Source organism: Pseudarthrobacter phenanthrenivorans (assembly GCF_000813845.1).
Taxonomy (GTDB): Bacteria; Actinomycetota; Actinomycetes; order Actinomycetales; family Micrococcaceae; genus Arthrobacter; species Arthrobacter phenanthrenivorans_B.
Genome location: NZ_JWTB01000005.1, coordinates 114,082 through 171,752, shown reverse-complemented (window position 1 = coordinate 171,752; position 57,671 = coordinate 114,082). Strand labels below are relative to the sequence as shown.

Annotated in this window: 47 protein-coding genes and 2 tRNA genes (2 of these 49 only partly in view); 21 read left to right on the top strand and 28 right to left on the bottom strand. The window is 63.6% G+C overall.

Features of this window, described 5'->3' with window-relative positions; genetic code table 11:
- Positions 1-550, bottom strand: the 5' portion of a protein-coding gene (selA, locus tag RM50_RS02675) for an L-seryl-tRNA(Sec) selenium transferase (RefSeq protein ID WP_043449638.1). The gene continues 782 nt to the left of window position 1, outside the view; 550 of the gene's 1,332 nt are visible here — the first part of the coding sequence; the start codon lies at positions 548-550; the stop codon falls past the left edge of the window.
- Between the two features lie 36 nt (positions 551-586).
- Positions 587-681: transfer RNA gene (locus tag RM50_RS02670), tRNA-Sec, on the bottom strand.
- A gap of 44 nt (positions 682-725) precedes the next feature.
- Between RM50_RS02670 and selD the strand changes: the two genes are divergently transcribed.
- Positions 726-1,751, top strand: a complete 1,026-nt coding sequence (selD, locus tag RM50_RS02665; RefSeq protein ID WP_043449636.1) for a selenide, water dikinase SelD — start codon at positions 726-728, stop codon at positions 1,749-1,751.
- A 15-nt stretch (positions 1,752-1,766) separates the two neighbouring features.
- Here selD and nrfD read toward each other — a convergent pair whose 3' ends face one another.
- The 3 genes from nrfD to fdh are packed head-to-tail and all read right to left on the bottom strand — an operon-like array spanning position 1,767 to position 7,192.
- The gene (gene nrfD, locus RM50_RS02660) at positions 1,767-2,858 is read right to left on the bottom strand and encodes an NrfD/PsrC family molybdoenzyme membrane anchor subunit (RefSeq protein WP_043449634.1); all 1,092 of its coding nucleotides are present in this window, start codon (positions 2,856-2,858) and stop codon (positions 1,767-1,769) included.
- Positions 2,855-3,865 carry a 4Fe-4S dicluster domain-containing protein gene (locus RM50_RS02655; protein WP_043449632.1) on the bottom strand — a complete coding sequence of 337 codons (1,011 nt, stop codon included), beginning with the start codon at positions 3,863-3,865 and terminating at the stop codon, positions 2,855-2,857. Before RM50_RS02655 ends, nrfD begins: the two co-directional genes overlap by 4 nt.
- Positions 3,866-7,192, bottom strand: coding sequence for a formate dehydrogenase (fdh, locus tag RM50_RS02650; protein WP_240471837.1), 3,327 nt, complete (start codon positions 7,190-7,192; stop codon positions 3,866-3,868).
- A 517-nt stretch (positions 7,193-7,709) separates the two neighbouring features.
- On the opposite strand from fdh, the gene RM50_RS02640 reads away from it, so the two are divergent.
- The 7 genes from RM50_RS02640 (at position 7,710) to pntB (ending at position 17,320) form a co-directional block, all read left to right on the top strand.
- Complete coding sequence (locus RM50_RS02640) at positions 7,710-9,011, top strand: aromatic ring-hydroxylating oxygenase subunit alpha (RefSeq protein ID WP_043449625.1); 1,302 nt, start codon at positions 7,710-7,712, stop codon at positions 9,009-9,011.
- A complete protein-coding gene (locus RM50_RS02635) occupies positions 9,008-10,414 on the top strand; it encodes a ferredoxin reductase (protein WP_043449623.1) in 1,407 nt (468 codons plus the stop codon). Before RM50_RS02640 ends, RM50_RS02635 begins: the two co-directional genes overlap by 4 nt.
- A gap of 136 nt (positions 10,415-10,550) precedes the next feature.
- Positions 10,551-11,765, top strand: a complete 1,215-nt coding sequence (gene fdhA, locus RM50_RS02630) for a formaldehyde dehydrogenase, glutathione-independent (protein WP_043449621.1) — start codon at positions 10,551-10,553, stop codon at positions 11,763-11,765.
- Between the two features lie 301 nt (positions 11,766-12,066).
- A complete protein-coding gene (locus RM50_RS02625; RefSeq protein ID WP_043449619.1) occupies positions 12,067-13,266 on the top strand; it encodes a pyridoxal phosphate-dependent aminotransferase in 1,200 nt (399 codons plus the stop codon).
- Entirely contained in the window at positions 13,263-14,222 is a 960-nt protein-coding gene (locus tag RM50_RS02620; protein ID WP_043449617.1) for a 2-hydroxyacid dehydrogenase, read from the top strand. Before RM50_RS02625 ends, RM50_RS02620 begins: the two co-directional genes overlap by 4 nt.
- A 66-nt stretch (positions 14,223-14,288) precedes the next feature.
- Positions 14,289-15,848 (top strand): Re/Si-specific NAD(P)(+) transhydrogenase subunit alpha, encoded by a 1,560-nt coding sequence (locus tag RM50_RS02615; protein ID WP_043449615.1) that lies wholly within the window; start codon positions 14,289-14,291, stop codon positions 15,846-15,848.
- Positions 15,845-17,320, top strand: a complete 1,476-nt coding sequence (gene pntB / locus RM50_RS02610; protein ID WP_240471835.1) for a Re/Si-specific NAD(P)(+) transhydrogenase subunit beta — start codon at positions 15,845-15,847, stop codon at positions 17,318-17,320. Before RM50_RS02615 ends, pntB begins: the two co-directional genes overlap by 4 nt.
- 440 nt (positions 17,321-17,760) lie before the next feature.
- Here the strand turns inward: pntB and RM50_RS02605 are convergent, their stop codons facing one another.
- From RM50_RS02605 to RM50_RS02575, 7 genes are all read right to left on the bottom strand, one after another.
- Positions 17,761-19,101 carry a NosD domain-containing protein gene (locus RM50_RS02605; RefSeq protein WP_043449612.1) on the bottom strand — a complete coding sequence of 447 codons (1,341 nt, stop codon included), beginning with the start codon at positions 19,099-19,101 and terminating at the stop codon, positions 17,761-17,763.
- Between the two features lie 55 nt (positions 19,102-19,156).
- Positions 19,157-20,107 (bottom strand): carbohydrate kinase family protein, encoded by a 951-nt coding sequence (locus RM50_RS02600; RefSeq protein WP_043449610.1) that lies wholly within the window; start codon positions 20,105-20,107, stop codon positions 19,157-19,159.
- Positions 20,108-20,120: 13 nt separating this feature from the next.
- Positions 20,121-21,701 carry a glycoside hydrolase family 32 protein gene (locus tag RM50_RS02595; protein WP_043449608.1) on the bottom strand — a complete coding sequence of 527 codons (1,581 nt, stop codon included), beginning with the start codon at positions 21,699-21,701 and terminating at the stop codon, positions 20,121-20,123.
- Positions 21,702-21,742: 41 nt separating this feature from the next.
- Positions 21,743-22,786, bottom strand: coding sequence for a LacI family DNA-binding transcriptional regulator (locus RM50_RS02590; protein WP_043449606.1), 1,044 nt, complete (start codon positions 22,784-22,786; stop codon positions 21,743-21,745).
- A gap of 86 nt (positions 22,787-22,872) precedes the next feature.
- The gene (locus RM50_RS02585) at positions 22,873-23,823 is read right to left on the bottom strand and encodes a carbohydrate ABC transporter permease (RefSeq protein ID WP_043449604.1); all 951 of its coding nucleotides are present in this window, start codon (positions 23,821-23,823) and stop codon (positions 22,873-22,875) included.
- The gene (locus RM50_RS02580) at positions 23,823-24,710 is read right to left on the bottom strand and encodes a carbohydrate ABC transporter permease (RefSeq protein WP_043449602.1); all 888 of its coding nucleotides are present in this window, start codon (positions 24,708-24,710) and stop codon (positions 23,823-23,825) included. The genes RM50_RS02585 and RM50_RS02580 overlap by 1 nt, the downstream gene beginning before the upstream one ends.
- A gap of 80 nt (positions 24,711-24,790) precedes the next feature.
- The gene (locus RM50_RS02575) at positions 24,791-26,068 is read right to left on the bottom strand and encodes an ABC transporter substrate-binding protein (protein WP_043449600.1); all 1,278 of its coding nucleotides are present in this window, start codon (positions 26,066-26,068) and stop codon (positions 24,791-24,793) included.
- A gap of 399 nt (positions 26,069-26,467) precedes the next feature.
- Between RM50_RS02575 and RM50_RS02570 the strand changes: the two genes are divergently transcribed.
- A complete protein-coding gene (locus tag RM50_RS02570; protein WP_082006952.1) occupies positions 26,468-27,778 on the top strand; it encodes a NosD domain-containing protein in 1,311 nt (436 codons plus the stop codon).
- A 131-nt stretch (positions 27,779-27,909) separates the two neighbouring features.
- Here the strand turns inward: RM50_RS02570 and RM50_RS02565 are convergent, their stop codons facing one another.
- Together RM50_RS02565 and RM50_RS02560 are read right to left on the bottom strand one after the other, a co-directional pair.
- The gene (locus tag RM50_RS02565; protein WP_430929384.1) at positions 27,910-29,463 is read right to left on the bottom strand and encodes an amino acid permease; all 1,554 of its coding nucleotides are present in this window, start codon (positions 29,461-29,463) and stop codon (positions 27,910-27,912) included.
- A gap of 580 nt (positions 29,464-30,043) precedes the next feature.
- Positions 30,044-30,679, bottom strand: coding sequence for a TetR/AcrR family transcriptional regulator (locus tag RM50_RS02560; RefSeq protein WP_052259911.1), 636 nt, complete (start codon positions 30,677-30,679; stop codon positions 30,044-30,046).
- A 216-nt stretch (positions 30,680-30,895) separates the two neighbouring features.
- Between RM50_RS02560 and RM50_RS02555 the strand changes: the two genes are divergently transcribed.
- From RM50_RS02555 to RM50_RS02535, 5 genes are all read left to right on the top strand, one after another.
- Positions 30,896-32,350, top strand: coding sequence for an APC family permease (locus RM50_RS02555; protein ID WP_043449595.1), 1,455 nt, complete (start codon positions 30,896-30,898; stop codon positions 32,348-32,350).
- Positions 32,351-32,399: 49 nt separating this feature from the next.
- Positions 32,400-33,200, top strand: coding sequence for a MoaF C-terminal domain-containing protein (locus tag RM50_RS02550; RefSeq protein ID WP_043449593.1), 801 nt, complete (start codon positions 32,400-32,402; stop codon positions 33,198-33,200).
- 107 nt (positions 33,201-33,307) lie between these two features.
- Entirely contained in the window at positions 33,308-34,087 is a 780-nt protein-coding gene (locus RM50_RS02545) for an SDR family NAD(P)-dependent oxidoreductase (RefSeq protein WP_043449592.1), read from the top strand.
- A 46-nt stretch (positions 34,088-34,133) separates the two neighbouring features.
- Positions 34,134-35,543: an aldehyde dehydrogenase family protein gene (locus tag RM50_RS02540; RefSeq protein ID WP_043449589.1), complete on the top strand. Its 1,410-nt coding sequence runs from the start codon at positions 34,134-34,136 to the stop codon at positions 35,541-35,543.
- Between the two features lie 95 nt (positions 35,544-35,638).
- Entirely contained in the window at positions 35,639-36,457 is an 819-nt protein-coding gene (locus RM50_RS02535; RefSeq protein WP_043449587.1) for an SDR family NAD(P)-dependent oxidoreductase, read from the top strand.
- A 542-nt stretch (positions 36,458-36,999) separates the two neighbouring features.
- Here the strand turns inward: RM50_RS02535 and RM50_RS20290 are convergent.
- The 12 genes from RM50_RS20290 to RM50_RS02480 all read right to left on the bottom strand — a co-directional run bounded on the left by RM50_RS20290 (position 37,000) and on the right by RM50_RS02480 (position 48,561).
- A complete protein-coding gene (locus RM50_RS20290) occupies positions 37,000-37,452 on the bottom strand; it encodes a VOC family protein (protein WP_082006945.1) in 453 nt (150 codons plus the stop codon).
- A 141-nt stretch (positions 37,453-37,593) separates the two neighbouring features.
- Complete coding sequence (locus RM50_RS02530; protein WP_043449585.1) at positions 37,594-38,343, bottom strand: SDR family NAD(P)-dependent oxidoreductase; 750 nt, start codon at positions 38,341-38,343, stop codon at positions 37,594-37,596.
- Between the two features lie 134 nt (positions 38,344-38,477).
- The gene (locus RM50_RS02525) at positions 38,478-39,464 is read right to left on the bottom strand and encodes a Gfo/Idh/MocA family protein (RefSeq protein ID WP_043449584.1); all 987 of its coding nucleotides are present in this window, start codon (positions 39,462-39,464) and stop codon (positions 38,478-38,480) included.
- On the bottom strand, positions 39,461-40,318 hold the full coding sequence (locus RM50_RS02520) for a carbohydrate ABC transporter permease (RefSeq protein ID WP_043449582.1): 858 nt from the start codon (positions 40,316-40,318) through the stop codon (positions 39,461-39,463). Before RM50_RS02520 ends, RM50_RS02525 begins: the two co-directional genes overlap by 4 nt.
- A complete protein-coding gene (locus tag RM50_RS02515; RefSeq protein ID WP_082006944.1) occupies positions 40,315-41,229 on the bottom strand; it encodes a carbohydrate ABC transporter permease in 915 nt (304 codons plus the stop codon). The genes RM50_RS02520 and RM50_RS02515 overlap by 4 nt, the downstream gene beginning before the upstream one ends.
- 55 nt (positions 41,230-41,284) lie before the next feature.
- Positions 41,285-42,415, bottom strand: coding sequence for an ABC transporter substrate-binding protein (locus RM50_RS02510; RefSeq protein ID WP_240471833.1), 1,131 nt, complete (start codon positions 42,413-42,415; stop codon positions 41,285-41,287).
- 332 nt (positions 42,416-42,747) lie between these two features.
- Positions 42,748-43,887: an MFS transporter gene (locus tag RM50_RS02505; RefSeq protein ID WP_240471832.1), complete on the bottom strand. Its 1,140-nt coding sequence runs from the start codon at positions 43,885-43,887 to the stop codon at positions 42,748-42,750.
- 226 nt (positions 43,888-44,113) lie between these two features.
- The gene (locus RM50_RS02500) at positions 44,114-45,106 is read right to left on the bottom strand and encodes a Gfo/Idh/MocA family protein (protein WP_043449578.1); all 993 of its coding nucleotides are present in this window, start codon (positions 45,104-45,106) and stop codon (positions 44,114-44,116) included.
- Positions 45,103-46,005: a sugar phosphate isomerase/epimerase family protein gene (locus RM50_RS02495; protein WP_043449576.1), complete on the bottom strand. Its 903-nt coding sequence runs from the start codon at positions 46,003-46,005 to the stop codon at positions 45,103-45,105. Before RM50_RS02495 ends, RM50_RS02500 begins: the two co-directional genes overlap by 4 nt.
- A gap of 3 nt (positions 46,006-46,008) precedes the next feature.
- On the bottom strand, positions 46,009-46,575 hold the full coding sequence (locus RM50_RS02490; RefSeq protein WP_043449574.1) for a VOC family protein: 567 nt from the start codon (positions 46,573-46,575) through the stop codon (positions 46,009-46,011).
- Positions 46,572-47,582 carry a LacI family DNA-binding transcriptional regulator gene (locus RM50_RS02485; RefSeq protein WP_043449573.1) on the bottom strand — a complete coding sequence of 337 codons (1,011 nt, stop codon included), beginning with the start codon at positions 47,580-47,582 and terminating at the stop codon, positions 46,572-46,574. Before RM50_RS02485 ends, RM50_RS02490 begins: the two co-directional genes overlap by 4 nt.
- Positions 47,575-48,561, bottom strand: a complete 987-nt coding sequence (locus tag RM50_RS02480; RefSeq protein ID WP_043449571.1) for a Gfo/Idh/MocA family protein — start codon at positions 48,559-48,561, stop codon at positions 47,575-47,577. Before RM50_RS02480 ends, RM50_RS02485 begins: the two co-directional genes overlap by 8 nt.
- A 141-nt stretch (positions 48,562-48,702) precedes the next feature.
- Between RM50_RS02480 and RM50_RS02475 the strand changes: the two genes are divergently transcribed.
- The 6 genes from RM50_RS02475 (at position 48,703) to RM50_RS02450 (ending at position 54,834) form a co-directional block, all read left to right on the top strand.
- Complete coding sequence (locus RM50_RS02475; RefSeq protein ID WP_043449569.1) at positions 48,703-49,350, top strand: bifunctional 4-hydroxy-2-oxoglutarate aldolase/2-dehydro-3-deoxy-phosphogluconate aldolase; 648 nt, start codon at positions 48,703-48,705, stop codon at positions 49,348-49,350.
- Positions 49,347-49,895 (top strand): AAA family ATPase, encoded by a 549-nt coding sequence (locus RM50_RS02470; protein ID WP_043449567.1) that lies wholly within the window; start codon positions 49,347-49,349, stop codon positions 49,893-49,895. Before RM50_RS02475 ends, RM50_RS02470 begins: the two co-directional genes overlap by 4 nt.
- A 349-nt stretch (positions 49,896-50,244) precedes the next feature.
- Positions 50,245-51,663: an MFS transporter gene (locus tag RM50_RS02465; RefSeq protein WP_043449565.1), complete on the top strand. Its 1,419-nt coding sequence runs from the start codon at positions 50,245-50,247 to the stop codon at positions 51,661-51,663.
- A 157-nt stretch (positions 51,664-51,820) separates the two neighbouring features.
- On the top strand, positions 51,821-52,642 hold the full coding sequence (locus RM50_RS02460) for a sugar phosphate isomerase/epimerase family protein (RefSeq protein WP_082006942.1): 822 nt from the start codon (positions 51,821-51,823) through the stop codon (positions 52,640-52,642).
- Between the two features lie 158 nt (positions 52,643-52,800).
- A complete protein-coding gene (locus tag RM50_RS02455) occupies positions 52,801-53,592 on the top strand; it encodes an SDR family NAD(P)-dependent oxidoreductase (protein ID WP_043449563.1) in 792 nt (263 codons plus the stop codon).
- A gap of 618 nt (positions 53,593-54,210) precedes the next feature.
- Positions 54,211-54,834, top strand: a complete 624-nt coding sequence (locus tag RM50_RS02450) for a DeoR/GlpR family DNA-binding transcription regulator (RefSeq protein ID WP_156133814.1) — start codon at positions 54,211-54,213, stop codon at positions 54,832-54,834.
- 532 nt (positions 54,835-55,366) lie between these two features.
- Here RM50_RS02450 and RM50_RS02445 read toward each other — a convergent pair.
- Positions 55,367-55,448, bottom strand: a tRNA-Leu gene (locus RM50_RS02445).
- Positions 55,449-55,650: 202 nt separating this feature from the next.
- Here RM50_RS02445 and RM50_RS02440 point away from each other — a divergent pair.
- Positions 55,651-56,256, top strand: coding sequence for an ANTAR domain-containing response regulator (locus tag RM50_RS02440; RefSeq protein ID WP_009358190.1), 606 nt, complete (start codon positions 55,651-55,653; stop codon positions 56,254-56,256).
- 161 nt (positions 56,257-56,417) lie between these two features.
- Here the strand turns inward: RM50_RS02440 and pyk are convergent, their stop codons facing one another.
- Positions 56,418-57,671: the 3' portion of a pyruvate kinase gene (gene pyk / locus RM50_RS02435; protein WP_043449561.1), read on the bottom strand. It continues 252 nt past the right edge of the window; 1,254 of the gene's 1,506 nt are visible here — the last part of the coding sequence; its start codon lies off the right edge, out of view; the stop codon is at positions 56,418-56,420.

Sequence of the window (57,671 nt, the reverse complement as noted above, 5' to 3'; positions counted from 1 at the left end):
TCGATTCCATGAGGTCGGTGAGCCTGAAGCCGGCACCGATCTCCACGAGTTCGCCGCGGCTGACCACCACCTCCCGGCCAATGGCCAGAGCCGTTGTGGCCAGGAGCAGGGCCGCCGCTCCGTTGTTGACCACCAGGGCGTCCTCAGCCGCGGGGCAGGCGGCGAGCAGTGCCGCCCGGGCACCGGCGCCCCGCCGGGAGCGGTTTCCGTCAGCCAGGTCGAGTTCCACGTCGACGTAGCCGCTGGCGGCGACAACAGCGTCAACCGCGGCAGCGGAAAGGGGCGCCCGCCCGAGGTTCGTGTGGACGATCACGCCGGTGGCGTTCAACACCGGGCGCAGGGTGGTTGCCCTCCGCCCGGCGATGGCCGCCAGCAGGACCGGCTCCACCTCTCCGGGAGGCAGGTCGCCGCGCCGGGCCTGCTCCTGGATGTCCCGGACCAGCCCCAGGACCACACGCTCATTCAGCCGTGTCCGGGCTTCGCGGACGGGCGGCAATGCCAGGAGGTCGTTCGTGCGGGGAATCAGGCGCCGGGGATCGACGTGGTCCACAGGCCTCCTCAGATCGCGGCATCCACTGCCGAAAGTTGGCGGTGGCGGACGGGAATCGAACCCGCCAGGCCGAGATGCTCAGCCGCACCGGTTTTGAAGACCGGGGGGCCCACCAGGACCCGGACGCCACCGCGGATCAATATAGCAGGTCGCGTGCCGGGGGTACGCTAGGCGGGTGAATGAGGCACAGACGTCAGTCCAGCAACTTGACCGTGGCGCCGTCGGCGCGGTCCGGCTCACCGACTATGCCCATGGAGGAGGCTGCGCCTGCAAGATTCCGCCTGGCGAACTCGAGGATGCCGTCCGGGGCCTCATCGGCCAGCCGGGCGCAGAGGTGCTGGTTGGGCTGGACAGCGGCGACGACGCGGCAGCCGTCCTGGTGCGGGAGGACCTGGCGGTTCTGACGACCGCCGATTTCTTCACTCCGGTCGTCAACGATGCCTTTGACTGGGGCCGGATCGCTGCCGCCAATGCGCTCTCGGATATTTACGCCATGGGCGGCAGGCCGGTCACGGCCATCAACCTGGTTGGCTGGCCCCGCGGCGTCCTGCCGATGGAGCTGATGACGGAGGTCCTGCGCGGCGGGCTGAGCGTGGCGTCGGAGGCCGGTTGCCCCGTGCTCGGCGGCCACTCCATCGACGATCCGGAGCCGAAGTACGGCATGGCGGTCACGGGGGTCGCGCACCCGGAACGGTTGCTGCGCAACGATGCCGCCCGGCCGGGGTTGCCCATCACGCTCACCAAGCCGATCGGCGTCGGGCTTCTGAACAACCGGCACAAGACAACCGGCGAGGTTTTCGCCGAGGCGATCGAGACCATGGCGGGCCTGAACCGCGATGCCTCCGACGCAGCAGTGGCCGCCGGGGTCCGGGCAGCTACTGACGTCACCGGTTTCGGCCTGCTGGGGCATCTCTACAAAATGGTCCGCGCCTCGGACGTCGGCGCAGTGATCGACCTGAACGCTGTACCGGTGATTGACGGAGCTGCCGAGGCGCTCCGCGACGGCTTTGTCTCCGGCGGCACGCGGCGGAACCTCGACTGGGTGCGCCCACACCTTGATACCTCGTCCGGCGTCACCGAAGACGACCTGTTGCTGCTGGCGGACGCCCAGACTTCCGGCGGCCTGCTGGTGGTCGGCGAGCTGCCCGGGTACCCCGTCATTGGCCACACCATTGCCGGCTCCGGCATCGCGGTCCGCTGACGCCTGACTGGCCGGTCAGCTGCCGGTGGTGATGGCGTCGCCGGTTACGCCGGCAGCGCGGCGGGCGGCCAGCCGGTTCTTCTGCGGTTCGATCGTGTACCGGGGATCCCTGGCAGACTCCAGTCCCGCCTCGAACACACCGAACCGGGTCAGTGCCGAAGCAGCCAGCAAAGCCACCCCCGAAGCCGCAGCCACGACGCGGTTGCGGCCGCCCAGGAGCGTGCCCAGACCGCCGGCCACCGCCAGCCGTTCGCTCCATTTCAGCATGGTGCCGGCCTTGCCCTGGTGCAGGGGTTCGGCTGCCACCGGGTCCATCCGGCGCTCCATGGTTTTCATGGCAAGCACGTCGCCCACGACGCCGAGCACGGCAAGGTTGCGTGCCGGACCGGTTTCGCGCACCGGCGTGGTGACCATGGCGAGCCCGGCGGAGGCGAGGCATGCCGAACTCACGAAGACGAAAGGCAGTTCCTCGTGTGCGGCGTTCCAGGTGGGCGTGGCAGTGTCGCCCAGCAACACCGCGGTGTATGCCGCCAGGGGTCCGGCAAAGAGCGCAGCCTCGACGCCGGCCGGTCCTTCGACGGCCTGCAGCACCTTGCGCAGGGGGCCAAGGGGCAGCCGGTTTCCGCTCATCCGGTCGATTTCCGCCACTGCCGCGACGCCGGCACCTGCGCTGAAGGCGCTGAGGATCCAGGAGCCCACGCTCATCGGCGAGGTCACCTTGAAGGTCCGCAGCATGTGCAGGAAACGCTCCGGCCTCCCCAGGTCCTTCACCAGGGCAACGGCGCCGGCGCTCACGGCAGTCAAGGCACCCAGTCGGGCATTCCGCCGCAGTAGCGGACGGCCGGTCAGCTGCCCGCCGAGGCCCAGCAATGCCGAGCCCGCTGCCACGCCGCCCAAGAACAGGTAGATGGCAACGTCATCGCCCCAGGGCGCGGGCTTTACGACGGAGCGGCCATAGTAGGAGGTGAAGTCCGGCTCCGGGACCATCGGCATTTCCCGGGAACCATCGCCGTTGTCCTTGCGCCGCCGCACGCCACGGTTGCCGTCCGGCCTGCGGCGCCGGGCAGGCTCCGCCGGCCGGAAGCTGTCGAATTCGGAAAGGGTCACGCCCGTCCTCCCAGGAAAGCCAGTGCTGCGGCCGCGGCCATCCCCGCCACTGCCATGCCTGCCCGCCGGTACATCCGCGGCAGGTCGGCGGTGGGGACGCGAGGGTCCGGCGGGAGCCCGTACACCTCGGGCTCATCCAGCAGCAGGAAGACGGACCCGGTGCCGCCGACGCCGTCGTTCTCATTGGCCCCGTAAAGCCTTGCTTCGGTCATACCCTGCGCATGCAGGGTGGCGACGCGCTCCCGTGCCGTTTCCACCATGTCGTCGTGGTCGCCGAACTTGATGGACGTCGTCGGGCAGGCCTTGGCGCAGGCGGGTGTCTCGTCGGCCACCAGCCGGTCGTAGCACAGCGTGCACTTCTGGGCGATGCCTTCATTGGGGACGGCCGGGTGCTTGGCGTGCTGTTCCTCCCTGCTGGTGGCGACCTTGACCGTGCCGTTGCTGCGGCGCTCGATCACCCCGAAGGGGCAACCGGCCACGCAGGTTCCACAGCCGTTGCAGACATCGTCCTGAACCACGACGGTGCCGAATTCGGTGCGGAAAAGGGCCCCCGTCGGGCAGACGTCCAGGCAGCCTGCGTGCGTGCAGTGCTTGCAGACATCCGAGGACATCAGCCACCGGAAGTCAGCCGTGTCCGGAGGCGTGGTGTCCGCTCCTGCCAGGTCCGTCGCGCCGGAGCCGGCAGGGGCGGGAGGGCCAATACGGGGCATGCCCAGGCTGACCAGGGCCCGGCCCGATTCCCGGGCTTCGGCAATGCGTTCCTGGCCTTGCTCGATGAACGCCACATGCCGCCAGGTGCTGGCACCCAGCGATCCGGTGTTGTCGTAGGACGATCCCAGCAACTCAAGGTTTCCGTCCTGCGGGTTGTGGTTCCATTCCTTGCAGGCGACTTCACAGGCCTTGCAGCCGATGCAGATCGACGTGTCGGTAAAGAACCCCTTGCGCGGATGGTTGTGCTCCCAATGGGCATCGGCGGTGGGGTCTGTCGGTCCGGACAACTGGCCCATTTAGTCCTCCCTTGTACGATCGGCATCCGGAGCGGGCATAATGCCTTCCGCCGCCGGATCGGTGACGGCACTGTTACCGGTCGCGGTGGTCAGTCCTGCCCTCGCCTGGTATTCGGCGACCAAAGCCAGCAGTTCTTGCCCGCGGGGCCGGCGGCCCGGACGGATGTCGCATGACGCCACCTTGGATTCCTGGATCTGGACGTTGGGGTCCAGGGTCACGCCCAGCAGGTCGTTGGCGGCGTCCCCACTGACCACGGCATTGCTGCCGACTCCCCAGTGGTAGGGCAGCCCGATTTGGTGAACGGTGTGGCCGCCAACGGCCAGGGGCCTCATCCGGTCCGTGACCAGCACCTTCGCCTCGATCGCGGAGCGGGGCGAGATGATGGTGGCCCACCCATAGGGTTCCAGGCCCTTCTCGGCGGCCAGTTCAGGCGAGACCTCGCAGAACATCTCCGGCTGGAGTTCCGAAAGGTAAGGAAGCCAGCGGCTCATCCCGCCCGCCGTATGGTGCTCGGTGAGCCGATATGTGGTGAAGACGTATGGGTATACGTCCGCCCCGCTGGTTCCGGCACTTGGCGCGCTGAAGTTGTCCGAGCGCGGGAAGACCAGCCGCGCCGGACTCTGCTGCTGCGGGTACAGCGCGTTCGCCACCGGTGATTCCTGCGCTTCATAGTGGGTGGGAAGGGGGCCGTCCATCAGGCCCTTCGGCGCGAACAACCAGCCCTTTCCGTCGGCCTGCATGATGAAGGGATCGTCGCCGCTGAGCGCGGCTGGACCACCGACGGAGGGGTCCGGCTTGCTGCCAGGTGCCCGGTCCACGGGGAAGTCGGGCACGTCGTCACCGACCCACTTACCCTGCTCCTGGTCCCACCAGATGTACTTCTTGCGCTCGCTCCACGGCTTGCCGGCCGGATCGGCGGACGCACGGTTGTAGAGGATCCTGCGGTTGGCCGGCCATGCCCAGCCCCATTCCGGGGCGGCAGGACCCTGTTCGCGGCCCGGCTTACGGCTGGCGGCGTGGTTGAACCCGTCGGCGTACACGCCGGTGTAGATCCAGCAGCCGGCCGCCGTGGATCCATCGGCGCGGAGCTCGGTGTAGGCCGAGAGTGGCTTGCCGGCGTCAGGGCCGTCAAGGTGGCGTCCGTTGATTTCCGCAAGTACCGCTTCGGCGTCAGGATCGCCGTGCTCATCCGTGGGGTAGTCCCAGGTGAGGTCGAGCAACGGACGGTCCCGCTCGTCTTCGGACCCGGCCAGCTTCTCGCGGATCCGCTTGCCCAGCTCGAAGAAGAACTGCAGCTCGCTTTGGCACTCCCCCGGCGGCGCCACCGCCTGGTGCCGCCACTGCAGCAGCCGCTGGGTCTGCGTGAAGGAGCCGGCCTTCTCGACGTGCGTCGCCGCGGGCAGGAAGAACACCTCGGTTTCAATGTCCTCCGTGCGCAGTTCACCGGACTCGATTTCAGGCCCGTCCTTCCACCAGGTGGCGGACTCGATAAGGTTCAGGTCGCGGACCACGAGCCACTTCAAATGGGACATGGCAAGGCGCTGCATCCGCCCGTGGGCGGAACCCACCGCAGGGTTCTGTCCAAGGATGAAGTAGCCTTCCACTTCATCCTCGAGCATGCCCATCACTGTCTCGTAGGTTCCGTGGGCTCCGGTCAGTCGCGGAAGGTAGTCGTAAGCCCAGTCGTTGTCCGCCGTTGCGGCGTCACCCCACCAGGCCTTAAGGAGGCTGATGGTGTAGGCGTCTGCGTCGGCCCAAAAACCCTTCTGCTGTTTCGAGCCAATGACTGACAGGTACTCCTCGAGGCTGTCATGGCGTCCGGCGCTGGGCATCGGCAGGTACCCGGGCAGGAGGTTGAACAGGGTGGGGATGTCGGTGGAGCCCTGGATGCTGGCGTGGCCGCGCAGGGCCATGATTCCGCCGCCCGGGCGCCCGACGTTTCCGAGGAGCAGCTGCAGGATGGCGGCCGCCCGGATGAACTGCGCTCCGAGGGAGTGCTGGGTCCAACCGACCGCATAGGCGAAACAGGTGGTCCGGTCGCGGCCGGAGTTCTCCGTGATGGTTTGGGCCAGGTACTCGAAGTCGGACACACTGATCCCGCACATGTCCTGCACCATGTCCGCGGTGTACCGGGCGTAGTGCCGCTTCACGATCTGGAAGACAGTCCGAGGGTCCTGGAGGGTGTCGTCGCGCTGCACTTCGGCGTGCTCCAGGGGCGGGCCGCCGCTTCCGTAGGCGTGGCCGGCCGCCCGGGCGGTGGCATCGGCGCCGTGTTCCGAACCGGGGCCCGGCTCGTCGATGGCACCGTCCTCCTTTTCCGCGTACGCCCACGATGACGTGTCGTAGGCGCGCTTCTCCGGGTCAAAGCCGGAGAACAGCCCGCCGAGATCCTCGGCGTCGCGGTAATCCTCGTGGACCAGCGTGGCCGCATTGGTGTACGCCGTGACGTACTCCTTGAACCACAGGTCGTTGGTGAGGACGTAGTTGATGAGAGCACCGAGGAGCACCACATCCGAGCCGGCCCGAATCGGTATGTGCTTGTCCGAGACGGCCGAGGTCCGCGTGAACCTGGGATCCACGTGGATGACCTTGGCGCCGCGTGCTTTAGCTTCCGCCACCCACTGGTATCCAACAGGATGGCACTCGGCCATGTTGGACCCCTGGATGATGATGCAGTCGGCGTTGGCCATGTCCTGCAGTGATTGCGTCGCACCACCGCGTCCAAACGAGGCTCCCAAACTGGGAACCGTGGCGGAGTGTCATATGCGGGCCTGGTTCTCGGTCTGCACCGCCCCTGCAGCCGTAAAGAGCTTCTTGATCAGGTAGTTTTCTTCGTTGTCCAGGGTTGCGCCGCCCAGCGAGGCGATGCCCATGGTGCGGCGCAGCAGCCGGCCCTGGTCATCCTCCTGCTGCCACGTCCGGCGGCGGGTTTCGATGAACCGGTCCGCCACCATTTCGACGGCCGTCGCCAGATCCAGGTGCTCCCACTCCGTGGAGCGCGGGGCACGGTAGAGAACTTTGGTCTGCCTGCCAGGTGAATTGACCAGCTGCTCGCTGGCGGAGCCCTTGGGGCAGAGGCGGCCACGCGAGATAGGTGAGTCGGGATCGCCTTCGATCTGGACAACCTTTTCATCCTTGACGTAGACCTTCTGCCCGCAGCCAACAGCACAGTAGGGGCAGACGCTTTGGACAACCCGGTCAGCAGTCGCGGTGCGGGGTTCAATAGCCCTGGTCTTCGCCGAGGTGACAGCGGGCCCACGGCCCAGCAGATCCCCCGTGCTCAATTGACGGACGACCGGCCATTGAAGAAAACTTCGCGGTGCCATTTCAGGAGCATAACCCGAAGCGGCGCGAAAGCAACAGGACAGCCTTCGCGTGTCTTCGGGCAATTGCAGAGCCCGATCAGCAGCCGGGGCGGCCCGGGTAAACGGGCGCCGCCCGACTGGTCAAGGAGCCCGCGCCAAAGGGAAAGTCGTACGACGACGGGACGCCCCGCCGTCGTACCACTCTCCTTTAAAGGGCCACCGCTTAAAGGGCCACCGCGGGCACCGGTCGGGCGCGGGCGGGACAGTTATGCGCTGCGGTCCACCAGCCGTGGTTTTCGTCGTTTTTGACGACATCGATTAATACATTGACAGTGCGGGTGGCACGAGTCACACTGTTGCATATGGTGATCGATGTTGCGTACAGCGCGTACATAAACGTCCTGGACGGACGCAATGTTGCAGGTCGATCCTCCCCAACTTTCAGGACGACGAAGTTTCGACAACGCCGGTTGCCGACCCCAGCTCCGTAGTCCCGACGAATCGCACACCACCCAGCCCTCCCGGGAGGAAACCCAACATGACCGCTTCAGTGAATGTCCCCCTCAAGCGCGGGAAGCTCGCTTCCTCATTGCCTGCCGAACAGTTGGCAGAGATCACTGCGCTGTTCGAGTTCCGGCGCACGGGCTACTCCCTCGACGCCCCCTTCTACACCGATCCCACCATCTTCAAGCTCGACATGGAGGCCATCTTCGGCCAGCACTGGATCTTCGCCGGCAGCGTTGCCGAGCTGCCCGAGCCAGGCGACTACATCACGGTCGACTACGGCCCCTACTCCCTGATCGTGCTGCGCACCGACGAGGGCGACGTCAACGTCCTGCACAACGTCTGCCGCCACCGCGGTGCACGCGTCCTGACCGAAGCTGCCGGTTCCACCGGAAACCTGGTCTGCGGATACCACTCCTGGACCTACTCCCCCGAGGGCAACCTGATCCATGCCTCCGCTCCCGGCGAAGCCAAGTTCGACAAGAACTGCTTTGCCCTCAAGCGCGCCCACAGCCGCGAGGTTGCCGGGCTCATCTTCGTCTGCATCGCTGACGAACCGCCTACGGACTTCGACGAAACCGCCAAGATCTTCGAGCCCTACCTGGCACCCCACGACCTGTCAAAGACGAAGATCGCCTACCAGCAGAACATCATCGAAGAGGGCAACTGGAAGCTCGTCATGGAGAATAACCGTGAGTGCTACCACTGCGACGGACACCCGGAGCTCGCATGCTCCCTCTTCCCCACCTGGGGCCTCACAGAGGGCCTGATCCCGGCGCACCTTGAGGAAGTGTGGGACCGCAACAAGAACGCACAGTCCTCGCTCGAGGAGCGCTGCCGCCGCTACAGCCTCCCCTACGAGGTGGTCGAGGAACTCGATACCCGCGTCGCAGGCATCCGCATCTCCCGGGAATCCCTCGACGGCGAGGGAGAATCGTTCTCGGCAGACGGACGCAGGCTGTCCAAGAAACTGCTGGGAGACCTGCCCGACTTCCGCCTGGGCCGCTGCTCGATGCACCTGCAGCCCAACAGCTGGTTCCACTTCCTGGGCGACCACGTCATCACCTTCGGCGTCTTCCCCATCAACGAGCACCAGTCCCTGGTCCGCACCACATGGCTGGTGGCCGATGACGCCGAGGAAGGCGTCGACTACGACCTCGAAAGGCTCACCTACACCTGGAAGCAGACAAACCTGCAGGACAAGGCATTCGTGGAACTGTGCCAGCAGGGCGCCGCCAGCCCCGCGTACGAACCCGGCCCCTACATGAAGAGCGAATACCAGGTGGAGGCCTTCATCAACTGGTACGTGCAGCGCGTTCAGGAGCACTTGGCATGACCGAACTCCTTACCGAATCGGTAGTCCAGGAGCCACAGCGCATCCGCGGCCTTGAAATGCCGTGGAACAGGGTGATGGGCAGTGCCGAGGCACCCGCCCGCGCTGCGCGGGCTCTGGGTCCCTGGCATCCGCAGGAGTTCATGGCCGAATGCGTGGAGACCATTCCCGAGGCCGGCGGCATGATGACGTTCGTGTTCCGCCGCTGCGACGGCGCGCCCCTGGCATTCCGCGCCGGCCAGTACGTGAACATCGCCTTTCCGGTGAACGGCGAGGACCAGGAACCTGTGGACCGGAGCTACTCCATCTCCAGCTCTCCCACGGAACCATGGACCTTCAGCGTCACCGTCAAGCGCGACCCCGGCGGACTGGTTTCTCCGTGGGTGCATGAAAATGTCCGGCCCGGCACCGTCCTGGACATGCTGGGACCCGTGGGGGCATTCCACCTGCCCGATGCCGACCGGCGCGCACGGTACCTCTTCCTTGCCGCCGGCGCCGGCATCACGCCCATCATGTCGATGCTGCGGACCATCCATTCACTGCCTGGCACGGCCGACGTGGTGGTGCTGTACCACGGCGCGGAAGCCGGCGGCTTCGCCTTCCACCGGGAGCTGGCCTACATCGCTTCCGTGGACTCGCGCGTCAAGGTCTTCTACGCCCTGGGCGACCGTGGGCGGCCCGAGGAGTGGGAAGGCTTCAGCGGAAGGCTGTCCGCTGCCATGATCGACGAGGTCGCTCCTGATGCCAACGGCCGCCAGGTGTACGCCTGCGGCCCGGAGGGTTACCTGAACACCGCCACTGAGCTGCTCAAGAAGGTTGGTGTCGATGACACCTCCATCTACATGGAATTCTTCTCGGGGGACCGCCAGACCCTCCTGGAATACCAGGCCGAAATCGCGTTGGCCACGGACATTGCGGAGGAAATCGCCGAGGAGATTGCCGATTCCGCCGAGGACTACTTCGAAAGCCAGCCCGCGGCGTTCGGAATTTATGAGCCCGGCTACGACGAGGACGGAACCCTGCAGGCCACCGGGATGCCTCTGGAAGCGGCGGACCCGGATGCTCCGGCCAGCACCGAAGCCGCCGGCCCCGTACCGGAAACCGCGTCCCCGGACGCGTCCAGCTTCGAAACCGTCGGAACCGGCAGCCTCACCCTGTCCTTCATGCGCACCGGCATCAATGTGCGGATCGATCCGGAGCTGCCCATCCTTGAGGTGGCACAGCGTGCGGGTGTCCGGATTGGCGCCAACTGCAAGGAGGGCATGTGCGGCTCCTGCAAGATCGTCAAGCTGTCCGGCGAGATCGACATGAACCACCAGGGTGGAATCCGCAAACGGGAAATTGATGCCGGCAAATTCCTTCCCTGCTGCTCCACCGCGCGCACCGACATGGTGATCGACGCCTAGCCGTTTCCCGGAGCGGCGGGCGCCCGCGCAGCCCCAGGATCACCACATGTGAGAACAAGAACCACACGGAAGGTCTGATGCAGCCAGCGTCAGGCCTTCCGTGCCAATCCGAACACCAACCATAGGAGCCATGCCCATGTCAGGTAACAAAGCCGTTGCATACAAGGAGCCCGGAGTCGTCGAGGTCATCGACACCCCATACCCCTCCTTTGAACTGAAGGCCGGCCCCGGCGTCAACCCCGCCAACGTTGGCCGAAAGGTCCCCCACGGCGTCATCCTCCGTACCGTGAGCACCAACATCTGCGGCTCCGACCAGCACATGGTCCGCGGCCGCACCACCGCCCCCGCCGGGCTCGTCCTGGGCCACGAGATCACCGGTGAAGTCATCGAGACCGGACCCGACGTCGAGTTCATCAAGGTCGGAGACATCGTCTCCGTCCCCTTCAACATCTCCTGCGGACGCTGCCGGAACTGCAAGGAGCGCAAGACCGGCATCTGCCTGAACGTCAACCCGGACCGCCCCGGATCCGCCTATGGCTATGTGGACATGGGCGGCTGGGTCGGCGGCCAGGCCGAGTACGTCCTGGTCCCCTACGCGGACTGGAACCTGCTGCGGTTCCCCGACCGGGACCAGGCGCTGGAGAAGATCATGGACCTGACCATGCTCTCCGACATCCTGCCCACCGGCTTCCACGGTGCCGTCACGGCAGGAGTCGGGGTCGGGTCCACCGTGTATGTAGCCGGGGCAGGCCCGGTGGGGCTTGCCGCGGCCGCCAGCGCCCAACTGCTCGGCGCGGCCGTGGTGATCGTCGGGGACCTCAATGAGGACCGGCTTGCCCGGGCCCGGTCCTTCGGCTGCGAAACGGTCAACGTGGCCAACGGTGACCCGGCCGACCAGATCGAGCAGATCCTCGGCGTCCGCGAAGTCGACTCGGGCATCGACGCCGTGGGCTTTGAGGCCCGCGGACACGGCCACGGCGCCCAGGAGGCCCCGGCCACTGTCCTCAACTCGCTGATGGACCTCACGACCGCCGGCGGCTCCGTGGGCATTCCCGGTCTCTATGTCACGGGTGACCCTGGGGCCGCGGACGAGGCCGCCCGGAAGGGCAGCCTGTCCCTGTCCCTGGGCACCGGCTGGGCGAAGTCCCTCTCGTTCACCACGGGTCAGTGCCCCGTGATGAAGTACAACCGCCAGCTGATGATGGCGATCCTTCATGACAGGATCCAGATCGCCAAGGCGGTCAACGCCACGGCCATCCCGCTGAGCGATGCTCCGCGGGGGTACGCGGAATTCGATGCCGGCGCCGCCACAAAGTACGTCCTGGATCCGAACGGCTACCTCAACAACTAATCAGAGGTAGAAGGGCTCACAAGCGCTGGCCAATACGGCCGTTGCACCACCGGACCGACGGTGGTGCAACGGCCGCGTCGTCTTAAGAAACAAATCCTGTCGGCTTCCCCCTTTTTTCCGGCAACTCCGCCGCTGACTCTGGCAGTAGCCCTGGTCCCAGCCAGGGACACCCTCTTTGTTCCGGTCCGCTGGGCATACGTGGGAAAACGGAGATATATCTTACCGCATGTCTTGATATATAAGTCCTATACTAGGACGGGTCCTTATCAGGACCTCACCAACTCAATGAGGAGTGGAACCTATGCAGCAACTCGCTCACCGGCTCGAACGCCTGGGCACCGAAACTGCCTTTAGCGTCGCCCAGGCCGCCGCTGCCTGGAGGGCGAAGGGGAACCCCGTTTACCCCTTCCACCTTGGCGACATCAACATCCCAACAGCCCCGAACATCGTCGAGGCGATGAACCGGGCTATCGCCAACGGCTATACGGGCTACTGCCCCGGCCCCGGCATCCCCCAGTTGCGGGAGGCCCTCGCCGACGACCTTGGGGCTCGCCGCGGCATCCAGTTCTCCCCGGATAACGTCGTGGTCATGACGGGCGGCAAACCGGTCATCACGAAGTTCCTGCAGGCGGTCATGAACCCCGGCCAGGAAGTGCTGTATCCGAACCCCGGCTTCCCGATCTACGAATCGCAGATTGAATACCTTGGTGGCATGGCCGTCCCCTACCGCTATCTGCCCACGAGCCAGGGCTTCGCGATCGACCTGGACCAGGTGCGCGCCTCGATCACCCCGAATACGGTCGCCATCATTTACAACGACCTGCAGAACCCGATCTCTGCCGAGTCGACGCCGGCTGAACGGGAGGCTATCGCCCAGCTCGCGCAGGAGCACGACCTCTGGGTGCTCTCCGACGAGGCGTACTTCGAGACGCGCTATGAGGGTGTCTCCAGCTCGATCGCCTCACTTCCCGGCATGGCGGAGCGCACCGTGATCCTCTACACCTTCAGCAAGAAGTTCGCCATGACCGGATCACGGCTGGGCTGCGCCGTCGCCCCGATCGAGATCGCCAAAATCCTCAGCACACTCAACACCAACGATGAGTCGTGCACCACCCACTACGTGCAGTGGGCCGGCATCGAAGCGCTCCGTGGCACCCAGGAGCCCGTCCAACAGATGCTTGACATCCTGCGGGTCCGCCGGGATGCAGCATGCGAACTCGTGAACGATATTGCCGGCATGCACGTGGCCGTGCCGCAGTCCACGTTCTACCTTTTCCCCGACGTTACCGAGGTCATGGAGCGGATGGGCTACTCGGCAGTCGGAGATTTCGCCTCCGCAGCCCTGTACGAAACCGGCGTCTCCTTCTGCACCCGCGAGCACTTCGGCCGCCGCCAGCCCGGAGAAGAGCGGCAGTACATCCGTCTCGCCTACTCCGGCATCGACGTCGCCGATATCCGAGACGGCCTCGGCCGCCTGCGCAAATGGGTCGAGACCGCATGAGCCGGGTGGTCGTCACGGGACGCATACCCGAAACCGCGCTTGAGAAGCTGCGCGCCGAGCACGAAGTCGATGCCTGGTCCCGTCCTGAATCGATTGGCCGCGGGGAACTGCTGCGCCGGGTCGCCGGGGCCGATGCCGTGGTGAGCCTGCTCACCGAACGCATCGACGCCGAGCTTCTCGACGCCGCCGGCCCACAGCTCAAAGTGGTCGCGAACGTCGCCGTCGGCTACGACAACATCGACGTGCCCGCCTGCACCGAACGGGGCATCGTGGCCACCAATACCCCCGGCGTACTCACGGAAGCCACGGCCGACATCGCGCTCGGCCTCATCCTCATGACGACCCGGCGGCTTGGCGAGGGGGAACGGCTCATCCGCTCCGGCCAGGCCTGGAAATGGGGCATGTTCTTCCTGCTCGGCAGCAGCCTCAAAGGCAAGACACTCGGCATCGTCGGCATGGGCGGCATCGGCCAGGCGACTGCACGCCGGGCCAAGGCCTTCGGCATGGAAATCGTCTACCAGTCACGCAGTGCAATCGACCCCGCGATTGCGGCCGAGCTTGGTGCACGGCGGGTTGAGCTCGATGAGCTGTTGGCCATCTCCGACGTCGTCTCCCTGCACTGTCCCTATGGGCCAGCGACGCATCACCTGATCGGCGCCGGGCAACTCGCGTCGATGAAGAGCTCGGCCTACCTCGTCAACACCGCGCGCGGACCGATCGTCGACGAGGCAGCGCTCGCTTCTGCACTTCGCGACGGTCAGATCGCGGGTGCCGGGCTCGACGTCTTTGAAGACGAGCCGGCTGTGCACCCCGGGTTGCTCGAGCTTGAGAACGCGGTGCTCGTGCCGCACCTCGGGTCCGCCACCGTGGAGACACGCACCGCGATGGCAATGCTGGCGGCCGACAACACCCTGGCTGTGCTCAGCGACGAACGACCGCCCGCCCCGATCAATTAGTCGCACGGGCAGCCCCTGCGTGAAGGGGTCACGCATCAAGGCACCACATCTTAGAGAGAGAGTTTAGTGACGCGTATAGGGATCGTGGCCGAGCTGGGCCGCGAAACGAGGGTGGCGGCGACGCCTGCCACCGTGAAGCAGTTGTTGGGTTTGGGCTACGACGTCGTGGTCGAAAAGGGCGCCGGTGAATCCGCGTCCTTCCGGGACGACGCATATGCTGCGGCGGGCGCGGTGATCGTCGGCGCCGACGATGCATGGGGCAGCGACGTGGTGCTGCGGGTCAATCCGCCCACGGAGGAGGAAATCGGCCGTTTGGCTCCTGGTGCCACCCTGATCGGTTCACTGAGCCCGGGCCTGCGCCCGGAGCTGGTGGAGGCTTTGGCGGCCCGTCCCATCACCGCTCTTGCTTTGGATGCGGTGCCGCGCATCTCGCGGGCGCAGTCGATGGATGTCCTGAGTTCGATGGCGAACATCGCCGGGTATCGTGCCGTGATCGAGGCCGCGCATGAGTTTGGCAGGTTCTTTACCGGGCAGGTGACGGCGGCGGGCAAGGTTCCGCCGGCGAAGGTTCTTGTTGCGGGGGCGGGTGTCGCCGGGTTGGCGGCGATCGGTGCCGCGTCGAGCCTTGGCGCGATTGTCCGGGCGACGGATCCGCGCCCCGAGGTGGCGGATCAGGTGAAGTCCATTGGTGGTACGTACCTCAAGGTTGAGGTGGAAGAGGAGATGAAGTCCTCTGATGGGTACGCCAAAGCGACGTCCGAGGCGTACAACGCCCGGGCTGCCGAAATTTACACCGAGCAGGCACGTGACGTGGACATCATCATCACCACGGCCCTGATCCCGGGCCGTCCCGCGCCGAAGCTGCTGACGGCCGGGGACGTGGCCGCGATGAAGTCCGGCAGCGTGATCGTTGACATGGCCGCGGGGCAGGGCGGGAACGTCGAAGGCTCCGTTGCCGGGGAACGTATCGTGACGGAGAACGGGGTGGTGATCCTGGGGTACACGGATCTTCCGGCCCGTTTGCCGGCCCAGGCGTCCCAGCTGTACGGGACGAACATGGTGAACCTGCTCAAGCTCCTGACCCCGGACAAGGACGGCCAGCTCCGCATCGATTTTGATGATGTGGTGCAGCGCTCGGTGACGGTGGTGCGCAACGGGGAGCTGACGTGGCCGCCGCCCCCGGTCCAGGTCTCCGCCGCCCCCGTGGTCAAGGCGGACGCGTCAGCGGCCGTGGAAAGCCCTGCACCGAAGAAGAAGCAGGGCCTCAGCGCGGCCGGTAAGGCGGGGCTCTTTGCCGCCGGGATCGCCGCGCTCTTCCTGGTCAGCGCGGTTGCCCCGGCGCCGTTGCCGCAGCACTTCACGGTATTGATGCTCTCGGTCGTGGTCGGCTTCTACGTGATCGGGAAGGTCCACCACGCCCTGCACACCCCATTGATGTCCGTCACGAACGCAATCTCGGGGATCATCGTCGTCGGCGCCCTGCTGCAGGTCACCTCGGAAAATCCGGTGATGCAGGTCCTCGCCGCCGCGGCGGTACTGCTGGCCAGCATCAACATCTTTGGCGGCTTCGCCGTCACCCGCCGCATGCTCGCCATGTTCTCCCGCGCAGATGGGGCCCGTAAATGAGCGTCGCCACTGAATCAGCAGCAACCCTTGTGAGGAGCCTTACCGTGTCCGACACCGTCACCGGTCCGCTGACCGCCGACACCATCGCGGGAGCTGCATACATCGTTGCCGCCCTGCTGTTCATCCTCAGCCTCGCCGGGCTGAGCAAACACGAAAATGCCCGTGCCGGGGTGATCTACGGCATCGCCGGCATGGTCATCGCCCTCGCCGCGACCGTCTGGCTGACCGTCCAGGGCGCCTGGGGTGCCGGGCACGGCCTCACCGGCTTGGGGCTGCTTGTTGCAGCGGTCGTGGCCGGCGGGGCCGTCGGTCTGTGGCGTGCCCGGGTGGTGGAAATGACCGGCATGCCCGAGCTCATCGCGCTGCTGCACAGCTTCGTCGGCCTCGCCGCGGTCCTGGTGGGCTGGAACGGCCACCTTGAAGCCCCGGCCCTGTCCGCTGACCTGATGGCCGTCCATCACGCCGAGGTGTTCATCGGCGTGTTCATCGGCGCCGTCACGTTTACCGGCTCGATCGTGGCATTCCTGAAGCTGTCGGCCCGGATGAAGTCCTCACCCCTGATGCTGCCGGGCAAGAACGCCATCAACCTTGGTGCCCTCGTTGTGTTCGTTGCCTTGACCGTCTGGTACGTCAACGACTCCCAGCTGTGGCTCCTTGCCGTTGTCACTGTCCTGGCCCTGGGGCTGGGCTGGCACCTCGTGGCCTCCATCGGCGGCGGCGACATGCCCGTCGTCGTCTCCATGCTCAACAGCTACTCGGGCTGGGCCGCAGCCGCCGCCGGCTTCCTGCTCAACAACGACCTGCTCATCATCACCGGCGCCCTGGTGGGCTCCTCGGGCGCTTACCTGTCCTACATCATGTGCAAGGCCATGAACCGGTCCTTCATTTCCGTGATCGCCGGCGGCTTCGGCATCGCCGCCCCCGCCAGCAAGGGCGACGCCGACCAGGGCGAGCACCGTGAAATCACGGCCGAAGCCACCGCGGAATTGCTGGCCAACGCATCCAGCGTTGTCATTACACCCGGCTACGGCATGGCCGTGGCACAGGCCCAGTACCCCGTTGCCGAACTGGCCCACCAGCTTCGGGAAAAGGGCGTCAACGTCAGGTTCGGAATCCACCCGGTCGCCGGGCGCCTTCCCGGACACATGAACGTCCTCCTTGCCGAAGCCAAAGTCCCGTACGACATCGTCCTGGAAATGGACGAAATCAACGACGACCTCGACGACACCTCGGTGGTACTCGTCATCGGGGCCAATGACACAGTGAACCCCGCAGCGGCCGAAGACCCGGGCAGCCCCATCGCCGGCATGCCCGTCCTCCGTGTCTGGGAAGCCGAGAACGTCGTCGTGTTCAAACGCTCCATGGCCGCCGGCTACGCGGGCGTCCAGAACCCGCTGTTCTTCCGCGACAACTCCCAAATGCTCTTCGGCGACGCCAAACAACGCGTCGAGGACATCCTCAAAGCCTTCTGACCGTATGCATTTTCCACCTGAGGAGAGACCATGCGTAGACATCGAACAGTACTCCGGAGCGTGGTTCAGACAGCAGTTCCACCACGCTGGTCACGTCAGGCCAAGGAGGTTGACGCAGCACCCTTGGCGCCAGCCTTCTTTGGCATCGACGATTATGCTGCATCGCCGTGGATAGGCCTCCACTACAGGCACGAGTTGCTGCTGCACTGCAATCACGAATTGCTGGAGCTTCACAACAGGAATGAATAGAGGCAGGGATCGCCTCAGCCTTTGTGGACAGGGACATCCCAGGTATCTGGCAGTTCACCTGTGAACCCTGATACCTCAGGCTGCATCAAGCGGCCGCTGAATTGGGAGTCGCCCTCGGCCGGTGTCCGGTCGAGGGCGACTTCGTGTCCGCCAGACGCCAGAAGAGGCGCCGACAGCCGGGAAGACTGCCGCTACGGTCCGATCGTCGGGGTGGGCCTGAAGGCGTTCGCGGCCTTGTCGAGGACCACCTGGGCATCGGTTCCGGAGTCAAGGATGGTGTTGCGGGCGGAGCCGGCATCGACCTGTACAGCCGTCACGGCGAGTCCGCCCGCAGCGCCCGTGGCCAGCAAGGCGTCCACCTGCGCCTCAAAGCAGGAGTCACTCGAGGTGGCATTAACGTCCAGTGCCACCACGTGGTTGTTGGAGACGAAGTTGCCCGTCCCCTCCAGCAGCCGGATGATGACCGGTGTGGCTCCTTCCGGCCGGATGGTCTGGGCGTCGATGACCTCGGAGAAGTGGTTCCCGATGACCGAATTGTTGTTGCCGCTGACGCTGAGCAGCCCGGTGAGGTCGTCCAGCCCGTTGTCGATCCCCAGGAAGGGCGTCCACGGTTCGTGGTCCCGCAGGAAGTGGTTGGTGGCGACCAGGTTTTCGGAACTGTTGGCGTCGAGGACCACCATCCCGGGATAAAACGAGTGCAGCCGGTTGTTGCTGATGCTTGACCGTGTTACGCCCTCCAGGTGGACGCTGCTGGCTCCGCGGGGGAAGACGTTGTTCGCGGTAACCAGGAGCCCGCCATGGTTCTGCGCGTAGATCGAGTAGCCCTTAAAGCCCGCACCGATCAGGTTGTCGGTGATCTTCGACGCCTGGCCCCACCCGCGCAGCTCGATGCAGCTGCCGCATTCGGCGATGAAGTTGTCGTGAATGGACAGCGCGTCAGCGTTGTGGATGGTCAGTGCGTTCTCCAGGTAAACGAACCCCATGCCGTTGATGCGGAAGGAGTCGTTGGCGCCGGCCACGAAGATCCCGGTCTTGCCGTTGACGTAGCTGTTCTCCGGGGCCAGCTCCGAGCCGTCCGGGACAAAGTGCAGCCCGTCGATGCAGAAATTGGCGAATTCCACCGAACTGATCCGCGGGCTGCCGCTTCGCTCGATGTAGAAGGCCGCTCCCCTGGCTTCCTCCCCGTTGGCGTCGACGGGAATGTCATTCAGGATCCTGCTGCCGCCCGGCCACAGTTCGTGCAGTCCGGCCCACTCCTCGCGGGGAACGTTGAAGCGGATGCTCGACGACGTGAAGCCGTGCCCCGCACCCTCGATCCGCAGGAAGCTGATATCGATCACCACCTGCGTGCGCAGGTGGTAGTCCCCCGGCGGCAGGTAGATCACCGCACCCGGTTTTCCGCCGTTGTCCACATCGGTGCCCGACTGCCGCTCCTTGATGTCCGCGATGATGCTGTTGATGACTTCGCCGACGTCCTTGACCGGGTTGCCGATGGGCCACGCCGTCACGTCGTAATAGTTGTTGCTGGACATTGCGTCTTCCCTTGGTCTTCTCACGGGTGCTTGGTTTCCCACTGGTGCTTGCGTTTCACTGGTGTGCGGGCTGCCGGTCCGCTGCATCTGACTGCAGTTCGTCCAACGTTGGCGGCTGGGCGCCGGGCCGGCCAACGGTGATCGCGGCGGCCTTGGATGCCATCCGGCCCAGCGCTTCCAGCACCGACGGCGCCAGGCCGTCGGCCCCGCGCAGGAGGAGTCCGTAGATCAGGGCGGACATGTATGAGTCGCCCGCGCCGATGGTGTCCGCCACTGTGGCTGTGACCGGGGGAACCAGCACGCGGGCGTCCCGCGTCGTCAGCATGGACCCGTCCGCTCCCCTGGTGATGGCCACCAGCCCGGCGCCGAGGCCCAGGATGTGGCGTGAAATCTGCTCCAGCGGCTGCCGGGGATAGAGCCAGTGGGCATCCTCGTCGCTGAGCTTGACCACCTCGGTGAACGGGATCAGTTCCTCAAAAATCATCCTGGCCTCGGAATGGCTGCCGAGCAGGGCCGGACGGATATTGGGGTCGTAGGTGACCACGCAGCGCTGGTGCGCCTGCTCCAGGAGCCCGCGTACTGCTGCCGCGCCCGGGGCCAGGAAAGTGGCGATCGAACCGGTGTGCAGGATTTTGGGCAGGGTGGCCGGCGCCGTCCCAGGAAGGTCCCAGCGGATGTCGAAGTCGTAGTGCGCGGACCCGTCGGACGCCAGGGTTGCCGTGGCCGTGGCGGTCCGGCCGGGCCCTTTGGAACCGGGCAGGAGTTCGACGCCGGCGCTGCCCAGATGCTGCTGGATGGCCGCGCCGCGCGGGTCGCGGCCGATCGAGGTCAGCAGGGCGGTGGCCACACCCAGCCGCCCGAGCCCGTAGGCAACGTTGGCCGGCGATCCGCCGGGGTGCTCCACAGTGCCCGCGGACGTAACGACGATGTCCATCAGCGCTTCGCCGACGACGACCACATCGGCGCCCCGTGCAGGGTCGCCATGGAGGTGCTGGGCTGGTGACATTCTGGACCTTTCCTTAGGTAAGTGTTGAGACTGCGAGGTTCAGGATGGTGGCTGGGCCTCCCTCGGCGGACAGCCAGGACTGCCGGTGTTCCGCCGCGGGGAAGACGAGGTCAGTCAGGACCACCGTGCCGCCCTGCGCAAAGACCTCCACGGAGCAATGGTCGACGACGATTTGCAGCTTAAGGACGCCGTCGTCGAGGACCAGCGGGGCTGATTCGGCGGAAGGGAAGGTGGCGTGGAAGCCGGTGTCCCCCGACTGCCGGCGGTCAAGGCTGAGTTGTGCACGGGCCGTGTCGTAGCTGAGCACTGCACCGTGGGTCCCGTCGCTGCTGCCGAAGATCCGGAGCTCGACGCGATGAGCGCCGCCCGGATCAATGTCGGCCTGGATGACCTGGGCGGCGCCGGGGACCGCATCCGGCAGCCGGAGGGCCTTCCCGTTCAACGCTGTAACACCCATGGTCATGAGCGGGGCGGCGGCGGGAAGGCCTTCTTCTTCGCCGGGGCGTGCCAGGACCGGTCGCTGGACAAGGCGGGCTGCGCCGTCGACCAGGGTAAGGCGGGCCTCGCGGGCGAGGGTCATTGAGGAGCGCCAGGGGGCGGTGGGCAGTTCGTTGGCGTAGTCCCAGTTGTTCATCCAGCCGATGATGATGCGCCGACCGTCGGGGGCGTCGCTGAAGGACACGGAGGCGTAGCAGTCGCGGCCCCAGTCAAGCCACAGGCATTGGCGCAGTGCTGCGGCTGCGGCTGAAGCGTCCAGGGCGCTGACCCCGCCCGGCACCGCCACGGAGCCTGCGTCCGGAACGAAGCGGACGCCGTCGAACTGGCCCACGAAGTACTGGCCGCCCGAACCTCCAGCAACCGCACCGGGATTAACGTTCACGATCAGGACCCATTTGGTATTGTCCGGGTCTCCGTCCACCGGGAGCGGAAAGAGGTCCGGGCACTCCCATTCACCGGCGTCGGCGTTGGCCGGGCCGAACTCGCTGAGGAAGTCCCACGATTTGAGGTCCTCGGACCGGTAGAGGACCACCTTCTGGTGCTGCGCTTCCACGGCGACCATGATCCAGCAGGCACCCTGCTCCCCTTGGTAGCGGAAGACCTTGGGGTCGCGGAAGTGCGCGGAGTTCCGGGTAAGGACAGGGTTTCCGTCGTACTTCTGCCACGTCAAGCCGGCGTCCACGCTGTAAGCCAGGGACTGCGCCTGCGTGCCGTGGTGTTCCGACGCGGTCTTGTAGGCGCTGGTGTAGATGGCCACGAGGGCAGGTGCGCCTGCCGTGCCGAAGCCGGAGGTGTTGCCGTGGTCCACCACCACACTGCCGGAGAAGATGTCCTCAGCCTCATCGCACGCGATGGCGACAGGGTGTTCCGTCCAGTGCACCAGGTCCGGCGAGGTGGCGTGGCCCCAGGACATGTTGCCCCACACGTTGCCGTACGGGTTGTTCTGGAAGAAGAGGTGGTAAAGGCCGTTGTGGAAGACCAGGCCGTTGGGGTCGTTCAGCCAGGTGTCCCGTGCTGTGAAGTGGATGGCCGGACGGAACCTGGCGGTCCCGGCCGGAGGTGTCTCCGGGCGTGCGGCATCAAGGAAGGTGGACATGTTTCGTGCGGTCCTCTGTGGAAGTGGAAAGGGTGGGCTGCTCAGCGGGGTGGCGCCGCGATGGAATCACGGCGTACCAGCGGGCACCCCAGGATGGTCGGGTGGAGGGCCATGAGGGAAAGGTCCGTTTTCCCCTCGACGGCGTCAATCAGGTGTTCCGTCGCCCAGGCACCCATCTCGTAGTGGGGCAGGGCCACGGTGGTCAGGCCCGGGTGGAGGTTGGCCGCGATCAGTTCCTGGTCGTCAAAGCCCACCACGGAAAGGTCGGCGGGGATGGAGAGTCCCAGCTCCGCGGCGGCCCGGTAGGCACCCATCGCCATTCGGTCGTTGTAGCAGAAAAGCCCGGTGGGCCGGTCGCCGCGGGACAGGATCCGCAGGGCTGCCTCGTAGCCGCCGTGCACCTCGGAGACTGCCGACTCCACAGGTGCCGCGCCGCCGTCGAGCCCTGCCTCCGTCAACGCCGCCCGGAAAGCCTGGAGCCGCTGCCTCGTGGCGGGGACATCATCGGTGTTGTTGATGAACCCCACCTGGGTGTGGCCTGCTTCGAGGAGCGCCTGCACGGCCGCGCGCGCCCCGCCTTCCTCGTCCGGAATCACGGCTGTGATGTTTCCGTCGGTGGCCACGGAGTCCACCAGGATGGACGGAACGCTGCCCAGGTTGGCCGGCAGCTTGACGGTCCGGTGGTACATGGTGGCGTACAGAATCCCGTCAACCCGGCGTTCCAGGAGGGCTTCGACGTCGGCCTGCCGGGACTCCAGGGTGGCCGAGCCGGAGGTGTTGATGATCATGAGGTTGTAACCCCTGGCCTTGGCGGCCTCGTCGGCACCCAGGATGATCCTGCCCGCGTGGGGCGTGGTGGCGATGTCCTCGCTGACCAGGCCCAGCATGCCGGTCCTTTGGGTGCGGAGGGCCTGGGCAAGGCGGTTGGGGCCGTAGCCCAGCTGCTCGGCCACGGACCGGACCTTGTCCCGGGTTTCGGGACTGATCCGCGCATAGGAGACCTCGTTGAGGACGTGGGACACGGTGGTCACGGACACGCCGGCGGCGACGGCCACGTCCTTAATTCCGATGTTCCTGTTACTCATGTGCGTCCCACGTCCTTATGGTCGGTGATGCCCCTGGGGGTTACCAGTAGGCTACTCGTTGCTTTGTTGGCTAGCCCTTGACGGCGCTAGCCCTTGACCGCTCCCAGCGTCATGCCTGCCACGATCTTGCGCTGCAGCAGGAGGGTGAGGAGGATGACCGGGATGGAGTAGACGGCGGCCAGCGCTGTCATGGATCCCCAGTCCAGGCCGAACTGGGTCTGGAAGTTGGCGATCACCACGGGTGTGGTCTGGGACCTGATTGCCGTCATCAGCAGGGCGAACAGGAACTCGTTCCAGGAGGCCAGGAAGGCGAAGATCGCGGTGACGGCGATGCCGCCGGAAACCACCGGGATCACCACCCGCCACAACGCACCCAGCCTGCTGCAGCCATCCACCGTCGCGGCCTCCTCCAGGTCTTTCGGCACAGCCTCAAAGAAGCTGGACATCAGCCAGATAGAGAGCGGAAGCGAGATGGTGGTGTGCGCAATGGACAACGCGATGGGGGTGTCGGCAAGGCCCATGGACGCCATCATGGACGCCAGCGGGATGCCGATGGCCACGGGCGGCACCATGCGGGTTACCAGGGCGGCCATGATGAAGATCCGGCCGCTCAAGGTCTTGTACCGGGTGATGCCGTAGGCCGCCGGCACCGCCAGCACCAGTGAGAGCACGGTGCTGATGACGGCCGTCTGGATGCTGTTGATGAACGACGCCGGTACGCCGCTGCGGCCCAGGGCATTGGCGTAGTTTTCCAGGGTCCATTCCCGGGGCAGGATGGTGGGCGGGACGGCGATGGTGTCGATCGGTGTCTTGAAGGACGTGAACAGCAGGTACAGGAACGGGAACCCGTAGAGCACCATGGCCGCTGCGAGGAGGACCCACAGCAGGGTGCGGGTGCCCCGCCGGCCGGCTTCCAGGCCTTCCCTGTTGACGCCGCGGCGTGTCCGCAGCTGGACGGTGCCGCTGCCGGCGGCAGGTGCCGTGGACGCCTTCCGCCGCGTCCCGGCGTCGTGCTTAATGGTAGGTGCGGTGCTCATCAGGAGTCCTTTCCTGGCCGCCAGATGGTTGCCACCGCGAAGAACGCGACGGCGAGCATCGCCAGCAGGTAGATGGTGCCCATGGCGCTTGCCAAACCGGGATCGCCGAACCGGATCATGGTGCGGTAGATCAGCAGGCTCATGGTCTCCGAGGCGGATTGGGGGCCTCCGTTGGTCTGGATGAGAATGGTGTCGAAGGCCCTGGCCGCATCAATGCCGCGGACAACCAGGGCGACGGCGATGACGGGGCGGAGCAGCGGAAGGATGATCCGGAACAAAAGCGCGGGGGCCCGGGCGCCATCCAGCCGGGCCGCTTCGATCAGGTCTCCGGGAATGTTCTGCAGCCCGGCGAAGAGCACCAGGCACATGAACGAGGTGGTCAGCCAAATGTCCGGGATGGCCACCGAGAACAGCACGATGCCGGGATCGGACAGCCAGCCGATCTGGTTGGGGTTGGACAGGATGCCCGCCTGGTGCAGGAGCGTCCCGATGAGGCCGAAGTTGTCGATCATCAGGAACTTCCAGAGCAGGCCCGCCACGATCGGCGCGATCATCAGCGGGTACATAAACACGGTCCGCCAGATCTGGGAGCTGCGGCCCAGCATGGTGAACAGCAGTGCCATGCCAAGGCCCAGTGCGAACTCGAGAGTCACCACCACCAGGGTGTAGGCAAGGGTGCGCCACCCGGCGCCGGTGAAGGCCTCGGAGGCGAACGCCCTGAAGTAGTTGTCCAAACCCACGAAGTCGCGGGGACCGCCGGCGATCGGGGAAATCTTGAAGAAGCTGTCCGCCACCAGGCGGAACAGGGGGAAGGCCACAAAAACTGCCAGGAACAGCGCCGCTGGTGTCATCAGGAACAATGCAAAGCGGCGATCGGAGATACGCACGGTTTTCTCTTCCGCTGGTTGGGGCCGCGGCCGGCACCGCTCTTGCGATGCCGCATCGGCAGGTGCCGGCCGCGGGGGTCTTACTTGAGGAGGGCCTCGATCTGCTTCTTGGCGTCAGCGAGGAGGGTGGCCGAGTCACCGCCGGCGACGGCCTTCTGCAGCATGGGCACCAGGACGGTGTCCACGATCTGCTGCCACTTTTCGGTGGCCGGGCGGGTGGCGGTGGCCTTGCCGTTAAGGGTCTCGATCAGCGGCTTGAAGCTCTCGTAGCCGGGCTGGTCCTGGTACTTCTGGAAGGCTGAGATGCGTGCCGCCAGGCCCAGGTTCGATTCGATGCCTTTGTCGTTGTAGTCGTAGGCGCACTTGACGAACTTCTTGGCGGCCTCGGTCTTCTTGGTGGCCTTGGGGACGGTGAGGTACCAGGGACCGGGGACGCCGCCGACGCCGGCTGATCCGGCGATCATCGGGGCGGCTCCGACCTTGCCTGCCACGGCGGAGTCCTTGGGGATCTGGCGGTAGGCGTGCGCCCAGAAGCGGGTCATCGCCGTCTTGCCCTGATTGAACAGGTTTTGCGCGGCGGCCCAGTCCACCTGCGCTGCGCCGGAGGGCGCATCCTTGACCAGGCTGGTGTAGAAGTCCAGGGCTTCCTTGTGGGCGGCGTTGTCGATGACCACCTTGTCGCCGTCCAAGACCATCGGGGAACCGGCCTGCAGGACGTGGGCCAGCCATTCGGTCTCCACGCCGCCCTTCACGTCGGTGCCATACATGCCGTCCTTTGTGAAGAAGGCGGAGATGTCCTGGTACTGCTTCCACGTGGTGGGGGCGGCGAGGTCGTAGCCGTACTTGGCCTTGAAGTCGGCCTTGTTCTTGGCGTCCTCGAAGAGGTCCTTGCGGTACAGGATGATTTCGGCGTTGGTCCAGGCCGGCATGCCGATGAAGTGCCCGTCCACATTGGCTTCCTTGACCAGGGCCGGGAAGATGTCCTTCTTTGCTTCATCGGTGAAGAGTTCGTCGATGGGCTGGACGGCGTCCTTGAAGCTGGGGAGCCAGACCGAGTCCAGCGCGGCGACGTCGAAGGAGACGTTGCCTGAGGAGAACTCGCTGGAGAGCCGGTTGAACATGCCGTCGTAGGGCAGTTCGACGAAGTTGACGTCAACACCGGCGTCTTTCTTGCACTGTTCGGCGACGCCGGTCAATTCGGCGTGGCCGCCGGCCTCGACCAGGACGTTGACGGTGTTGCTGCCGGCGCTTCCCGATGTGGCGGCGGGACCCCCTGCGCCGCACCCGGAGGCGACCAGGGCGACGGCGGTGCAGATGCCGCCAATGGCGAGCCTGTTGATGATTCTACGAGTGGACATCTCTGTCGACTCACTTTCTCTCGAACGGAATGGTGAGTATGAGCTTTGGGGTGAAAAATCGTTTTGCCAAAACGACTTGGCATTCACTGTAGATCGGCTCGAGTTGGAGTGTCAAGGGTCACTGCTGTGCCAAAAACAGTGGAACATTTTGGCGTTGACAGTTCCCGCGCGGCCCTCCTAGCCTCGAACTATCCGGTCACGCCAAATCGGTTTGGCCTGCGCCTAACTGATGTGGCTCCACGTGAGCAAGGAGCTCCCTTACTTGCCGGCGCATGCATAGAGGCCACCAAGACACCCGCCGTCCTGTGCTGCAAAAAATCGTGCCTTGCCGTGCCGGACAGCCATACATTCCACACTGCATTGAGGAGAAAAGCGTTGACGCACAACAAGTTGGCAGAGATGGATCCGAGCCGGCGCCGGCTGCTGGCCGCCGGCGCTGCAGCCACCTTTACCGGAGCGCTGGCCCTCGGCGCTGCGGCACCTGCACACGCCGCGGACAACCCGGAAGGATCCAACATGTACGATGTCACGTCCTGGAAGGTCAAGGGCCGGCCGGAGGTGACCGCACAGGTGGACGTTGGTGCGGTGACCAATGACATCATCGCGGACATCAAGAGGCGCCAGGCCACGGCAGGCAGCCGGCCGGGCGCCGTGATCACCATTCCCCCTGGCGACTACGATCTTCGGACCCAAGTGATCGTTGACATCAGTTTCCTGACCATTGCCGGCTTTGGGCACGGGTTCTTCTCCCGCAGCATCAAGGACAACGTGGACACCACCGGCTGGCTCGAGCTGCAGCCTGGCGGCAGCCATATCCGCGTCCTCACTCCGTCAACAGCGCCGCAGGCCTTCCTTGTTCGCCGTCCGGGGAGTCCACGCCTGTCCGGGGTCGTCTTCCGGGACTTCTGCCTTGATGGCGTGGAGTTCCCGCCGGACGGCAACAGCTACCGGAACGGCAGGACGGGCATTGAAGTCGCGTCGGACAACGATTCCTTCCACATCACGGGCATGGGCTTTGTGTATCTTGAGCACGCACTCATAGTCCACGGCGCCGATGCCCTGCGTGTCCACGACAACATGATCGCCGAATGCGGCAGCTGCGTTGAACTTACCGGCGCCGGACAGGCAACAATCGTCAGCAACAACCTCATGGGAGCCGGCCCGGAGGGGGCCACCCTGCTGGCGGAGAACCACGAGGGTCTGCTCATCACCGGCAACAACCTATTTCCCCGGGGCCGGAGCCTGGTCGAGCTGACTGGCTGCAACAGGTGCTCGGTGTCTTCGAACAGGTTCCAGGGTTTCTCCCCCGGCATGATGCGGCTCACCAACAACTGCAAGGAAAACCTGATCACGGGCAATCACTTCCGCCGGGGCATGGAGGGCTTCCCGCCGTTCCTCGGTAGATCCAATGGCCTGGACGATCTGTACGGAGTGGTTCATATCGAGGGCGACAACAACCTCTTCTCCAATAACCTCATCGCCTACGACGTCTCGCCCGACAAGGTTGTACCGGCGAACGCCCAGCCCACAATGGTCCTCATCGCCGGGGGCAACAGCAACGTGGTGGCCAGTACCCATGTGGTGAGCAACGTTGAAGCCCAGCACGTCGTCCTGGACGCTTCCACGGTCCGGTCGAAGGTGCTGGACAGTGGCCCTGCTTCCACGGTCACTTCCTACAGCGGTGATACTGCCATCCGGCCTACACCTTAATTGGGAACAGTACAGCCGCCTTCGCTGCCAACCAGGTGGCAGTGAAGACGGCTGTACTGAGGCCAAAAACGCACCCGGACCAAGATGAGCTGGGGATCCGGGTGGAGTTCCCTAGGCCAACCTCGCCAGGGTCACGGCTTGGCGCTCCTGGCGACGTCGTCGAGGCCCTGAGGCGGCGCGAGGTCCATTTCGAGCAGCGGGACCACTCTGGATTTAGTCTTGTAGCGGTGAACCAGCCACAGGGCGAGGAAGATGGGCAGCCCAATATAGGAGGAGAGCACCTCTGCTGTTCGTCCGGCCAGGACAGCTTCGTAGTTTTGTCCTGCAATAACCAGGATCAGCAAAGCGAAGGCCAACAGGGGGCCGACGGGGAAAAGGGCAGCTTTGTACGGCAGGTCCTGGACGTTGTTTCCCTGGGCCAGGAAACCACGCCTGAAGCGATAGTGCGAGAGGGCAATCCCCGCCCACACGATGAAGCCACACAGGCCCGACATGTTCAGGAGCCAGGAGTAGGCGGTGCCTTGGCCGATCAGCGCCGAAAGGAACCCGAACAGACCCACCGCCGCAGTGGCCAACAGGGCCGGGATTGGCACTCCGCGTGCATTAAGTAGTCCGAAGATCTTCGGGGCCATGCCGTCGTGGGCCATGGCGTGAAGCATGCGGGTTGAGGCGTAGAGTCCGGAGTTGCCCGCCGACAGGATGGCAGTCAGGATCACTGCGTTCATCAGGGCAGCCGCGAAGGCGACGCCGGCACGGGAGAAGACCAGGGTAAATGGCGACGACGCTACGTCGGCTTCGCCGGAAGCCAGCAGGCTCGGATCCGTGAAAGGAATCAGGCACCCGATGATGAATATGGCACCGATGTAGAACAGCATGATGCGCCAAAACACTGTGCGGATGGCCTTCGGCACCTCGCGCCGCGGGTTCTTGGCTTCGCCTGCTGCGACACCCACCAGCTCGGTCCCTTGAAAAGAGAAGCCGGCGACCATGAAGACTGAGACTATCGAAACCCAGCCCCCGTGGAACACGTCACCGCGGTTTTCCCAGTTGCTCAGCCCCGGGGAGTTGTCGCCGAGGATGCCGAAAATCATCAGCACCCCTGCGATCAGGAAGAGCACCACCGCGCCCACTTTTACCGCCGAGAGCCAGAACTCCGACTCGCCGAATGACTTTGCCGAGAGGGCGTTGAGGCCGGTCAGCATCACCAGGAAGATCCCCGCCCAGACCCATCCCGGCACGCCTGGGAACCAGAAGTCCATGATGATTCCGGCCGCCACCAGTTCCGCCGCTACCGTGATGGCCCAGTTGAACCAGTAGTTCCAGCCGATTGCGAAGCCAAAAGACGGCGAGACGAAGCGGGTGGCAAAAGACTGGAAGGAGCCGGCGACTGGTATCCGGGCCGACATTTCGCCCAGTGACTGCATTGTCAGGAATACCATCAGGCCCACCAACGCGTAAGCAACGAGGGCGCCGCCGGGCCCAGCCTGTGAAATGGTGCTGCCCGAGGCTACGAACAGACCGGTACCAATCGCGCCGCCGATGGCGATCATCTGCAGATGACGGCTGGTGAGCCCGCGTCTGAGCCCGTTCGTGGTGACAGCGGACCCGGGAGCCGACGTTTCCGTGGGGGAAGGTGCGTGTTGTGTTGCTGCGTCGTCCTTGACGTCAAGGGAAGTCCCGCCCAGTGATGTCACGCCGCACCCCCCACGTGGAGTGGCGCGCCCGGGTCGAGGATTGCCATGTCGGCAGCTCGATCAGTGCAGGCAACGGTGACTGACGCGTCGAGCGGGCAGACCGGCACCATTCCGCGGGTTCCGGTAGACGGAGTGAAGTCCCTGGTCGGCATGGGCGTCGCCGGGACCGAATCCGGGCCAATGCCAGGGGTCCGGCGGGAAAGATTTCTATTGATTTCGAGCGCGTGGGAGCAAAGCCTCATAGTGCCTCCGAAAAGGTAGGTGCGGTGGATTCAGCCTTCCGGCGCTCCTGGGCGGGAAGGATGGTGATCAAGCTAACACATGTGAATGGAGGGACAGTTGGTGAATTGTTTGTTGCACCGCATAGCAGCCAACCTCTTATGCGTGACCAGCCGGCGGGAGGACTGAGCATAAGAGTTACTGATCTTATTCAGCGTGAGAACAAGTGCAGTTGTCGAGCTGATAAGGGCTCATCCCGGCATGGAGCTGTACTGGCGCCACCAAAATCAAAAGACGACGCTCACACCTGATGGCGCCGGGGCCGGGACGCTCTACTTCAGGAAGCGCGGGCCTATCGGCTTCCCGCATCCGGTACTTGCTGCAGCTCACGCGCGGTCCGACGGGAGCTGGCGTTGGGTTCTTCCAGGGCGGCAACCATGCGACCAACTTGAATAACTGCGGCCCTGATCTTTACGGGATCGCTGATGGTCAGGAATTGGAGCATCAGACCATCCAGTGCAGCGAAGATGGCAAGGGCAACCGCGTTGTCTGCGGGCAGGCCCCGCTGCTGTAGAGCTTCTTCAACAGTCCGCATGTAGTTGGCGTAAAGCCGTTCCACCAGGCGCCGCACCTCCGGGTTTCGCCGGGATTCCAGCAGCATCTCAAATTGGAAGAGTTGCAGTTCCGGCTCGGCGGACACTGTCTTGATGAGCGAGTCGGCAAAATCGTCGTCAAAGTCGGCGATCCGCTCAAGGCCGGTCTCTTCAATTGACCGTTGTACAGCCCATTCCATGGTGGCAGCCAGGAGGCCTTCGATCGAGCCGAAATGGTGCCGGATGAGGGTGTGGTTGACGCCGGCACGGCCCGCTACCGAACGATAGCTGATCCCCTTCAGCCCCCGCTCCCCCACCACGGCAATGACTGCCGAGAGCAATGCTTCGCGTCCATCCCCGTAGGGCAAGCGGATCGAAGACTGAGGCTGGGTCATCCACTAAGTCTAGTTCCCGCAACTGATCGACAGGGAGACGTTGACACCCAGAACTATACAAACGTATAGTTCTTGGTGTGGCCGAGGTCACTTACAGCTTTGCTCGATTGCTATCAGCTTCTTCCCCGGATTGTTCGGCGCACTGACGCGCAGAAACAGGGGCACCATTTCTCCCGCACCGGCCCAACGCCCGTGCACTCCCGAAAGAGCCATCGCATGAATCAAGAATCAGTCGACGTACCGACGAGCATTGGGTTGGAAGAGCGCGGGGACTCCGCCGGTCCGATGGGTTTGAGAGCCAACAAACTTGGCGTCCTTGCCATTGCCTTTTTCGCCATTGCCGCGGCAGCGCCCATGGCTGCCGTGGTGGGCGCCAGTCCGGTCCTATTCTCTGCCTCTGGGGCCGGAACACCGGTCATCTACGTTATTGCTGCGTTGCTTGTTGCCCTCTTCTCCGTCGGCTACCTCCGAATGAGCCGGTACATTACCAACGCCGGTGGTTTTGTCGCATACATGGCCAAAGGGCTCGGAACGAAATGGGCGACCGGTGGTGCTGGGATTGCCATCGTGACCTACCTCAGCCTGCAAATCGGGCTGTGGTCCCAGTTCGGCGTCTTCGCCCAGCTCCTGATTGAAGGAATCACCGGTCTTAACATCCCGGTCTACCTCTGGATCGCCGTGCTGCTCGCAGTAGTGACCGCGCTGACCATGCGCGGAGTCGACGCCAGCCTCAAAGTGCTGGGAGTTCTCATTGTCGGCGAGGCCTTTGCAGTCGCTGCCCTTGTGGTGTCCCTCATCGCCCAAAAGGGCATCAGCATCTTCACCTTCGAGGGCTTCAATGGTTCCAACGTCTTCGGACCCGGCCTGGGAATCTCCCTGCTCTTTGCGTTCGCCTGCTTCACCAGCTTTGAAGCAACGGTCGTCTTCGCCGAAGAAGCAAAAGAACCCCGCCGCACTATTCCCCGCGCCGCCTATTTCGTCATCGCCTTCGTGGGCATCTTCTACACTATGTCCACATGGGCCATCAGCGGCGCCATCGGCATCGACAACATCCAGACCGTCGCCACGGACAACCCCGCCGGCATGATCTTCGACGTGGCCGAGACCAGCGCAGGCTACTGGCTGAGCATGACCATGCAGATCCTGGTAGTTACCAGCTTCCTGGCCATGCTCCTCGGCCTCGCCAACATGTTCTCCCGCTACCTCTTCTCCCTTGGCCGCGCCGGCGCTTTGCCTCAGAAGCTTTCCGCCGTCTCCAAGACCGGGGCCCCGCACGTGGCCGGGTTCATCAACGGAGTCGTCGTCCTCGCCGTCAACAGCATCTTCCTGCTCGCAGGAGCCGACCCCATCACCACCGTCTTCTCCTGGTTCGTCGCCCTGGGAACAGCCGGCTTCATCACCATCCTGCTGGTGACCTCAGCCGCGATAGTGCTCTTCTTCGCCAGGAACGGCATGCGGGACAACCTCTGGGTCACGGTCATCGCACCCTCCCTGTCATTCCTCGCATTCATCGTCATCGGATACCTGACGCTGGATAACTACGACGCCCTGCTCGGCGGCGCCGGCGGCGTTGCACGCTGGCTTCTGCTCGGTATCCCCCTCTTCTTCGTGGCCGGAATCGCCCGGGGAGCACAAAAGCCCTCGATCAACTTCGCCGCGGTCATCGGCTGACCAGCCGTACAACCTGTCCCCACACGATAAAAAGAACAAGGAACACACCATGACTTCAACCGACATTCAGGACTACATCCCCGAAGAGGAGTGGCCCCCGGTTTCCGCCATGCTCGAAGGCTTCGGCGACCAGACACTCCCCGCCTCGCACGCCCTCACCGGGACCGCCCTGAGCATCCCGGCCGAAGACGGTGTCGATGAGTACACCTTCGACACCGAATCCTCCCTGACCTGGACCACGCAGCGCGGCCAGGAGAAGACCAGCGCAACAGCAGGCTACAAAGCCATCGAAGCCCGGCCCGGGATCTTCATCATCGACTCCGTCCGGGGTGAGGGGCCCGCAGCAGAAAACGTCACCATTATCTGGGACCGGAACACCGGCGCGGTGACCTCCGGCGTATCGCGCTTCGTTCTCGCGGGCGACCGCACCCGGAGCACCACCGACTTCAGCCAAACCAACAGCAACGGCTCAGCGGCACGGCACGAACGCTCGTCCGGGCTGGTCGGCAAGCGGATCTTCTACCGTTACAGCGACGTCGAATCCTACGAACACATCTATCTGAATCCAGGCACCTTCACCTGGAACTGCGTCCGCGGCGGCGAGGCGGGCCTGGCGGACACCGACCGGTGCATGACGTGGGAAGCAGCAGAGGATCTCTTCATCTTCTTCTGGACCGAAAAAGTCATGTGCGTTGACGCTGTCCTGCTTGTGGACCTGCGCGAACAGCGCTCCATCGGACGCATGTTCGGCTGGGATGACCCTGCCAAAGAACCGGTCATCCTGCCCTTCAACTCCCGGCTCAGCGTTCTGAACACCACCGAGTACCCCCAGGACACCAACAAGCACTAGCCCCGGCAGGGGGTGTCCGGGACCTGCGCCGGACATCCCCGGGCAAAGGGCAACGAGCCCAACCGGCAATAGCGCGCAGCCGGCAACCAAAGAAACGGAGACTTTTAATGGATATCCAGCTGCGTGACCGCGTGGTCATGGTGACAGGCGGCGAATCAGGGATAGGCCGGGCCTGCGTTGACCTTCTGGCCTCCGAGGGCGCAAACATCCTCATCGTCGACCGCAACCCCGACGGCGCCGCCGCGGCAGAACAGCTCCGCAACGACGGACGCCAGGTTTCCTTCGCCCAGGCCGATCTCACCGTCGAAGCAGATGTCCGGATGCTCGCCGAAGCGGTGGAGGACCTCTACGGTGGACTGGACTCCGTCATTGCCTGCGCCGGTATCTCCGGCCCGGTGGGACAAAACGCAACAGACGTGTCCGCCGAGGACTGGGACCGTGTCATGGCAGTCAACGTCCGCGGGAACTTCCTGCTTGCCAAGTACTGCGTCCCCCTACTGCGTGACAGCGCCGTGGCGTCCATGGTGTTCCTCGGTTCGGACTCAGCGTTCGTCGCCTACGAAGGCATGGCCCCCTACACCGCATCCAAGGGGGCAGTGGTGATGCTAACGAAGGCACTCGCCGTGGACCACCCACCGATCCGGTTCAACTGCCTGTGCCCAGGCATCGTGGACACCCCCATGTCCCGCGCAGACCTCGGCTTCGACGACGGCTTCGCCGGCTCAGGCCTTCCCGTCATCGAACCCCGGCAGATCGCAGGACACGCCCTGTTCCTCGCCTCACCCGTCAGTTCCCCCGTCAACGGCACAACCCTGATCGCCGACTTTGGCTACATCGCCCGCTCGGCACAGCCCTCACTTGACTTCACCGCCAGCCCCTCAACCTAACCCGATAACACTGCAGGGAGCGTCCCTGCTCGAAGAGGAGTACCCCTTGGAAACCTATGAATCCCTGCTTGCCAGCCTCGCTCCGCAGAATGGTGAATCCCGGACAATTTTCGATCCCGCCACAGGCACCGCGGTTGGTGAAGCACCCGTCCACACGCTCGAGGACCTGGAACAGGCCGTCTCCGCAGCCGTCGCAGCGCAGCCGGCATGGGCCGCGACGGGCCACGACGCCCGGTCCGCCGCGCTCCTAAGAGCAGCCGACGCCGTCGAACGCTCCGCCGAAGAACTCGCCCAGCTGCTCTCCCGCGAGCAGGGCAAACCCCTCAACGGCCCCAATGCCCGCTTCGAAGTCGGCGCCTGCGCCGCGTGGCTGAGGGCTGCCGCCACCACGCCGCTGGAGCCGGAAATCGTCGTGGACGACGGCGAAACGCGCGCAGAGCTGCACTACCGGCCCATCGGCGTCGTCGGAGCCATCGGTCCTTGGAACTGGCCCATGATGATCACCACCTGGCAGATCGCGCCGGCCCTGCGGATGGGCAACGCCGTCGTGGTCAAACCATCAAAAATGACCCCGCTCTCCGTCCTGGCACTGCTCAAGGTCATCAACGAGGAGCTACCGGAAGGAATTCTGACCGGCATCTCCGGTGACCGGACCGTTGGCGCCCGTTTGGCCGAGCACCCGGCTGTCGGGAAGGTGATGTTCACCGGCTCCACCGCAGCCGGCAAGGAAATCATCAAGTCTTCCGCCGATACGGTCAAGCGGCTCACGCTGGAGCTGGGCGGAAACGACGCCGGCATCGTCCTGCCCGACGCCGATCCCAAGACCATCGCCGAAGGTCTGTTCTGGGGCGCCTTCATCAACACCGGCCAAACCTGCGCCGCGCTCAAGCGGCTCTACGTCCACGACGACATCTACGACGCCGTCTGCGACGAACTCACCGCCGTCGCCAAGGCCATGCCGATGGGCAACGGCCTGGACGAAAACAACGTCCTGGGTCCACTGCAGAACAAGGCACAGTACGACGTCGTAGCGAACCTTGTGGAGGCAGCGAGGGCTTCCGGAGCACGCATCCTCCTCGGCGGGAACCCGGACAGGGACCAGCCCGGCTACTTCTACCCCACGACGCTTGTGGCGGACATCGACAACGACAACCCCCTGGTCGCCGAAGAACAGTTCGGCCCCGCCCTGCCCATCATCCGCTACAGCACCATCGACGAAGCAATCCAGAAAGCAAACGCCCTCGACGTCGGCCTCGGCGCCTCCGTCTGGTCCTCCGACCCGGCAACAGCCCGCGAAGTCGCCGCCCGCATCGAAGCCGGGACCGTATGGATCAACCGGCACGGCGCCGTCGACCCACGTATCCCCTTTGGCGGCGCCAAGCAGTCAGGCTACGGTCTGGAATTCGGCGTCGAAGGGCTCAAGCACCTCGGCGTCCCGCAGGTCATCAACGGCTAGACCACCTGCAAAAGGAGTGATACCCGCTCGCTGAAGCGCGGGTATCACTCCTTTAAATAAGGTCGACATCTCCAACCAAACCCAAAGGAGCCAGAGTGGGCAATCAACCAGTAGCCATAGTCACAGGAGGAGGATCCGGAATTGGGAGCGCAACGGCCCATCAACTCCGGGCCGACGGATGGGAAGTAATCATTTCAGGCCGGCGTCCCGAACCCTTGCAATTGATTGCCGACCAAACCGGGGCAGTTCCAGTGGTGGCGGATACTTACACCCAATCTGATGTTACGAAGCTGGTTGAGTCGGCCCTCGAACGGTTCGGATCCTTGGATGGACTGGTCCTGAACGCCGGGGTCGTGCGGACGGGATCAGCTGGGGAACTGACAGATCAGGCCTGGGACGAAATGATGAGTACCAACCTCACAGGGCCCTTCCGGCTCGCACGCAAAGCGCTGCCGCACCTGCTGGCATCCCGCGGAGCTATCGTCGGTGTCGCGTCGGCGGCGGCGCTGCGGGCTACACGTGGAATTGCCGGCTACAGTGCAAGCAAGGCGGGGCTGACGATGCTCATGCAGTCCATTGCCGTGGACTACGGCCCGTTGGGTGTCAGGGCGAATGCGATTTGCCCCGGCTGGACCCGGACTGAGATGGCGGACATGGAAATGAAGGAGTACGGGGCGGATCTGGGTCTGAGTCCTGAAGAGGCTTATCGGACTGCCACATCCTTCGTTCCGGCCCGCAGACCCGCCGAAGCAACCGAAATAGCCCAGGTCATCTCTTGGCTTCTCTCGGACAAAGCCTCCTACATCACCTCAGCCGTCATCCCCGTCGACGGCGGGATGATCTCCGTCGATCCCGGGAGCCTGGGATTCGCGGCCCGGACAGCGGCAGAGCCCGCGAACCAAGGAACCGCATAACCTCCAGACGAGCTATCCGGCCTTCATTGCAGGAGTTCCCGGCTGCCCGCCGCGCGAGTTCCACAGGTAACGATGGCAGCTTTTATATCGGCAGCCAGAGTTCTGGACCGGCCACCACACACTTGGATAGGCCAACGCGGCAGCTAGGCCAAAACTCGGGAACCAGCCGTAAGAGCGACGCAACCCGCAAGGTTCGTGAACAGGTTAGACGCAAGATCGCCTCTGACGAGGCGACCTGTCCTGCCCGAGGTGGGACTCGAACTGTCTTCCAGGCCTTGCAACTACTCGGGATCCGCGCAAACATGCGGAATCTGGAGCAATACGACAGCTCTGAACAACAGTCCAAGACGAAGAGTGTTGACATTGTCCACACCTACTATTTGCCCTCCCAGATTCGGCAATAAGCCGTTCAATGAAGCAGGCCGAGGAGCGCCCGTCCTAGCGGCAATATGTTGACGGGATCTCTGCTACCGGCTGCAGCGTGGGAGCCTGACGCGACGATAGTGGGCCGGCTCCAAAAAGCCGAATTCAGCAGGAGCGTTTCACGTCTGGTCAGCATTTTGCCAGTCGGGCGCTTGAATGAGTTCCACCCGATTTCCGTCTGGATCGAGTAGGTAGACAAGCCATCCGCCTGCAATTGGACCAGAGGTCGGGGCAACTGGTTCGGATACGGCGTCGTAACCAAGCGCTGTCATCTTGGCGTAAACCTGCCGTACATCAATATCTGTGAAGGCAAGGTGTGCCGTGCCCGGTTGCGCCTTTGATGGGTCAACTGCGGGCAGTAGAGGCTCGGCATGGGCAAGTTCCAACCGGAAGGATCCGTCATTGGTAGCGAGAAGCATGGCTCTGACCTGTACGTTGGGACGGCCGTACAGCTCACCGATGTATGGCCCCGACGTCCAGGCGTCCAAGCGGGTTAGGCCGAGGCCATCCACGTAAAATCGCGCGCTGCGCTCCATGTCCGTAACGTGCAGGGCGGTGTGATGGTGTCGCATTCAGTGTCTCCTTGGTGGTCAAGGACTTCCCACTCGTCTCCGATGAAAGCAGCCTTGAAGCGTCAATGTTGGATGGGAGGTGTCAGGCCGGGTATGTCAGCTCTGGGCGATGGCCTGTTGGAAGACCTTTGTCGGGTCGTTTTAGGTTCCAATTCCCAGGTGTGCTCCGCCTGCCACGTCGAGGGAAACCCCTGTGATGTAGCGGTTGTCGGGGTCGGCGAGGAAGAGGATGGCGCGGGCGACTTCGTCGGGTTCGGCGAACCGGCGCATTGGAAGTTGTGCGGCACGCTTGGCACGGTTGGCGGCTGCGTCCGGACCGGAGTCTTTGGCGAATTGTGCCCACATGGGTGTGTTCACCGGGCCCGGGGCGATGGCGTTTACGGAGATGCCGTTGGGCCCGAGCAGTTCGGCAAAGGACCACATTATGTGAAGGACGGCGAGTTTGCTCGCGTTGTAAGGCAGGTAGTTGAGCCGTGATTCCTTTGCTGCAACTGACGATAGGACCACGATGGCGCCGGCGGTGCCGGTTTCGAGCATTGACTTTGCGGTCTCCCGTACCATCGTGAAGGTCGCGGAGGTATTGATCCTTAAGATGGAGTCGAATTCTTCAGTGGTGGTCTCCATGATGCCGGGGGTGGGGCCGAGTACTCCGGCTGCGTGGATGAGGACATCGATGCGACCGTGTTTGGATGTGATTTCCTGGATCGTAGCTGCGCATTGCTGTTCCGAGGTGATGTCGAGGGGGTAGAACGCCTTTAGGTTCTGGTCCTCTTTCGGGGAACGGTCGGCGCCTATGACGATGGCGCCTTCTGCTGTGAGGGCGCTGACGGCGGCGTCGCCGATTCCCCCGCTCGACCCGGTTACCAGTACCACCTGATCCTTGAGGCTCATTTGTTCTCTCCGCCGTGGTCGTGGGTGCGCCGCGGGTTTCCGGCGTTGGGAGCGTGAGGTGCTCGCTTCATGTGCAAAATTCCTTAGCTGTGGTGCTGTTTTGGCCGGTCGCGTGTTGTCCAGGTTTGACGATGCTAGTGGGCGGCCGCGTCCTTGGCGCGAGAAGCTGCCGCAGCCACAACTTCATCGGCGATTGCGGTGGCCCGGAGCGCTTGGGTGAACGTAACGGCTGGGGGCTCGCCGGTGCAGAACTTAAGGGCGGCCTCTGCCTGGCGTAGGAAGAGGTCGGAGGGGGCGAACGATGTTGTGTCGTGGTTTCCGTCCCGGTTCCAGACGTGCACGGTGTCGTTGGCCCACAAGATCCGTCCGTCACGGGCGAGTACATCGATGGTGAGGCTCCAGTCCCCCTGGTTGAGTCCTTGCGGTTCCTGCCAGGGAGACCAGTAGCTCTGCAGATGGAACAAGGCACCTGCGGGAAATTCTATGTCGGTGACTACGTGTTCTGGTACCGGCGAGCCGTACAGGCTGCTGCTGGAGCTTGTGGCGAGGACTTTTGGGTCGCCATCGAACCATGATGAGACTAACTCGATGGCGTGGATGCCGTTGACGACGGCGACGCCGCCCTCCTTCGGGTCAGCTCGCCAGGAGTTGACGTTCTGTTTGTGGGCTACGGAGCGGACGGACACGGCGATTACCTCGTTGTTGCCCACCCATTGGGAGACGAGGGAAGCTGCTGGGTGCTGGTGGAGGGTGTATCCGATCATCAGGCGTTCGTTGACACCGGACGCGGCGGCAAGGACAGCGGCGCCTTCTGCGTCTGCGGCGACCGGTTTTTCGGTGAGCACGCGGAAGCCGCGGTTCAGCAGGTCCGCGCAGATAGCAGGTTGGATGGTGGTCGGCAGTGCGACGGCCACGAGGTCGGCGTGTTCCGGGCGGAGCGCTTCGGTGCTGGCTACCACCGTTGCATCCAACTCCCGGGCGAGTGGGGAAGCCCGGTCGTCCTTCTCAACAAGAACCGTGACGTCGGCACCCGCCGTGGCGAATGCCCGTGCGTGTCGTGATCCGGCCCAGCCGGCTGCTCCGACGACGGCGACGCGCGGAACTGGATTCGTTGAAATCATGATTTGACTCCACCGGAGGTCAGGCCGGCGATGAACCAGCGCTGGAAGGCGGCGAAGATGGCAAGGACGGGAAGGAATGCGACGATAACGAAGGCCCCGAAGGCCGCCCAGAAGTTGCCGAAACCGGTGGAGATGTATCGGACGATGCCGTTTTGCACCGTTTTCATGTCTTCGGTTGTTGCCAGGACGGTTCCGACGAGGAAGTCGTTCCAGACAAAGACGAAGATGAAGATCGCGACGGCGGCAATCCCTGGGCGGATCAGGGGCAGCACGATTCGCAGAAGAATTTGGCGTCGGCTGCAGCCATCGATTGCTGCTGCTTCCTCGATTTCCACGGGGATGTTTTCGATGAAGTTGCGCAGGAACAGGATCGTCTGTCCGCAGATGATCCCGGTGTAGACCACGATCAACAGAGGGTAGGTATTAATGAGTGCGGTCTTGACGAACATCGAGTAGAGGGCAATGAAGACCACGACGCCAGGAACCATGGACAATACGAGGATGCCGGTCATGAGGCTTTCCATGCTGCGCCCCCGGTAGCGGGTCGCGACATAGGCTGCGGGGACGCAGACCGCGAGGGCCAGGATGATCGAACCGATGGCGTAGATCAGCGAGTTGAGGAAGAAGCGGATGTTGGTGGAGGTGAACAGTCCGCCGTAGCTGTCGAACGAGAACGGGTCCGGGATCCACACAGGTGGGAAAGCCACCGTGTTCGCGTCGGTTTTCAGGGACGTCGACAAAATCCATAGGACCGGAGGCAGGACCAGGGCCGCTGTTACGGCGACGACTGCCCAGATGGGCAGCCGCCGCAGAATGTGCCCGGGCCGGCGGCGGGCCGGAATGGTGGCAGTCACAGAGATTCCTTCCGTCGGAAGCGGATCGCTACCAGGGTCAAGGCGATGTTGATCGCGAAGAGCAAAATTGCTGCGGCCGAGGCGCCAGAGAGGTCAAAGTCCTGGAACGTCTTGTTGAACACCCTCATCGAGAGGGTTTCCGTTCCACCCAGCGGGCCGCCACGGGTGGTGACCAGGATGATGGTCACCATTTGCACGTACAGCATTAGCAGGACGACAACGACCGAAACGATGGTGTTCCGAAGGAAGGGAAGGGTGATGTTCACGAATCCCTGCCAAGCGTTTCCGCCGTCCACCCGCAGGCTTTCGTAAAGTTCGGTTGGCACAGTCTGAAGCGCCCCGAGGAAGAGGACCATCGCCTGGGGATAGGACCACCACGCGGTGATGAGTGTTAAAGCCACCAGCGCCGAACCCGGTGTGGAGAAGGCATCGGCAGGCCCGAAACCAAGGGCTTTGGTGATGGCAGTCCCCGGCCCATAGGTGGGATTGAGGAACCACAGCCAAAGAGTGCCTACGGTTGCCTGGGACATCAGCCACGGAAGCAGGAACAGGCTCCGCACCGTCCGCTTGAAGCGGATGATCTTATTCAGGACGACCGCGGAGGCAAAGCCGAGCGGTAAGGCGATAGCCAGGGCGCCAAGCGAGAACGCAAGAGTGGTGCCGATCTGCTTGGGAAGGTCTTGGTCGGAGAACAGTCTGGTGAACGACTTCAGTCCGGAGAAGTCCTTGATCTGGTAATACGTGGTGTCGTGGAGCGCCGTCCAAGCTGTGAAGAGCAGGGGGCCGACGAAGACGAAAAGGAAGACGGAAACGACCGGGACGACGTAGAGCCAGACGGCCCGGTCCTTCCGTGCAGGCCGGATGCGGGGTTTGGTGCTCCGAACTGCGCGTTGTTCTTGTGTCACTGACATGGGGTTCGCTTTCCTGGGACCAGGGTTACGTGGTTACTCCTGTCGGGGAAGGGGTTCACTTGTTGGCCGCGTCCTGCGCCGCCTTCATGAACTCATCCGCCGAGGAGTTGTTCAGATACAGCTGCTGTCCGGCGTTGGCAAGGCCACTGGCAATGGCAATCCAGTTATCCGGGTAGGTGTGCGGCTCGCTGTGATCTTTGACGAAGTTACTGACGTCCAGCACGGTCTTGGCCTCTGGAGTGGTGAAGTAAGGCTCCTGGAACGTCGACGAGCGTGTGGGGACGTCGCCCCCGGTTGCCATGAGCGCCCCGGCTTTCGGGCTGGTCATGTATTCGATGAACTTCCAGGCAGCCTTGGCATGCTTGCTTCCGGCACCGATGCCAAGGGTCCAACCAAACGTCGATCCCTTATCCGAGCCGTTTGAGGTTTTGGGCAGGGGGGCGGACTTGATGTCAGGGTTGGCCTTCTGCAGGGTCAAGAGGCGTTCCGTTCCGAGGGCAGACATGGCAACCGTGCCGTTTTGGAGGCCGTCAGCCACCGTCGAGTACTGGTCCCCCACAACGCTCGGCGGCATGCCTCCTGCTTTTTTGAGCTTCACGAGGAAATCGGCGAATTCTTTGCCCTTTTCAGTGTTGAAGCTGGCTTTGCCGTCCTGATTGGAGATGTCCTGCCCCACCTCGCTCATGAAGCAATCGAAGAAGGTCGAGATGATTGCCGAGTTGTCGACCCCGGAGAACCCGGTCCCAAACCCTGTGAACCCGGCCTTCGCTGCTTTTCCGGCAACCTCGACGACCTGGTCCCAGGTGGTGGGTACGGCAGCTCCGATCTGCTTGAGGATCTTGTCGTTGTAATAGAGCGTGCAGGTGCGGTAGTCGTAGGGGACGGCCACTTGCTTCCCGTCCTTGTCCGCCAGCTTGTCCACCGGGCGCAACCAGTCAGTGATCTGCTTAGCCTCATCAGGAAGCGGCTGGTAAACCTGCGCAGCAGCAATTTGGGGAACGACCGGAGCGAACATCTTCACGACGTCCGGTGTCTGCCCGGCTGCCGCTGCCTGCGGAAGCCTGCTGATCATGTCCCCGAAAGAAACAGTCGACAGCTGAACCGTGATGTTGGGATTTTCCTTGTGAAAGTTCTCGAGATTCTGCTTCAGCGCGGCAGCCCGCGGGTTGTTCTGGCTGGGGTCCATGAAGTCCCAGTACGTCAACGTGACGGGACCGTCCTCGTTGCTGCCGGACTCGCCGGAACTGCCTGAGCAGCCGGTGAGCAGCGCCGCGGCAACCGCCACGGCGGTCAAAGTACTTGCAGCTCTAATCATTTCATCTCTCCTTTGAGATCGGTTGCATTTATCCGATCAGACATTGAGATCGGTTGCTGAGATCGGTTGCAATAAAGATAGGGTCGGGAACAGGCTCTGTCAAGACTTACTCAGGTCCGTGCTCGGAGCTCCTGGCTCCGGTCACCGAGACGGCTAACTCATGTCGGTTGCCGGTGTCGGGGATCGCCGAAGTCCATACTTCTTCAACGCCGGACCGCGCCGGCCGGGAGTGCATCTTCAAGCACGCGGGGCCTGTTGATCATGAGGGCTCCCACGGCAAATACCATGAGCCAGCCTCCGAGCATGCTGAATGATGGTAGCCAGTGGTCCCCCGGCTGATGCAGGAGACCAAAAAGGAATGGGCCGAGGCTTGCGAGGGTGTAGCCGACTCCCTGCGCGAATCCGGAGAGTGCTCCCGACCCGGTTTGTGTTCGTGCCCGCCTGTTGATCATGGTGAACGCGAAGGAGTAGGCGCCTTGGCCCAGCCCGGCGATAGCCACCCACACTGACGCGGAAGTTATTGGAGCAAAGAGGATGCCTCCATAGCCGACGGCGAATGTGACGACGAACAGGACTGCAATAGGTAGCGGGCGAGGCATCCTCACCACGGCAAGAGGCACAACGAGGCCGACCGGCAGGCCGAGGATGGAATAGAGCGCCAACATGAATCCGGCGGTTTCCGGACTCATCCCTCGGTCCACAAGAACGACCGGAAGCCATGTGATTGCCGCAAACGTGTTGCTCGAGCAACCCGCGAAGATTAGCGCTGTACCCCAGCCAATCGGTGATCGCCAGGGCTTGATCACACTGGTGCGGGGCGCCGGTACTTCGCTGCATGGAGGTTTCCTGGCCTGGGCAGCCGTACCCCTGGCTGCGAGGACCATCAGCCAGGGTACTGCGGCGGCCGCGCTGATTGCCGCCCAAATGCCGATGGAAAACCGCCAGCCATACAGCCCGGCCAAGGGTATGGCCGCTCGGGCGGCCACGGCGGTGCTGACGGCGAGGAGTGTCACGTGTAGGGCAGGGAGGAGCCCGGTTTTATCGGGGAAATACTTCATCAGCAGGGGCGGTATCACGACATTTACTACACCCATCCCCAGCATGGCGATCGAGGTGAACGCCAGAAAGACGGAGGTAGTCCACCCCAGTGCGCGTCCAACCTGGCCGAGGGTTGTCATCAGGATTGAAGCCAGCAGCAGGTATTCGGGCTGCATTCGGCGGATAAGAGGGAGGGCCAGGAATCCCATTGCTGCGAAGCCGGCGGTCGGCAGCATTCCAAGGATCCCCGTCGTCACCGCGTCAAGGGGCAGGTCCTCGCTTATGGGACCAAGGAGCGGGGACACCGCGGAAACCGCCTGTCTTGCGCTGAACGCGACCAGCAGGATGCCAACGAGCGGGGCGAGCCGCCCTCGCAGTGGTTGCCGTCCCACTCCCCCGATCTTCCGGTGGCTCTGGTGGAGGCAGTTCGGACCTATTTTGTGCCTCCTTATGCTTTGGGATGTCTGCAGGGCGCGGTTCAAAAGCTCTCGATGTGAGACCTAACCCGAGGGGATGGGCGAGCCAGGCTGTTCAGCTTGCGTTCACTGCGTGGCTGGCCCATTCCCGGCCGGCTTGTTCTTCTGTCGGCAGACCGGATGCGGCGAGGATCCGGTCGAGCAGGCGTTGGGTGTGAACAGCCTCACGGCCGGAGGTCAGTGGCTGTGCCCTGTCTGCGACGCGGTCAAGGAAATGGTGAACGGCGGCGGAGAATCCGAGGGTGTCCGTGGCTGTGGCCCAGCCGTACGCCTCGGCGCTGAGTTCCCGGGATGTGGTGACTCCCTTGACCGTGGTCGAGACTGTTTCAGGCGCCCTGACCTCCACTGTCTTCCCGTCACCGTAGGCGTCGAGCTTCTCGTTCCACGCTCCTGCCGTACGGGCTGCCATCAGAAGGCCCGTATTTCCGGTGCTGAAGCGGATGGTCGCTGCGACGCCGTCTTCTTCCCAGGGGTCCTCCCCGGCGGCATGGGCGGCGACGTCCACGGGTTCGCCGCCACAGTACCAGCGGAGGAGATCAACCATGTGGATGGCATTTTCGAAGGTCGCACGGTATTCGGATCCCGGGCGGTTCTTCTGGGCGACGCAGAAGGTGGCTCCTTTCTCACCAAAAATGTCCCTGCCGGCGGTGTAGACGGGGGCGTAGCGGCGGTTGAAGTCGACCATCAGCACTCGGCCCCGCTGGTCGGCAAGATCTGCAAGGCGTTCGGCCTCATCGGTTGCCGGCGCCAATGGTTTTTCGCAGAACACGTCGACATCACGGCTGAGGCACAGCTGCACGGCGTGGGCGTGCTCGGATCGTGGCGTGAGTACGAAGACTGCATCCAATTCCTGCGAGGCCAGCATGTCCTCCACGCTCTTGTAGGCGGCGCCGAATCCCCAGCGCCTGACCAGGCTGCTGGGGTCATCGCGCCGGGACACCAGGGCAGCCAGTTCCACGTCATTGCGTTGTACGAGGGTGGGCAATTGGGCAATGGTGGCGATATTGCCTGCGCCGATAACTCCGACGCGGAGACGGTTGGTGTTCATCGAGCGTTCCTTATTTCAGCCAGATTGGAGAGCATTGAGCGCAGGACGGCGGCAGATTCGCGGAAGCCGTCCTCGGGCACAGGGAGGTCCTGGGGGTGCCAGCGGTACTCGAGTTCGATGCTCAGGACGTCGTCGTAGCCGTGCTGCAGCAACGCGGCGAGGATTTGCGACCACGGAACGACGCCGCTTCCCACGACACGGGACCTGACGGCCCGCTCGGAGGCGTTGACCCGGGCCGTTTCCGTGGCGCGGAATGCTGCGTTGGGATCCGTGAAGACCAGGTCCTTTACATGCACGTGACCAATGAGATCACCTTGAACAGCAAAGGCCTGTTCGAACGTTTCGTCGTGCGTGAAGGTCAGGTTCGCCTGATCGTAGAGAACACGGACGGCGGGGTGTGCTATTTCCCGGACGAGGGCGGCGGTGTCTGCCGCGGTCTGGGTCATAGTGCCGAAGTGGTTTTCCACGCAGAGGCGAACACCGGCCTGGTCGGCTTCGGGCGCGAGTGTTTCCAATGCCTGACGCAGTTGCCCCCATCGTGCCGCGTGTTCGCTGTCGCCCGGGTGCCAGGCGCCGGCATACACACGGACCCGGTCAGCGCCGAGCAGGTGCGCGGTCTCGATGGCGCCACGGAACTCATCGACCCCTTGACGCCATTCCACATCGTCCAGTGAGTTGATGGCTGTGGTGTAGGGCGTCAAGCCGACGATGGGTACGCCCTCGCCTTCGGCGGCTTGCAGTGCTTCCATCGCCGCGCGTCGGTCACCAAGAGGCAATCCGGACGTGTAGTCGTCCTGGTAGATGACTTCGGCGGCATCGAGCCCTGCGGCCCGGAAGAGTTTGAGTGCCTGGGGAACCGTGTGGTTCGGGGTGCCTAGTGTGTGACCCGCTAGCCGCATTGCTCAAGATCCTTTCTGAAGTGTTTGGTCTGCTGTCCAGTCCGCAGGACCGACCAGCCGGGGCGGGTCTGCGACGCGGGACCGGTCCACGATCTCCATGAGCAACCCCCAGGGGGTGACGAAGTAGGTCCAGCGGTTCCCGGCGACGCGGGGGCTGTCACCGGCGACTTCCTTGCGTTCACCAAGCACCCGCACCCCGGGGGCCTGCTGCAGCACCGTGATCGCTTCATCGACGTCGTCCACGATGAAGCACAAATGGTGCCCTCCGGCGTCGCAGTGCCGCGGTGGCGCATCGCGCCGTCCCGTGCCGCTCCATTCGAAGAGCTCGATGTTAAGGTTCGGGGGCAGGCGCAGCATGGCCAGCGTGAGTTTGGCATCTGCCGGGACGTCGAAGTTAATGGGCATGAATTTTTCGTCGGGTCCTCGTTCGGAGCGGTACAGCTCCTCAGCGCCCAGCACATCGACGAAGAACCGGATGCCTTCCTCAAGGTTTGGAACGGTAAGGCCGACGTGGTCAGTGTGGCGCAGCCCCGGGAGACGCCGGAGCGGCTGTCCCTGTCCCCCGGTCATTTGCGTCGCCCTGAGGTGCGTGGGCCCGAGGTGGAGCCGCGGACCAGAAGCTCGGGCTCGAGAACGATGTGGTCCACGGAGCCGTCCGCGTTCTGTTTCTCGGCCAGTTCGATGGCGATATGTCCCATGTCGGCGATCGGCTGCCGGATGGTCGTCAGGGCGGGGTTGAACCTGGCTCCAAGAGCGAGACCATCGAACCCAATAACCGATACATCCTCGGGTACCCGTACACCGCTTCGGCCGAGGGCCGATATCACAGCAAAGGCGACCATGTCATTGGCCGCGATAATGGCCGTCGGGGGGTTCTCCATTTCCAGGAAGTGCTCCGCTCCACGGGTGCCCGCGTCCAGATCCGACCCGCTGTCCAGAACGATAGGTGCGCTCCCGCTCTCGGCAGTCAGTTCCAAATAAGCGTCCATCCGGTCCTGGGCTGTGTGCGTTCCGGCGATACCGGAAACGTAGCCGATCGAGGAGTGACCCAAAGAGTGCAGATGATCCAGGGCCAGCATGATTCCGCGGCGGCTGTCGACGGTAACCGTGGGAACCGAATCGTCTCCCTCCACGCGGTCGATCACAACGACCTTGTGTCCGAAGTCGAAACGCTTCAGCGCCTCGGTATCGACCTTTGTCGAGGGGGCAACTATCCCGAAGGGGGCGTACATGGCCTGCATGGCGGTGAAGTATCCGTCGGTTTTGGCCGGGTCTCCGTTGGTGACGCAGAGCAGCAGCTGGTAGCCCCGCTCGTCGGCTGCCTGCGTCATCGTCTTGGCAAGCTCGGCGAAGAACGGGTTGGTGATGTCAGGGACGATCAGCGGGATGAAGGTACTGGTTTTTCGACGAAGCGCCTGGGCCAGTGGGCTCATTGTGTAGCCGAGTCCCTCGGCGACCCGCAGGATGTGCTCGCGCGTTTCACTCTTCACCGCTTCGGGGCGTGAGAACGCCCGGGACACCGTTGATCGATGGACACCGGCTGCCTTGGCAACGACGTCGATACTCAGATCAGGCATGTTCTCTTCCTCCATGATGGTCGTCGTACGCCCGCCAAATGGGGCGCATGACATTCTCGAGCTGGGCCAGCGTAGTGAGGCCTCGGAATCCATCTTCCAGCGTCCGGGCGACGCTCCGCACAAACGGATCGTATAGAGGGTCACTGTCCACATTGATCTTGTCGACCTCCGTGGTCCCGTCCGCCGCCGTGAAGGTGGCTGAACCGTCAGAGTCCACGGTGGCGAATCCTGCTTCCCCGGCTGAGGTGAAGCTGCAGTATCGCTTCAGCGGAGAGCCAGGGAATGCGTACCCGACTTCCACGATGGCTTCGCGCCCTTCCGGTGTCGTGAGGAGGAGACTGGCATGATCCTCAACGCCCTGGTGGTGAAGAGACGATGAGAGCCGGGCGTCCAGATCCACGGCGGTCTCACCGGCGCCCCTCAGGAACATGTCGACAAAGTGTGGCCCCAGATTCGCGAGGCAACCCCCACCCGCCCTGAGCGGATCAAGCATCCAAGGATTGGCGTTCTCAAGGTACCGGGATGGTGGACCGGCAATGAATGAGGTGCGCTGGTAGGTGGGCCGGCCTGCCTTGGCAAGCCACTGCTCAGTGGGGCCGCCGCGCTGGACGAGCGGAACAGTGGCGGGTACACCCGCTGCCTCGGCGGCTCGACGCACGGTGGAAAGCTCGTCAAGGGAAGTGCCCAACGGCTTTTCCACGACGAACGGAATACCGCGCTCGATCAGGGCAAGACACTTTTCGGCCATGCCGTCATGGGGGCCGAAGACATATGCGAGTCCGACGTCGGGGAGATCCACCAGCTTCCGCCAGTCGGCTTCAACCGGGGCCCCCCATCCGTTTGCCAGGTTCTGCACCTGCACGCGGGATACGTCGTCGTCACCGACTCCGATCATGTCGTGCTCTTCGGCCATGGCCGGCGCGCACAGCGGAACGTGCCAGTGCGAAGCACCCAGAATGATTGTGCGTACGTGGGTCAACCGCGATACCCCCTTGTATGAGATCGGTTGCTGAGATCGGTTGCAATAACAGTATGGATGGTGGGAAAGTTTGTCAACGACACTCCAACAGTCCCCGGGCAAAACAAAGCAGCAAAATGCCGGGGCGCAAGAAAGGTAAACATGTACAAGAAACTTCGCACCCTGCAGACCATTGACGAGTCCGGCGCCGTTCTCATCGTCCGCCTCGAAAACGCCGAGGTGGCAGAACGAGTGGCGGAAGCGGCCATCTCCGGCGGTTTCCGCGCCCTCGAAATCACTCTCTCCATTCCCGGTGCCGTCGACGTGATCCGCAGGCTCTCCGCCAAGCACGGATCCAACGGAGTAGCGGTGGGAGCCGGAACAGTTCTTGACGAGCACTCGGCCTATGAGTGCATCCGCGCCGGCGCCGACTTTCTGGTCAGTCCTCAGCTGAACCCGGCAATGATCCGGACAGCGAACCGGTACCAGATACCCACAGTAAGCGGCGCCTACACTCCAACTGAAATGGTCAATTCAGCCGAGGCCGGTGCCGACATCCTCAAGCTCTTCCCCACCGAGGCCGGCGGCATTCCCTACGCCAAATCCATGCTCGCCCCGCTCGCCCATCTGCCGATCATGCCTGCGGGCGGCGTGACCGTAGAGAATGTTGGCGAATGGTTTGCCGCCGGTGTCGCAGGTGTCGGCGTCGGCAGCTACGTGACTAAAGCGTGGCAGCCCGACGGCGACTTCACCCGAGTCACCAAAGCCGCGAAGGAGTTCCTGGCGGCAGTTGCAGAGGGCCGCCGATGACCACCCCCAGCGTCTTCGTCGTGATTGGCCCGGCTGGCTCCGGAAAAACAACGGTTGCCCAGAAAACCGCAAGAGAAAACAATGCCGCTTACCTCGACAAGGACCGGGTATGCGGACGATTTGTTGAATTTGCACTGAAGGCGACAGGACACGACCCCACAGACCGGGAATCCAACGACTACTATCGCGACAACCTGCTGCCCCTCGAATACGACACCCTTATGGACGTGGCTGGAGCGAACCTGCGTCTCGGCCGGTCAGTAGTGATCGATGCCCCTTTCGGCGCATACTTCCAGGTGCCCGATTTCCTTACCCGCGCGGCAGAGAAATTTCAATGGCCACCTTCCCAGACCACGGTCGTGCGGGTCAGGGTCCCCCAGGATCTCCTGCGGGAACGGCTTACCCGGCGGGGCCTGGAACGAGACCAATGGAAACTCTCCCACTGGGACGAGTACTGGCCAATTTACGGAAGTCTGGAATGCACGTGGTCCGGGGTGGAGTATGTGGACTTCAACAACGAAACACCACTCCCGGCCGAGGCGTAACTGCCGGACTCGACCCTTTTGTTCACCTGGATTGCGGCCTCACGAGCCAGCTACCACGAGCCTAAGCCCTTCCTCCCTGTCGACGGGGCAGGGGCCCGGGCTCCAGCTTGTGGACCACATTCACCTGCGCTGCCGGTCGGCTGGCCGGGGCATGGGTAAAGTCGACCGGCAAGGCGTTGACAGCTTCTTAAGTCGTCCGTAAAGTGATTGCAACCGATCTCAGCAACCGATCTCATCCGGTTGAAAGGATAAGAGGCGGGTGGGGCAGCGCATCCGCCGGGCGAGCACAAATGCCCCGGCAGATCCCACTACCCCTCGTCTCAGCAAACGTAAAAGTATGGAGAGTTCAATGAAGACCTCAAAGGCAGCGCTCGGCAGCGCAGACCCTTCGGCGGTTCCCGAAGGGTCCCAGCACCCTCGCCGCACCATTAATATGGTGGCGGGCACGATCGGCCATTTCGTGGAGTGGTACGACTGGTACATCTACGGGCTGCTGGCAGCCGTATTCTCGGGACAGATCTTCCCAAGCGATTCCCCATTCGCCTCTCTTATCGCAGCACTGCTCACCTACGCGGTCGGCTTTGTTGTGCGCCCGCTCAGTGGAGTCATTATTTCCCCACTCGCCGACCGGTTTGGCCGGCGGCTCATCCTGACCCTGTCGATCTCGGGCATGGCGCTCGGTGCTCTCATCATCGGCCTCACACCGTCGTTCGCCACCGTCGGCTATGCAGCACCGGTTCTCTTCCTTGTTGCCCGGATCCTTCAGGGGATCTCGGCCGGCAGTGAGGCGCAGAGCGCCATCGCGTTCATGGTTGAACACGCTCCCCCGAACCGCAGGGGCCTGTTCGGTTCGTTCTCCAACATGGCCAGCGGACTCGCAACCCTGGCCGCTACCGGCGCCGCCGCAATTGTGACATCATCCTTCACTCCTGCAGACCTCGCCGCGTGGGGCTGGCGCATCCCCTTCGTCGCAGGCGGCATCCTCGGCGTCGTCGGCCTTATCTTGAGGGCCCGCGCGGAGGAAACCCCTGAATTTGAGGCAGGTGCCCTTGTCGATCAAAAGACCGCGGCGGCACGCCTGTGGGACCTCCTTCGCGAACACCCCAAGGCTCTGCTGCAGGCAGCTGCCCTCTCTGCCCCGGCCGTTGCCTACTACACCTGGGCTACTTTCCTTCCCACCTACGCCAAGCTGACCTCCGGCCGCGACCTGTCCTCCACCTTGGCCGGCAGCGTTATCGGACTCGCCTTGCTCGTTGTCATCGTGCCGGTCTGCGGCGCGCTCTCTGATCGACTCGGCCGACGCAAAATCTTCCCCATCATCGGCGCCATCGGCATGATCGTCCTCTTCTACCCCCTGCTGCTGCTGCTGAACCAGCCAGGCTTTGGCGTATACGTTCTGGTATCGGCATCCGGATGGGTGGTCCTCGGTATCTGGCAGTCGATCTACCCGACTATCCAGGCCGAACTGTTCCCCGCATCGGTCCGCGTATCCGGAATCGGGTTCGCACACCAGATCGTGATTGCCGTCTTCGGTGGCACCGCCCCGCTGATCGCCGCTGCCTTCGTCGGCGCCGGCCAGCCGATGCTTGTCGCGGTCTACATGATCGTTATCGTCGCCCTCTGCCTCGTCGTCTACTTCACGCTGCCCGAGACCGGCAACCGCGGTGACCGTGCCACTGTGGCGCTTGCTGACCCTGAAGTACTTGAAGGCGAGCACCTGGTCTCGAGCACCTCGTCGACTACCGACGGGGCTAAGCGTTCCCACTAGGCATGATGTACCACACAGCCGTCGCGGCTCGACCAGGTACGAAGGGGCCTGTGCCCCGGATTTCGTCGAGCCGCCCGGCTCACGCTGGCAATCCCCGTTGACGGGTTGAAAATTCACAGCGCGTTATGACTAGGCGAAGACAGAGAGGATGCCTGCAATGAACGGCATGATTATCAATACATTTTCCTATCTATGGTCAGCGACAGCAATCGATGCCATAGCTGAATTGGTGGACAGTGGGTACAAGACTTTCGAGGTTCCGATCAGCTCGCCACATTGCTGGCCGGATGAAATGTCGGCCCAAGAGCGTTCGGCAACTCACGCAAGGCTGCATGAATACGGTGCGACAATCAGGTCACTGAACGCCGGTGGCTATGACATCAACCTGGCAAGCCCCGGCGCCAGCATGCGTCGCAAGAGCATCGAGCACATCAAATCGGTGATCGACCTGGCCGCAGCGTGGGATGTCACCGATGTCGTGATATCCCCCGGCACGCGACGCCCGATGATCTCACCGTCACTCGAAAGCGTTCATGGGTGGATGTACGAGAGCATGGAGAATCTCATCCCACTGGCCAAACAGGCCGGCACGCGACTGCTCTTCGAAAACACCCCCTACTGCTTCACCCCTACCATCCAGGACCTGGCAGGCGTCGTCAGCATCATCAATGATGACGCAGTGAAGATCGTGTACGACGTCGCCAACGCCGCCTACATAGGAGAAGATCCCGTAGAAAGTCTGCGCTCCCACCACCAATCGATTGGACTCGTCCATATTTCTGATACGGGCACGGAAACCTGGGGCCACGATCCAATCGGCACCGGAGTGATCGACTGGAACGGGTTGGGTAAGGCCGTAAAAGAAACGTGCGGCGTCAATAACGTAGTTCTTGAGATCATTCGCGAAGAAAACCCCGTTCAGGAATTCAATAAGGCGATGCAGGATCTCGAGAACCAAGGCTGGGACCTGGGTCATTAGCCAGGGTTGGAGCTCGCGAGCCAGCCGGAATCCAGTACAGGATCTCGGTCTACAGCCCGAATCCTGCAAAACAAGCCGTTGCTGGCCCGCGATTTCTACCGCTTTGGTAGTCAAAACAATTTTTAATGTGAACCACTAGTAAAAAGGAACTGTGTGCGATGAGAGCTTTGGTTACCGGCGGAAGCAGCGGCATAGGAGCGGCCACGTGCGTGAGAATCGCAGAGGCTGCCCTGGCCCGGGGTGTGCACCCGATGATCGCCGTGGGTGGACACGAACCGAACACCAGCCAGGAGCAAGTCGTTCGCTCAATCCAGTCCCTCGGCGGTACGGCCATCGCACTCACAGGCGATCTCGCTGACCCCGATGTGCCAAGTCAGTTGGTAAAGGCCGCGGTGGCTGAGTTCGGCGGGCTGGACGCCTTGGTAGCGAACGCGGGAATCGCCAACCCCGGTGCGATCTGTGACGTGTCGCTTGAAGACTGGGACAACATGTTCTCCGTTAACCTCCGCAGCGCGTGGCTTCTGGCCAAAGCAAGCTACCCCCACTTGAAACAGAGCCAAGGCGCCGCCTGCTTTACCTCTTCCATGTCCGGTCAGCTACCCCACGCCGGATCCGGCGCTTACAGCCCCAGCAAAGCTGCCTTGACGATGCTGGCCCAAACACTTGCACTGGAATGGGCGCCCGACGGAATCCGCGCAAACGTCGTCTCCCCGGGCATGACCCACACGCGGATGACCGAAAAAATGTACGAAGATCCCCAAATCAAAAAGGCAAGGGAAAATATCATTCCTCTGGCACGAATCGGCGACCCCATGGACATTGCCAACGTGATCGAATTTCTCGTGAGTCCGCTATCGGGTTATGTCACCGGCCAAGACATTTGTGTCGACGGTGGCTTCTCTAAATCTATTCTTAGCCATATTCCTGGACGACCCAGTTCCAAATCCTGAAGCCCGAGCTGTGCCGGCGCCCCCGAAGATGTACTAGCCCCGATGCGGCAACCCTGTCACCGGCGACACCATACACAGGCATTGGCATGGCCGGCCGGGGCGGGCAGAGCACCGTTGCGCTCGGGGGTCCTGCTCGGCCGTCCCGTCCTCGGGGATCGACATTGGCGGCCCCCGTCGCCACACCGCCGGGCCGAGGGGGCGGGGGCCTTGCCCGATTCGCCCCGGCTGCCGCCCCCATCTCACTAAGGCGCGCCGGTGGCCCAGCCCGGCGACGAACCTAGAGCGCGTCTTATAAGGCGAGGATGTTCCGGGTGAGACTCTTGGTGCGTGTCGCATTTTGAGTGGCCTTCGGAGTGCTCGTTGGTTGAGGAGCTGTTGCCGTGGCCGACGGGTCTGAAAGGCCGCAGCAGCCCCAGGTAGGAGGGCGTGCCACAAAGGACCCCACGTGAATCAACAGCTAGACCACTCATTCCGGACCAGCGTCGGCAGGAAATTCTGCGGCTTCTGGGTCCCGAAGGTGTGCATGAAATGTCTCCCACATGACGGTGCGCGCGACCTAACAGTCTTAGAGAATTCGGCGCAAGTCGGCTCGGTACAGGGCGGAGTCCGTCTCGCCGAATGGACAGTCCCGGCCCTTCCCAGGAAGCAGTAGTTCAGCGCCCAACTCGAACTGCCCGCAAGCAGGCCGTTGCCCAACGGGCTGCCCAGCTCATCGAGGACGACATGGTGGTCTTTCTGGACGCCGGCACCACCTGCCAATCGGTAGTGCCCCACCTCGGCGCTCGCAAGAATCTCACGGTCGTCACCAACAACTTCTACGTGGTGACCAGCCTCTTCGCCCACCCACACATCGAGGTCATCCGCACCGGGGGCGCCGTAGATTCATCCAAGGGTTCCAGCGAGGGACGCATCGCGGCCGACGCAATCAAAGGCGTCAGTATCGACTTGTCCTTCCTCAGCACCGGAACCTGGAACATGTCCCGAGGGGCCACAACTCCATCAATGGACAAAGTGGAAGTCAAACTGGCCGCCCTCGAAGCCTCCACCTCCTGTTTCCTTCTGGCAGACAGCACAAAGTTTGGAATGGTCTCGAAATTCCGGGTCACCGCAATCGAGAAACTGGACGCGGTCGTCACTGACGAACAACTACACAGGGAAACGCAGGAGAACATCCGCGATCTCGGTGTTGCGGTCCATGTGGCTCACCTCAGCAAGGGCAGCTTTTTGTACGCACCACCCTAGGAAAAGAGGTTAACCCCATACGTCACAGCCCAACTTGACGTCAGACCGTGGCGCGAAGTCTGTCCGACGGAGCTCGGTAGCTCCCTGTTCTGACCCTAGCTCTCGGAACGCATGTGCCCAGACCGTGGACACGGCCCTATGCCCACGCCAATAAAGCATACGTAAGTGTGGACACTGTCCACACCCTCTTTGGCAGGACAAACCTCGGGGCACGACTCTCGCACGAACGCCCTAAGACCGCCTCCCGGGCGCGTTCTGTAGCGAGATCGCCGAAGTCATGTCGTTCGCGTTCCCTCGGCCCATGCATAGGTGTAGGCCACCCCGGCCAACCCAACGGAACCGAAACGAGGGACTGCATAACCCACTAGAGCAGCGGAAGCCCCACAGCCAGGGACTTGACCCCGCCACCCCACTCCTGAATAGGCCAGCGCGGCGGCCAGGCCACAGCCCCCGACCCAACCCGTCAGACGACGCGACCACAGGCTTTGTCAACACGTCAAAGCAAAATCGCTCCTGACGAGGCTATCTGTTGTGCCCGAGGTGGGACTCGAACCCACACACCTTTCGATACCGCATTTTGAGTGCGGCGCGTCTGCCAATTCCGCCACTCGGGCGCGGAATACGAGGAGCAAGAGTACGCCCACAGCTGACTGTGAGCAACGCGATCGCTTCACGTACGCGGAATTACTCTACATGCAGATAGGCTGAATTCCAGAATCGCGCCGCCGTCGCCGCAAACGAACCCCTGCAAGCCAAGTACAGCCGCGGTGGCACCTAAGATAGTGATGTCCCGCCGTACCTTTTCAAGGAGATCCCGTGACTGAACAGACGGAGTCCAAGCCCACGTCCCAGCCGGCGCGCCGCGTCATTGTGGCAGAGGATGAAACCCTCATCCGCCTCGACATCATCGAGATCCTGCGCGGCGAAGGCTACGACGTTGTGGGTGAGGCGGACAATGGCGAAAAGGCCGTCCAGCTCGCCGAGGAACTGAAGCCGGACCTGGTCCTCATGGACGTCAAGATGCCTGTCATGGACGGCATCTCTGCGGCCGAAAAGATCGTCAAGGCCCGCATCGCCCCCGTGGTGCTGCTGACCGCCTTCAGCCAGAAGGAACTGGTGGAGCGTGCCCGCGACGCCGGCGCCATGGCCTACGTGGTCAAGCCGTTCACCCCGGCGGACCTCATCCCCGCCCTGGAGATCGCGCTCTCCCGCCACGAGGAGATCAAGGCCCTCGAAAGCGAGGTGTCGGACCTGCAGGAACAGTTCGCCACCCGCAAGCTGGTCGAACGCGCCAAGAGCCTGCTCACCACCAAGATGGGCCTGACGGAACCGGAAGCGTTCCGCTGGATCCAGAAGACCTCCATGGACCGCCGCCTCAGCATGCGCGAGGTTGCCGAAACCATCATCAACCAGGTCAACTAGCCGGCCGGCCGGGCCTCGGGACATTACGACGACGGCCCGGCCGCCCCAGGGTAAGGCGGCCCCAGGGTAAGGCGGCCCCACAGTAACGGTCACCAAGGCGGCCACGCCAGCACAGCGAAAAGGACCCCTGCCAACCGGCAGGGGTCCTTTTGCGTTGAAGCCTAGGCCTGGGCGGCCTGGTTCTTCTTCTTCTTTTCCGGCCAGGGGCCGAGCTTTTCCTTGTTGCTCACGAACTCTCCGGCGCGCGTGGAGTCGGCGAGGTCGCCTACCTTGTGCACCTTCAGGGAGTTCGTGGAGCCGGCCTTTCCGGGAGGCGAACCGGCAGCGATGACCACCAGGTCACCGTCCTCCACCAGGCCCATTTCCTCCAGGCTGCGGTCAACCTGCGCGGTCATGGCGTCGGTGTGGTCAACCATCTGCACCAGCACCGGCTGGATGCCCCAGGTCAGCGCCATCTGGTTCCAGACCTGCTCCACCGGAGTAAACGCGAAGACCGGCTTGATTGGCCGCAGGCGGGACAGGCGGCGGGCCGAGTCGCCGGACTGGGTGAACGCACAGATGTACTTGGCATCCAACTGGTCGGCGATTTCGACGGCGGCACGCGTGATGGCGCCGCCACGGGTCCTGGGCTTGGTGCCCAGCGGGGGGACGCGCTCCAGGCCGTGGACCTCGGTGGATTCGATAATCCGGGCCATGGTCTTGACCGTCTCGATCGGGTACTTGCCCACGCTGGTCTCACCGGAGAGCATGACGGCGTCGGCACCGTCGAGGACGGCGTTGGCGCAGTCGGACGCCTCTGCACGGGTGGGGCGCGGGTTGTCGATCATGGACTCGAGGACCTGGGTGGCCACGATGACCGGCTTGGCCCAGCGGCGTGCCAGCTCGATGGCGCGCTTCTGCACGATCGGCACTTCCTCCAGCGGAAGTTCCACACCAAGGTCGCCGCGGGCCACCATGATGGCGTCGAACGCGTCAATGATCTCGGGCAGCTGCTCAACAGCCTGCGGCTTCTCGATCTTGGCGATGACCGGCACGCGGCGGCCTTCCTCATCCATGATCTCGTGCACGCGGGTGATGTCCGAAGCATCGCGGACGAAGGACAGCGCCACCAGGTCAACGCCGCGGCGCATCGCCCAGCGGAGGTCGTCCTCATCCTTCTCGCTCAGCGCGGGGACGTTCACGGCCACGCCGGGAAGGTTGATGCCCTTGTTGTTGGACACCATGCCGCCGACGGTCACCTCGGCGACCACCTTGACGTCGTCCACCTCGATGGCACGCAGGGCTACCTTGCCGTCGTCGATCAGCAGGGCGTCGCCCACCTTGACGTCCTCGGTGAGGCTCTTCAGGGTGGTGGAGCAGATCTCCCGCGTACCGGGGACGTCCTCGGTGGTGATGGTGAAGATGTCACCGACGGC

What these genes read in the sequence shown, in the direction of transcription:
- RM50_RS02510 (WP_240471833.1), bottom strand. Translation starts at nt 42,415, where the DNA reads ATGGACCCCAGCCAGAACAACCCGCGGGCTGCCGCGCTGAAGCAGAAT.
- RM50_RS02545 (WP_043449592.1), top strand. Translation starts at nt 33,308, where the DNA reads ATGGATATCCAGCTGCGTGACCGCGTGGTCATGGTGACAGGCGGCGAA.
- RM50_RS02475 (WP_043449569.1), top strand. Translation starts at nt 48,703, where the DNA reads ATGTACAAGAAACTTCGCACCCTGCAGACCATTGACGAGTCCGGCGCC.
- fdhA (WP_043449621.1), top strand. Translation starts at nt 10,551, where the DNA reads ATGTCAGGTAACAAAGCCGTTGCATACAAGGAGCCCGGAGTCGTCGAG.
- RM50_RS02620 (WP_043449617.1), top strand. Translation starts at nt 13,263, where the DNA reads ATGAGCCGGGTGGTCGTCACGGGACGCATACCCGAAACCGCGCTTGAG.
- RM50_RS02590 (WP_043449606.1), bottom strand. Translation starts at nt 22,786, where the DNA reads ATGAGTAACAGGAACATCGGAATTAAGGACGTGGCCGTCGCCGCCGGC.
- RM50_RS20290 (WP_082006945.1), bottom strand. Translation starts at nt 37,452, where the DNA reads ATGCGACACCATCACACCGCCCTGCACGTTACGGACATGGAGCGCAGC.
- RM50_RS02525 (WP_043449584.1), bottom strand. Translation starts at nt 39,464, where the DNA reads ATGATTTCAACGAATCCAGTTCCGCGCGTCGCCGTCGTCGGAGCAGCC.
- RM50_RS02460 (WP_082006942.1), top strand. Translation starts at nt 51,821, where the DNA reads ATGAACGGCATGATTATCAATACATTTTCCTATCTATGGTCAGCGACA.
- RM50_RS02470 (WP_043449567.1), top strand. Translation starts at nt 49,347, where the DNA reads ATGACCACCCCCAGCGTCTTCGTCGTGATTGGCCCGGCTGGCTCCGGA.
- RM50_RS02530 (WP_043449585.1), bottom strand. Translation starts at nt 38,343, where the DNA reads ATGAGCCTCAAGGATCAGGTGGTACTGGTAACCGGGTCGAGCGGGGGA.
- RM50_RS02555 (WP_043449595.1), top strand. Translation starts at nt 30,896, where the DNA reads ATGAATCAAGAATCAGTCGACGTACCGACGAGCATTGGGTTGGAAGAG.
- RM50_RS02585 (WP_043449604.1), bottom strand. Translation starts at nt 23,823, where the DNA reads ATGAGCACCGCACCTACCATTAAGCACGACGCCGGGACGCGGCGGAAG.
- RM50_RS02640 (WP_043449625.1), top strand. Translation starts at nt 7,710, where the DNA reads ATGACCGCTTCAGTGAATGTCCCCCTCAAGCGCGGGAAGCTCGCTTCC.
- RM50_RS02465 (WP_043449565.1), top strand. Translation starts at nt 50,245, where the DNA reads ATGAAGACCTCAAAGGCAGCGCTCGGCAGCGCAGACCCTTCGGCGGTT.
- RM50_RS02575 (WP_043449600.1), bottom strand. Translation starts at nt 26,068, where the DNA reads ATGTCCACTCGTAGAATCATCAACAGGCTCGCCATTGGCGGCATCTGC.
- RM50_RS02570 (WP_082006952.1), top strand. Translation starts at nt 26,468, where the DNA reads ATGGATCCGAGCCGGCGCCGGCTGCTGGCCGCCGGCGCTGCAGCCACC.
- RM50_RS02500 (WP_043449578.1), bottom strand. Translation starts at nt 45,106, where the DNA reads ATGAACACCAACCGTCTCCGCGTCGGAGTTATCGGCGCAGGCAATATC.
- RM50_RS02605 (WP_043449612.1), bottom strand. Translation starts at nt 19,101, where the DNA reads ATGTCCAGCAACAACTATTACGACGTGACGGCGTGGCCCATCGGCAAC.
- RM50_RS02485 (WP_043449573.1), bottom strand. Translation starts at nt 47,582, where the DNA reads ATGCCTGATCTGAGTATCGACGTCGTTGCCAAGGCAGCCGGTGTCCAT.
- RM50_RS02600 (WP_043449610.1), bottom strand. Translation starts at nt 20,107, where the DNA reads ATGTCACCAGCCCAGCACCTCCATGGCGACCCTGCACGGGGCGCCGAT.
- RM50_RS02625 (WP_043449619.1), top strand. Translation starts at nt 12,067, where the DNA reads ATGCAGCAACTCGCTCACCGGCTCGAACGCCTGGGCACCGAAACTGCC.
- RM50_RS02455 (WP_043449563.1), top strand. Translation starts at nt 52,801, where the DNA reads ATGAGAGCTTTGGTTACCGGCGGAAGCAGCGGCATAGGAGCGGCCACG.
- RM50_RS02655 (WP_043449632.1), bottom strand. Translation starts at nt 3,865, where the DNA reads ATGGGCCAGTTGTCCGGACCGACAGACCCCACCGCCGATGCCCATTGG.
- RM50_RS02490 (WP_043449574.1), bottom strand. Translation starts at nt 46,575, where the DNA reads ATGACCGGGGGACAGGGACAGCCGCTCCGGCGTCTCCCGGGGCTGCGC.
- pntB (WP_240471835.1), top strand. Translation starts at nt 15,845, where the DNA reads ATGAGCGTCGCCACTGAATCAGCAGCAACCCTTGTGAGGAGCCTTACC.
- RM50_RS02450 (WP_156133814.1), top strand. Translation starts at nt 54,211, where the DNA reads ATGGACAGTCCCGGCCCTTCCCAGGAAGCAGTAGTTCAGCGCCCAACT.
- RM50_RS02550 (WP_043449593.1), top strand. Translation starts at nt 32,400, where the DNA reads ATGACTTCAACCGACATTCAGGACTACATCCCCGAAGAGGAGTGGCCC.
- RM50_RS02635 (WP_043449623.1), top strand. Translation starts at nt 9,008, where the DNA reads ATGACCGAACTCCTTACCGAATCGGTAGTCCAGGAGCCACAGCGCATC.
- RM50_RS02495 (WP_043449576.1), bottom strand. Translation starts at nt 46,005, where the DNA reads ATGCGGCTAGCGGGTCACACACTAGGCACCCCGAACCACACGGTTCCC.
- RM50_RS02515 (WP_082006944.1), bottom strand. Translation starts at nt 41,229, where the DNA reads ATGTCAGTGACACAAGAACAACGCGCAGTTCGGAGCACCAAACCCCGC.
- RM50_RS02595 (WP_043449608.1), bottom strand. Translation starts at nt 21,701, where the DNA reads ATGTCCACCTTCCTTGATGCCGCACGCCCGGAGACACCTCCGGCCGGG.
- RM50_RS02560 (WP_052259911.1), bottom strand. Translation starts at nt 30,679, where the DNA reads ATGACCCAGCCTCAGTCTTCGATCCGCTTGCCCTACGGGGATGGACGC.